This window comes from Moorena sp. SIO3E8 (genome assembly GCF_010692445.1).
In the GTDB taxonomy this organism is placed as follows: Bacteria; Cyanobacteriota; Cyanobacteriia; order Cyanobacteriales; family Coleofasciculaceae; genus Moorena; species Moorena bouillonii.
On sequence record NZ_JAAHHM010000053.1, the window covers coordinates 1 to 45,556 of the forward strand.

Annotated in this window: 35 protein-coding genes and 2 pseudogenes; 16 read left to right on the forward strand and 21 right to left on the reverse strand. The window is 43.8% G+C overall.

Annotated features, from left to right (window positions below):
• Positions 1 to 122: 122 nt before the first annotated feature.
• A complete protein-coding gene (locus F6K46_RS21225; RefSeq protein WP_293067346.1) occupies positions 123 to 893 on the reverse strand; it encodes a hypothetical protein in 771 nt (256 codons plus the stop codon).
• Positions 894 to 1,124: 231 nt separating this feature from the next.
• On the opposite strand from F6K46_RS21225, the gene F6K46_RS21230 reads away from it, so the two are divergent.
• Positions 1,125 to 1,784, forward strand: coding sequence for a PEP-CTERM sorting domain-containing protein (locus F6K46_RS21230; RefSeq protein WP_293067343.1), 660 nt, complete (start codon positions 1,125 to 1,127; stop codon positions 1,782 to 1,784).
• A gap of 292 nt (positions 1,785 to 2,076) precedes the next feature.
• On the opposite strand, the gene F6K46_RS21235 is transcribed toward F6K46_RS21230, so the two are convergent.
• The 6 genes from F6K46_RS21235 to F6K46_RS21260 form a co-directional block, all read right to left on the reverse strand.
• Positions 2,077 to 2,886, reverse strand: a complete 810-nt coding sequence (locus tag F6K46_RS21235) for a peptidoglycan-binding protein (protein WP_075903726.1) — start codon at positions 2,884 to 2,886, stop codon at positions 2,077 to 2,079.
• A 140-nt stretch (positions 2,887 to 3,026) separates the two neighbouring features.
• Positions 3,027 to 4,301 (reverse strand): pitrilysin family protein, encoded by a 1,275-nt coding sequence (locus F6K46_RS21240; RefSeq protein WP_293067339.1) that lies wholly within the window; start codon positions 4,299 to 4,301, stop codon positions 3,027 to 3,029.
• A gap of 246 nt (positions 4,302 to 4,547) precedes the next feature.
• Entirely contained in the window at positions 4,548 to 5,819 is a 1,272-nt protein-coding gene (locus F6K46_RS21245) for a pitrilysin family protein (RefSeq protein WP_293067337.1), read from the reverse strand.
• Positions 5,820 to 5,948: 129 nt separating this feature from the next.
• Positions 5,949 to 7,232, reverse strand: coding sequence for an RNA-guided endonuclease IscB (gene iscB, locus F6K46_RS21250; protein WP_293067335.1), 1,284 nt, complete (start codon positions 7,230 to 7,232; stop codon positions 5,949 to 5,951).
• A 192-nt stretch (positions 7,233 to 7,424) separates the two neighbouring features.
• A complete protein-coding gene (locus F6K46_RS21255; protein WP_293067332.1) occupies positions 7,425 to 9,029 on the reverse strand; it encodes a hypothetical protein in 1,605 nt (534 codons plus the stop codon).
• A gap of 206 nt (positions 9,030 to 9,235) precedes the next feature.
• A complete protein-coding gene (locus tag F6K46_RS21260) occupies positions 9,236 to 10,411 on the reverse strand; it encodes an RNA-guided endonuclease TnpB family protein (RefSeq protein WP_293117311.1) in 1,176 nt (391 codons plus the stop codon).
• Between the two features lie 805 nt (positions 10,412 to 11,216).
• Here F6K46_RS21260 and F6K46_RS21265 point away from each other — a divergent pair.
• The 11 genes from F6K46_RS21265 to F6K46_RS21320 all read left to right on the forward strand — a co-directional run bounded on the left by F6K46_RS21265 (position 11,217) and on the right by F6K46_RS21320 (position 28,215).
• Complete coding sequence (locus F6K46_RS21265; protein WP_293062467.1) at positions 11,217 to 12,512, forward strand: ATP-grasp domain-containing protein; 1,296 nt, start codon at positions 11,217 to 11,219, stop codon at positions 12,510 to 12,512.
• A gap of 38 nt (positions 12,513 to 12,550) precedes the next feature.
• Positions 12,551 to 12,679: a hypothetical protein gene (locus F6K46_RS21270; protein ID WP_293062469.1), complete on the forward strand. Its 129-nt coding sequence runs from the start codon at positions 12,551 to 12,553 to the stop codon at positions 12,677 to 12,679.
• Positions 12,680 to 12,762: 83 nt separating this feature from the next.
• The gene (locus F6K46_RS21275) at positions 12,763 to 13,665 is read left to right on the forward strand and encodes a CoA-binding protein (protein WP_293062471.1); all 903 of its coding nucleotides are present in this window, start codon (positions 12,763 to 12,765) and stop codon (positions 13,663 to 13,665) included.
• A 1,215-nt stretch (positions 13,666 to 14,880) separates the two neighbouring features.
• Positions 14,881 to 19,416, forward strand: coding sequence for a PAS domain S-box protein (locus tag F6K46_RS40200; protein ID WP_366510766.1), 4,536 nt, complete (start codon positions 14,881 to 14,883; stop codon positions 19,414 to 19,416).
• A gap of 199 nt (positions 19,417 to 19,615) precedes the next feature.
• The gene (locus F6K46_RS21290) at positions 19,616 to 21,166 is read left to right on the forward strand and encodes an adenylate/guanylate cyclase domain-containing protein (RefSeq protein WP_293062473.1); all 1,551 of its coding nucleotides are present in this window, start codon (positions 19,616 to 19,618) and stop codon (positions 21,164 to 21,166) included.
• Between the two features lie 169 nt (positions 21,167 to 21,335).
• A complete protein-coding gene (locus tag F6K46_RS21295) occupies positions 21,336 to 21,833 on the forward strand; it encodes an HNH endonuclease (RefSeq protein WP_293062475.1) in 498 nt (165 codons plus the stop codon).
• A 99-nt stretch (positions 21,834 to 21,932) separates the two neighbouring features.
• On the forward strand, positions 21,933 to 23,183 hold the full coding sequence (locus F6K46_RS21300) for a bifunctional oligoribonuclease/PAP phosphatase NrnA (protein ID WP_293062477.1): 1,251 nt from the start codon (positions 21,933 to 21,935) through the stop codon (positions 23,181 to 23,183).
• Positions 23,184 to 23,264: 81 nt separating this feature from the next.
• Positions 23,265 to 23,762 carry a phosphohistidine phosphatase SixA gene (gene sixA / locus F6K46_RS21305; protein WP_293062479.1) on the forward strand — a complete coding sequence of 166 codons (498 nt, stop codon included), beginning with the start codon at positions 23,265 to 23,267 and terminating at the stop codon, positions 23,760 to 23,762.
• Between the two features lie 177 nt (positions 23,763 to 23,939).
• Positions 23,940 to 25,076: a citrate synthase gene (locus F6K46_RS21310; RefSeq protein WP_293062507.1), complete on the forward strand. Its 1,137-nt coding sequence runs from the start codon at positions 23,940 to 23,942 to the stop codon at positions 25,074 to 25,076.
• A gap of 276 nt (positions 25,077 to 25,352) precedes the next feature.
• Positions 25,353 to 26,450 (forward strand): family 10 glycosylhydrolase, encoded by a 1,098-nt coding sequence (locus F6K46_RS21315; protein WP_293062481.1) that lies wholly within the window; start codon positions 25,353 to 25,355, stop codon positions 26,448 to 26,450.
• 385 nt (positions 26,451 to 26,835) lie between these two features.
• Positions 26,836 to 28,215, forward strand: a complete 1,380-nt coding sequence (locus F6K46_RS21320; protein ID WP_293062483.1) for an MATE family efflux transporter — start codon at positions 26,836 to 26,838, stop codon at positions 28,213 to 28,215.
• A gap of 1,121 nt (positions 28,216 to 29,336) precedes the next feature.
• Here F6K46_RS21320 and F6K46_RS21325 read toward each other — a convergent pair.
• Positions 29,337 to 30,449 (reverse strand): AraC family transcriptional regulator, encoded by a 1,113-nt coding sequence (locus tag F6K46_RS21325; protein WP_365939917.1) that lies wholly within the window; start codon positions 30,447 to 30,449, stop codon positions 29,337 to 29,339.
• Here F6K46_RS21325 and F6K46_RS21330 point away from each other — a divergent pair.
• Both F6K46_RS21330 and F6K46_RS21335 read left to right on the forward strand, forming a co-directional pair.
• Positions 30,448 to 31,389, forward strand: a complete 942-nt coding sequence (locus tag F6K46_RS21330; protein WP_293062484.1) for an alpha/beta hydrolase — start codon at positions 30,448 to 30,450, stop codon at positions 31,387 to 31,389. The genes F6K46_RS21325 and F6K46_RS21330 overlap by 2 nt on opposite strands.
• Before the next feature lie 242 nt (positions 31,390 to 31,631).
• Entirely contained in the window at positions 31,632 to 31,766 is a 135-nt protein-coding gene (locus F6K46_RS21335) for a hypothetical protein (RefSeq protein WP_293117314.1), read from the forward strand.
• 593 nt (positions 31,767 to 32,359) lie between these two features.
• On the opposite strand, the gene F6K46_RS21340 is transcribed toward F6K46_RS21335, so the two are convergent.
• Complete coding sequence (locus F6K46_RS21340) at positions 32,360 to 33,028, reverse strand: PEP-CTERM sorting domain-containing protein (protein WP_293062486.1); 669 nt, start codon at positions 33,026 to 33,028, stop codon at positions 32,360 to 32,362.
• Positions 33,029 to 33,116: 88 nt separating this feature from the next.
• Positions 33,117 to 33,572 (reverse strand): NUDIX hydrolase, encoded by a 456-nt coding sequence (locus F6K46_RS21345; RefSeq protein WP_293037376.1) that lies wholly within the window; start codon positions 33,570 to 33,572, stop codon positions 33,117 to 33,119.
• Between the two features lie 344 nt (positions 33,573 to 33,916).
• Between F6K46_RS21345 and F6K46_RS21350 the strand changes: the two genes are divergently transcribed.
• Both F6K46_RS21350 and F6K46_RS21355 read left to right on the forward strand, forming a co-directional pair.
• Positions 33,917 to 35,380, forward strand: coding sequence for a sodium/glutamate symporter (locus F6K46_RS21350; protein WP_293062488.1), 1,464 nt, complete (start codon positions 33,917 to 33,919; stop codon positions 35,378 to 35,380).
• A gap of 14 nt (positions 35,381 to 35,394) precedes the next feature.
• Positions 35,395 to 35,971, forward strand: a pseudogene (locus F6K46_RS21355) (transposase); the annotation flags it as partial.
• Positions 35,972 to 36,014: 43 nt separating this feature from the next.
• Here the strand turns inward: F6K46_RS21355 and F6K46_RS21360 are convergent.
• The 11 genes and pseudogenes from F6K46_RS21360 to F6K46_RS21410 all read right to left on the reverse strand — a co-directional run bounded on the left by F6K46_RS21360 (position 36,015) and on the right by F6K46_RS21410 (position 45,424).
• Positions 36,015 to 37,334 carry a TauD/TfdA family dioxygenase gene (locus tag F6K46_RS21360; protein WP_293062490.1) on the reverse strand — a complete coding sequence of 440 codons (1,320 nt, stop codon included), beginning with the start codon at positions 37,332 to 37,334 and terminating at the stop codon, positions 36,015 to 36,017.
• 35 nt (positions 37,335 to 37,369) lie between these two features.
• Positions 37,370 to 37,843: an ureidoglycolate lyase gene (locus tag F6K46_RS40205; RefSeq protein ID WP_365940653.1), complete on the reverse strand. Its 474-nt coding sequence runs from the start codon at positions 37,841 to 37,843 to the stop codon at positions 37,370 to 37,372.
• Positions 37,844 to 38,135: 292 nt separating this feature from the next.
• Positions 38,136 to 38,378, reverse strand: coding sequence for a hypothetical protein (locus F6K46_RS21370; protein ID WP_293031188.1), 243 nt, complete (start codon positions 38,376 to 38,378; stop codon positions 38,136 to 38,138).
• The gene (locus F6K46_RS21375) at positions 38,353 to 40,002 is read right to left on the reverse strand and encodes an IS66 family transposase (RefSeq protein ID WP_293062492.1); all 1,650 of its coding nucleotides are present in this window, start codon (positions 40,000 to 40,002) and stop codon (positions 38,353 to 38,355) included. Before F6K46_RS21375 ends, F6K46_RS21370 begins: the two co-directional genes overlap by 26 nt.
• Before the next feature lie 31 nt (positions 40,003 to 40,033).
• Positions 40,034 to 41,515 carry an asparagine synthase B gene (gene asnB, locus F6K46_RS21380; RefSeq protein ID WP_293062494.1) on the reverse strand — a complete coding sequence of 494 codons (1,482 nt, stop codon included), beginning with the start codon at positions 41,513 to 41,515 and terminating at the stop codon, positions 40,034 to 40,036.
• A gap of 277 nt (positions 41,516 to 41,792) precedes the next feature.
• A pseudogene (locus tag F6K46_RS21385) lies at positions 41,793 to 42,176 on the reverse strand (transposase); the annotation flags it as partial.
• A complete protein-coding gene (locus F6K46_RS21390) occupies positions 42,146 to 42,433 on the reverse strand; it encodes a transposase (RefSeq protein ID WP_293062498.1) in 288 nt (95 codons plus the stop codon). The gene F6K46_RS21390 and the pseudogene F6K46_RS21385, both read right to left, overlap by 31 nt.
• A 294-nt stretch (positions 42,434 to 42,727) precedes the next feature.
• Positions 42,728 to 43,009 (reverse strand): transposase family protein, encoded by a 282-nt coding sequence (locus F6K46_RS21395; protein WP_293062500.1) that lies wholly within the window; start codon positions 43,007 to 43,009, stop codon positions 42,728 to 42,730.
• Positions 42,942 to 43,400, reverse strand: coding sequence for a thioesterase domain-containing protein (locus F6K46_RS21400; RefSeq protein ID WP_293062502.1), 459 nt, complete (start codon positions 43,398 to 43,400; stop codon positions 42,942 to 42,944). Before F6K46_RS21400 ends, F6K46_RS21395 begins: the two co-directional genes overlap by 68 nt.
• Complete coding sequence (locus F6K46_RS21405; protein WP_293117317.1) at positions 43,336 to 43,635, reverse strand: phosphopantetheine-binding protein; 300 nt, start codon at positions 43,633 to 43,635, stop codon at positions 43,336 to 43,338. Before F6K46_RS21405 ends, F6K46_RS21400 begins: the two co-directional genes overlap by 65 nt.
• Positions 43,636 to 43,978: 343 nt before the next feature.
• A complete protein-coding gene (locus F6K46_RS21410) occupies positions 43,979 to 45,424 on the reverse strand; it encodes an amino acid adenylation domain-containing protein (RefSeq protein ID WP_293062505.1) in 1,446 nt (481 codons plus the stop codon).
• Positions 45,425 to 45,556 lie beyond the last annotated feature (132 nt).

Consider the following 45,556-nt stretch of genomic DNA (forward strand, 5'->3'; position numbering starts at 1 on the left):
GTAGAATACAGGTAACATTGTCAATAGGTAGGTCTTGTTGAACAAAAGAGACCTATCTTTTTTTTAGCACAAAATGGTGAAAGCTTTACATTTAAAGCTTTTCAGGCTATTTCGTCACCCCTTCAGGATAAATTTATATTAGTTAGAAGTACCCCCTGCAATTGATCCTGTTTGTCGTAAAACGGCATTGATGCACCGAGATAGGCAGTTATACCAGCAGTATTGGGGTAAATTTCACTCCAAGTTGAGCGACCAGCTTTGACAGCAGTTCTATACCATGGTCGAGTGCGCGGATCAAATTTAATACTGTCTAGGATTTCCTGACGCTTTTTGATGCAGTCACTCATGGGAGAAACCCCCAAGACCGCGCTGCATCGCTCCCCAAATTCGTTAGTAGAATAGGAGTGAAAAATATGATTGGTAGCTTTGGTGGACACTCTTAGTATCAGTGTACCATCATCTAATCTTTCTGCTCCTAGGTTGTCTTTATTCTCTAAGCCTAATCCAGTAAATGTCAGGGTATTAAAGATCTGAAGCTGCCGCCAAAAGTAACGCTCTAATTGAGGAATATCTTGCAAATTCAATTGACCTAGATTGATGGCAGTGGCATTAATCTGATTTACTACATGAGGAATGGTTAGGTAAGATTCCAAATTCTGCTCAACCCGAGCATTGACTTCTTCAAGCAGTTGAGTAGCAACATCATTAACCGCTCTCTTGCTGTTTCTATAGGACAGATATCCCACAAGTCCCACAGCTGCGAAGATTTGCAGGACAAATGGTATGACCAAGATCAGGCGAAGGGGAACTTTCCCAGAAACCTTGGAAACCCCTTGGGCTAAAGATTTGAATAACATTTGCTTGTGCCATCCTGCTTGACTGACAAATCGCATTTGAGTTACATTTACAGAATTCCCAGAAATCTAGAAAAAATAGCGTTAGCACCCTTGACTAAAGTAAAGGGGCTTAAAGTCCTTTATTTCCTGATGCCTGAATGCTTAGAAAGGACTTCATAAATCTTTATCTGGAGTATTGCCTTTTTTGTGATCAAATTCTCTCAACGAAGTATAATAGAGTTATTTTTCCATTAACTCTAATGTTAGTTTTGGTTTGGGACCATTAAAATGCTTACTTTAAAAGTGTTCTCAGTGGCTACAGTTGCCGTCCTATTAAGCAGTTGCTTAATACCTGAAAAAGCCTTGGCTAGTCGTCTTGATTTCACCACTGAAGCGATTGGGAGCTCAAGTCCTTCAAGAATACTAAATGCCAGTATTGGTCAAACCCTACAAAACGGCGATTTTACGATAGAAAGGACTGGGGGTAACACCACCCTTGGTAATGGAATTGATGAAGATACCAGTTGGAGCTTTGATTTTTCTGACTTGGGAACATCAATAAATGAGTTATCGCAAGCGAAACTAATTTTAGACCTGACACCAAACAACTCCCTGATTACTACCGATGTATTTGGGATCATAGGATTGGATACTATTATTATTGATCTGATCCGCAATCTCGCAGTACGAACTAAGCAATCGGTGTCTTTAAATTTACTGGAGTTTTACGACTCAGGAGAAATCGTGAACGTCTTTAATGCCAATAGTGGCAAGATTCCAGTATTTTATGGAGATGATGCCATTGTTTCTCGTGCTGAGCTGTCATTGTCTACAGGTGAAAGAGTTCCCGAACCTGCTTCTACCCTAGGGATTTTAGCTTTGGGAGCTTTAGGAATTAGTTCAGTATTAAAGCAGAAAGTCAAGCAGCAAAAACAAGTAAAGCAGTAATATCAATCAAGAATTATCACTAGTCAACCGGCAAAAATATATAGCAATTGTCTTTCCCATGAGGTACAAATAGATCCCCCTAAATCCCCCTTAAAAAGGGGGACTTTGAGCTTGAGAAGGGTACCTCATAAATGCAATAAACGCTATAACTAACACTATAACTAGTGTTTTGTTGACGGTTGATGATTGAATAGTTAACAGTGAACAGTTAACTTTCAATCGTCAACCATGCCCTTAAGGCCGTAGGCCACGCTGCGCGAACGGCCACGCTACGGGAACCACAAAAATTTCATCAACGTAGCAAAGCATTCCAAGTAGCAGGACCAACAATGCCATCAGGTTCTAGTTTGAACTTGCGCTGAGCGGCTTGAACTGCGGCTTTCGTAACCTCTCCAAATACCCCATCTACTGTGGCTTTTAAAAAACCAAGAGATTTCAGTCGCCTCTGCAATTGCTGGACTGCTGGACCACGCATACCTTGTCGGAGAATTGGTAAGGTTATAGCCCTAGGCTTAGTTCTCTCAACAGTGACCGCATTGCCTGTTGTGGTAGTGCGATTACCAAAGCCAGTGCTGGTTGCTGGGGAGGAAGGGTTGGGACGAGTTGTGGTGGTTTGGGTAATAGCTTCTGTGATGGAAGGCCTCGGAAACGATGAAGCTGAGATGCCATCAGAGGTGGTTGGTGGTGTTCTACTTGCTGAGGGTAAGGGATTGGAAGTAGAGGTTGAGGATGTTGGATTGGGTGGGATGCTTGGAAACAAAAAATTCCATTCAGCAGCTCCCATGATGCCATGGGGAGTTAAACCCGCTTGTTGCTGGAGCTTGGAGACAGCGATCGCAGTATTATCTCCATAAAACCCATTTACCTCTCCTGTGTAATACCCCAATAATTTAAGAACTGCTTGTAATTCAGATACTCTTTCCCCCTCACTACCAATGTCGAGAGTTGGTCGGTTGATTTTCACTTGGGTAATTGCTTGAGCCAGTTTTGGGACAACGCCATTGGCTTCAAGGGCAACTGATGGCAAATTCCCTAAGCTAAGGGCTACTGATCCAAAGATAGTTATACCGATAATGCTGTTAGTGGTGTCTATAGAATCCATATCTTTACAGCCAATTAAATCTTGTCACGACTTAATTTAACTTTATCGATTTAAGCGGATTTATAGACAACAATAAATTGAGGTCTCCCCCAGTTAAAAGGTAAAACACGGGAGAGACCTGAAGTTTTTGCTTTGCTCTGTTAACCCAGGAAGTTGATTGCAACAGCCGGTCCGACTAGAGAAATATAAGGTTCAATGAAATAGCGATTAGCTGCTGCTTGAGCCATCTCTGGAGTAACCCTTGTCACATCTTGTTGAAACAGGGTATCAAACTCAACTCCTAGCCCGATCGTCTCATACCAGCCATAGACTTGAGCTAGCTGACCATTGGTTTGTTTACCTAGTGCATACTGACCAAGAAGCTTATTTTTGGCAACTTGCAATTCATCCTGACTCAGTTGTTGAGAACAAAGGCGTTCCACTTCGGTAACCAGACCAACCAGGGCAGTTTCTGTATTTTCCGGTGCTGTTCCCATGTAGGCTATAAACGTAGAAGCCGACTGGCGTGTCGGAAACAATGCTGAGACATCATAGGCTAAACCCCGCTTTTCTCTGAGTTCTACAAACAAGCGGCTAGAAAGACCATTGCCCAGGTAGGTATTCAGGAGTTTCAGCGTAGCAAAGTCAGCCTCTTGTACGGCTGAGGTAAGATAACCCAGCATCACAATGGACTGCTGCGTCTCTTGGGCAGTGGTCACTTGGCAGGGTTTTGCAATCGGGGAGGGTAAGGAGGGTTTGCTCAGGGGTGTATCGGGAACTTGCCAATCCCCAAACACTTGCTCCACCTGCCCAATCGCATCTTCTGAGTTAATACGACCTGCAATACTAATTATGAGGTTATCAGGGCGGAAATAAGTCTGATGATAGTGTTCTAAGTCAGCTCGATCCAGTGTAGATACCGTAGCTTCTTCTCCCAACACCGAAAAGCCGTAGGGATGGTCTTGATAGATTGCCTGTCGCAATTGCTTATAGGCAATGTTAAAGGGTTGCTCCTGTTGGGCACGAATAGTTTGAATGGTTAGGTACCTTTCTAGGTCTACTTCGGCATCTGGGAAACTAGGCGATCGCAAAATCTGCCCTGCTAGCTGTAACATTTCAAACCAGTCAGCTGCAACGGTTTTCAGGGAGAGTAGAAAATAATCGTTAGCCGCATCAGCACCAAGTTGAGCCCCCATAGACTCCACCCGTTCGGCAATGTCTATGGAGGATAATTCTTGGGTTCCCTTGGTGATAACTGCTGAGACCAGGTGAGATAGCCCAGCTTGGTTTGGTGGATCGCACTGACTACCTGCCCGAATAAATAGACGGCTGGCAATGATATCAGCAGCAGCATTTTCAACTACAATCACCACGATGCCATTATCTAGCACTGTGCGATGGATATTCTGTTGTTGCTTTAGTGTGATATTAGGCATGATGGTCTTAGGTATTAGGCTTGATAGTCTTAGGTATTAGGAAAATTTGAAATTCCAAATTTTAAATGCACGAATTCCCACTTTTACTACATGCCTTTGTGAGGAGTTACTACCTTTAATGAGTTACGATATAAGCTATCCTTTTGAGGATTGTGATAGCTCAGGTAATAGGTATAAATATACCGAATCCGCTAAGTTTATTACATCTAAATATCTCAGCTTTGGAATATAAAAATGAGTTACGATCTAAGCTATACTGTTGATAATTGTGATAGCATAGCGATGGGGAGAAAGATACCGCTGGGCTAAGTGCATTACGTCATTAGCTGTTAGCTTTTGAATCTCAATCGGATAACTATAGGCTGCTTCTGCTGTAGCAATAGTGCTGTAGTAACCATACAAACCAGCAAGTTGACCAGCAGATTCTGTGGAAAAAATATAGTCGTTATAGAGCTGACGTTGACAGCGTTTGATTTCTGTGGTTGACACTGGTGTCTGTTGCAATTGCCACAGGTGTTCCCTAATTATTGCTTCTACCTGTTCTAGGTACTCGGGTTCTAGGTAGGCGGTAATAGTAAACAAACTCGAATCACGCTGTAGAGAGAAACTACTACCAATGTCTTGCACTAATTGTTTCTCTTCCCTTAATTCTCTTACCAAGCGAGAAGAGCGTCCATCAGCCAGAAGCACAGAGAGTAAATCCAAACCACAAGCATCCCCAAGCTGATCTATCCCTGGTCCGTGCCAAGCCATCAATAGACGTGAGTGCTCCAGACGAGGCAAGTTTAGTTCCTGACGCCTAATTCCGATAAATGGTGCTTCAGCCATCACCTCTGGTTTAGGACAATCACTGGGGGAAGCAAAATCTTGAAATGACTGGTTAACTATAGTTAATGCTGACTCTTGGTCAATATCACCTACAATCACCACAGTCATATTTTCTGGCTGGTAATGGCATTGGTGGAAACAGCGCATTTGTTGGGGATAGTGAGCCATCAAATCCGCTTCAGTACCCAGAATCGGTCTGCCATAGGGGTGACGTTGGTAAACGCTCTCAGAAAGAGCCTGAAATCCAACCCAATCAGGATTATCGTAGCTGCCACGAATTTCTTCTAACACCACACACCGTTCCCGGACAAATTCTTCTTCAGGAATAGCAGGATGCAAGAGTAATTCTGCCAAGGGAGGCAGGGTGTGTTTTAAGTACTCAGAAGCACTGGTTACGAAAAAATGAGCAAAGTCATGGCTAGTAGCGGCATTCGTTACACCACCGTGGCTTTCAATCACATAGTCAAACACACCAGGAGCAATGGTCTCGGTGCCTTTAAAAATCATGTGTTCCAAGAAGTGAGCCATGCCATACAATTCTTCTGGTTCTGCGATCGCACCAGCACCAACCCACACATCCGCCACTACTACTGGTGTAGCGCTTAGGTATTGATGAATGACATTCAAGCCATTGGTCAGTTTGAAAACACTAGCAGGAAACTTTACTTGAGGTAGGGGCTCAGATAACAATGCTTCTAATCTCTATGTGTAACTTTTTACATGATATTACTTAACGTTAATTTTGATTAACCCAGTGTTAAAGATCATGATTACTACTTCAAACTTCCCCTAACTAAGTGCCAGGAACGTCTAGGACGACTATTTCCAGGTAAATTCCGGCATGTGCTGGCAAAAGCTGTAAGTGTATCCATCTTTTCGGTGTATTGCTGATATATCTTGAGGAAAGCAGCTCTTATAACCTTTCATTCCTAACGGGGTAAATCCAAAGCTTCCTTTGCTTCTAGGGGTGACTTTGCCTATCCCTAGTTTTTGATGCTTGGCTATGTCCCCAGTGAGCCAGCCTTTGATTGGTTTGAGTGGGTTGTGTCTAATGGGATAACCGTATTTGTTAAGTGCTGCTTTCTGTCTCCCTCCCTGCCCCTTGCAAGTGACTAACAGCGGCTGAGAGGTTTTCAAGACCAAGGTCTCAATATTCCCAACACAAGCGGCATCAATCCAGTGCTGCTTAGGTAGTCCTAATCTAGTCCGGTTGTATTTGGTTTGCGCTCCCGTTCCGGTGACCACAAACTTGATTGATCGAAGTACCTTTACTAACTTGTTACGAGTCGTATTCACCGCTGCTGCATCCGGTAATGGTTGCTTAGTTTTAGTTTTGATTTTCTGAAGTAGATTTGGTTTCTTTTTTAGGAATTCCTCTATGGGTTTGTTTCCTTTCCGTTGATTGCATTTTTCGCAGGCTAAGCAGAGATTACTGACCCGATTACTTCCACCCAATGACTTTGGGTGAATGTGTTCGATCTGCAAGGGAACAGACTGTTTACCGCAATAGGTACATTCTCTTCCCCATTTCTCAAGTAAGTACTCCTTTACTTCGTAGCCAGCTAGTTCACCTTGTTGGTACTCAACACCATTGATTTCAGGGTTCTGCATTTTCTGGGTATCAAACTTAACTCTTTCGACCCAAACCTGATTGATTGGACAGAACTTAATTAATCGTTTCACCCAGGTTTCAATAGTCAAAACCCTGTGCTCTAAGCTAGGGGCAAGCCAGCCTTCTTTTCGTCTACGGTTAAGGAATCTTGGTTTTCTGTAGCGGGTGTTGCGATTACGCCTTCGGTGTCTTACAGCTTTTCTAGACTCTAGTTTTTTCTTGATCAATCCTCCCCTGTGTTCTAATTCCATTCCCCAAATAACTTGGTTGTTTTGGACTAGGGCAAATCCGGTGACCTTGCTGCCAGGGTCAATCTTGATTTGACAAGGTGAGATAGTTGGATTATCAATCGCAGTCTTCAAGATGATTGTGAACGGGTACATTCTGAAAACCGCTGCCTTGCCTTTGTCTAATAACCGACGAGCTTTCTTTGGGGAAATGGGGTTTAATGGTTGGTTTTTTGTGTCAATAACAAAAACATAATTTTGCATGATTAATGCATCTCAATTCGGTAATGTGTTCCTAGACAATGTTGGGATGGCTTGTTGAGCTAACCACACATTTTGCCTTTATCTTAATGATTAGCGACAGAGCCAGAAGCTGGAGTTCACCCCTGGGTGTCATGACCAAACCAACGTAGGAAGTAAATCCTGAGTCTGCATCCTAGTTGGCAATCCCGGAAATTACCGGGAATTGCCAAGGCTTACACTAGGAGGACTGTGTACCTGAATCAGAGCCCCGTCAGCGGTATAGATTTCCATAGGGATATCGGAATTATAGCTAATCCCTTTGAGGGCATCTTCTAAAGTCAATACGTGATTGACGATGCCAGCGTGAGCCTCTACATCACCTCTGACTTGAGCGGTGATGGCTGTTTGTCTGACCTGATACATATAAGTAGGTGTTAATTCTACTTTAATCAGACTTTCATCAATGGTGTAATTACAAACTCGAGTTTCCCCAGTACAGATTTGTTCAAGATCACTACCAATTTGTTTTAACTTTACCTGCAACTGCAACTTGCTTTGAACTGCCTTAAGGGCGTTTTGATAAGGCTCGATTAAAGACTGTGCATTTTTGTGGTAGTATGTGGAGTTTGGAACCTGCTTCACGTAAGTTAAAGCGTTGCGCCAATGAATCGCAGCCACCGACCATTGCTCCTTTCCCTGAGCCTTTTGAGCTAACTGAGCTAGACGTAGTCCCTGATTGTAGGCGTTGGTAGCAATTTTTTCCTGGGTTTTGCGATCGCGTGCCCTGGCCAGATTAGTTTTATAGAATTCCTCCAGTCGTTGCTTGTCCTCTTCAACCGTTGTTCCTTGAGGAATTTTTTTCAGACGGTCTAATGCGGTTTTCCAAGTACTATAAACTAGTTGCCATTCCTCTAAGGTCTGGGCTACACCCTGACGAGCTTGGGCAATCTGAGCCGCTTTCTTAGCCGCTTTCATAATTTGACTCGCCTGTCTTTGTTTGACTAATCGCCGATTAACTTCGTCTAAATTGACCTTATATAGCTTAATTTTTTGTTGCGCTATAGCATTCAGGCTACTCTCCTTAGGCATTTGTTCAAGGCGGGCAATTGCCTCTCGCCACAGTTTTTGAATTGCTATCCACTTTGATGCCTTATGGGGAGGATTTTTCCCTTTATGACCTGCCCTAGCCGCCATTTGCATGGCTGTCACTAACTGATCGAGGTCTTTACCTCTAACTTGATAGGCATGAAGCAACTCTTGTGCTGTGTCATGCTTCATTGACCAAAACGGAATTGCTTTGAGTGCTTCAATCGCTGTCTTTAATTCCTTCTGAGCTTCGAGAATGTCCTTTCCCGATTTAGGTTTTTTGAGGGTGTCTGCTGATTTTTTACTCAATAGCTGAGCTTCATTCAGTGAACTACAAGACCCAAATACGCAGGGACGGGTAAAAACATAAAAGCCGCCGGTTAAAAATACTAGACCCAATCCCATGCCCACCACCACCAACAAAAGAAACGTACTTTGAGAATTTCCTTCATGGGGTTGTAGTGTTTCAGGGAATGGCTCATCGGTTTGAGCCTCGGGATCAGAAAGTGGTTCGTCCCAAGGGTGGGCTGCAACGTCAGAATCCATTGATTGATCGTTGCTTTGGTTAGACTCAGGGGTTAACTGGTTAGAATCCATTGCCTGTAGCAGGAGCAAAGCCAGAGATACCAAAAAGCGATGCAGAGGTGCGACCCGTGGCGAATTTAATTCGCCAACGGAAAACGCACCATTACGGTCTTGGGGAGGCAGCGCGGTCTTGGGGGTTCCCCCCATGAGCGACTGCCGTGGTTTCCCCCACTCGCGCTTTGCATCAAGAAAAGGTACTTAATCTTAACCCAAAATATCCTCCTATGCTTCCAGTGGTTAGGCAGGAATTGGTGAGATATCAAGGCAACAGTGAGGAATTATAGGGGTTAGGGGGGAATTTTGACATCCTCCCACCGCGCTCATCGTAGATTATAGCGGGGGATTCCTAAGACTCACGACTTAGGTTTCTGCTTCAATGCACCAGCCTTCCGAGATTTACTCTCTTCCGGTCTTACGGTCGCTCCACAGACTGAAACGGCAAGCCCTGCCGCCAAAATATTAATTGATGCGTTAATATCGCGATCATGGTGAGCATTACAAGAGGGACAATCCCACTCTCGAATATTTAAAGGTAAAGATTCAACGCGATTTAAGCATACAGAGCAAAGTTTGCTACTGGGAAACCACCTGTCAATTAAGACAGCTTTGCGGTCGTACCACTCTGACTTGTATTTGACCTGACGAATTATTTCCGCCCAGTTAGCATCACTGATTACTTGAGCTAATTTGTGATTTTTTACCAGATTTTTTACAGCTAAGTCCTCAAAGGCAATCAATTGGTTTTCTTTGACCAGTTTAGTGGTTAGCTTATGGGTAAAATCTCTTCTAGAGTCTTTAATTTTTGCGTGGATTCTGGCAACTTTCAAACGAGCTTTACAACGGTTGTTGGATCCTTTTTGTTTCCGTGATAGATCTTTTTGGTATTTAGCTAGTTTTTTCTTGAGTTTTTTAAAATGTTTAGGGTTGGTTATTTGGTCTCCGTTACTGGTTGTAATTAGGCTGGTAATCCCCAAATCAAAACCAATTTGATGGCTAGTTGGAGGTAGACTCAAATCTCTGTGATCATTAAACCTGATTGAGATATGCCAACGATTAGACGGATCTAAGCTAACTGTAACGGTACTTGGATTACAGTTAGCCGGTAACTGACGACTCCAACGAATAGGCAAAGGTTCTTGGCATTTAGCCAAATAGATCTGGCTATTTCTCCATTTAAATGCGGATTTGGTAAATTCCGCACTACCACCATTGCGTTTTTTCTTGAAGTTTGGATACTTAGTACGACCTGCAAAGAAATTAGTGAAAGCTGTTTGAAGATGTCTTAATCCCTGTTGGAGTGGAACACAACTTACTTCATTCAGAAAAAATAAATCTTCTTCTTTTTTCCAACCTGTTAACATTGAAGAGGTTTCTTTGTAGCTTATTCTTTCTTGACGTTCGTACCACCCTTTGGTTCTAGCATCTAGAGCTTTGTTGTAAACAAGTCTTACACAGCCTAGAGTTCTCCTCAACAGAGTTTCCTGCTCAGGTGTAGGATAAAAGCGGTATCGGTAAGCTCTTTCAGTCATACTCACATTTTCAACCATTTTATGTGAGATGTCAACTGGACCCATGGACGCAATTCCTGAGGGTCAGAAGTTACCCCAGCGAGCAATCCCTCGCTGGGGCAGCCTTTATGGTTGGTCGGCTATGGATAAAAGGGTTAAAACTTTGAGGCGCGACCCATGGCGAATTTAATTCGCCGTCGCGAAAGCGCGCCTCCATGATTAAGGCCAGAGACGAAACCTTAGGAGAGTGGAGCCTTTATGGTTAGTCGGTTATGCGTAAAAGGGTTAAAACTGTTTGATTAAGGCTCCACTCTCCTTACGGTAACTTCAAACCTTATTTTAAGGTTTCGTCTCCGGGCTGTGTGGGTCACCTGCGGGAGCACAATAGGCGCCCCGTCTCCCGCTTATAACGGGAGTCTCCTTGCTCTTAAGGATGAAGAATCAAAGAAGCAAGGAGTGACATCCTCCTACACCGTCATCTTTGATTCGGTCTCGACTTCCAAGCTTACGATTAGACATTCCTAGATCGGGACTTATCTAGAACCATCAACGAATAGCTGCCCTGATCTGGCGGCGGCGGTGATCTGGAGTTATCAACTATTGACTTCTATCATATATTAATAACTTACTGATGGCGTTTAAAGCGATCGATACCTGCTTCCCTTCTACCTATCCTACCTAGGGACTACTGGGGGAATAATTTTGCTGTTTTTAATAACTAATTTAAAGCCGCTTCAGGTGCTAGACGCTTTCACCGAAGTGTTTCTACGGCATTGACCAAGTGGCAAAAGATTTGAAACGTCGTGCTTAGGATTGTTCGCGAATCATGCATCTGTTAGAATATCAGGCTAAAGAATTATTCCGTGAGATTGGCATTCCGGTTTTGCCTGCTCAACGCATTGACCATCCTACCGACATCAAGGGATTACAGATTCCCTATCCGGTGGTGCTCAAATCTCAAGTATCTACTTGTGGAGACAACCCAGCTCGTCGGATCCGGTGTGTAGAGAATACCATCGATGCGATCGCAGCAGCTAGGGCAATTTTCAAACTCCCGATTCTGGGTAAGCATCCTCAAGTACTGCTAGCAGAATCCCGTTACAATGCTGAACAAGAATTTTATCTAGCCGTGTTCCTAGACTACAACTTGGCCCGTCCTGTGCTACTGGGTTCTTCCCAAGGGCGTATGGACACCAAAACCTTGATCAGCGATATGCAAAAGGTTGTGGTCGAGCAAAACTTTTCACCCTTCTATGGGCGGCGTCTTGCCATCAAAATGGGACTTCATGGTAATCTGATTGAGTCAGTGAGTGGGATTATTAATAAAATGTACCAACTTTTTGTCCAAAAAGATTTGGACATAGTGGAAATTAATCCCCTCGGTGTTAGTCCCACTGGTGAACTCATGGCTCTTGATGGTAGGATTGCTATCAATGACAAGGCTCTGAGACGTCATCAGGATTTGATCAACTTGACATCGACCATGGCTGAGAACGGGTCTTACCAAGACATGCCCACTAACTCAAGCCATAATTTCAACGGTCGTGATCTCAAAGGCAACATCGGGATTATATGCAACAGCATGTGTCTAGCTGCAACAACAGTTGATCTGGTATACCAAGCAAAGGGTAAACCAAGACACTGTCATCTGGTTCCAACGATCAACTCTAACCAATACTGGCCAATAACTCCTGCTGCGATAGAGGAACTGCAAGAGGCTTTACGAAAACTAACCACATCCGAAGGGATTAAAGTGGTCTTAGTGAATATCTTGAGCAATAGGGCTACCAGCAATGCCGCAGCTGAGATGATTGCCAATTATCTACTGTCTCAAAGTTGGGAAACAGCTGTACTCAATTCAGAGAACCAGGAGCAAAATTCCACCAGTCATCCCCTTAGCTCCCATCACCAAGACCTGTTATCTAAGGGCAAATCTCCTGGATCAGCCTCTGGGATTGAGAGACCTCACCTTGTGATCCGTTTAGTTGGGACAAATTTTCACTCGATTCAACAGCGTTTGGCTCAGCTCCCGGTACACTTTACAGACAACTTAGATGAGGCAGTCAAGCAAGCTGTATCTATTGCCAGGAAAGGCTCACGACGTCCTAACCTAGTCATCTAGCTGAGTGCGTCAGTGCTCAGTTACGATTCTTTGTCTTGATGCAGTCGCTCATGGGGGAAACCACGGCAGTTGCTCATGGGGGGAACCCCCTTTGGCGGCGCTGCCTCCCCAAGACCGCACTGCCTCCCCAAGACCGCGCTGCATCGCTTGTTCCTTATCCTTTTTGATTAGCCAGAGTCTTCTGGCAACTAAAAATGATCAATGATCATTGATCATTGACAAACTACAAAAGAATAAGGATCAATCACTAATGAACTTGAGTACCGATAGCAAAGTGTTAGTACAAGGCATTACACAACCTCTAGGTTTGTACTACGCTGCCCGGATGAAAGCCTATGGCACCAATGTCGTAGCTGGAGTTAGTACTGGTCAGGGAGGGCAAACCTTACATGGCATTCCTGTATTTGATTTAGTAGAGCAGGCTTGCCATCATGTCGGTGCTGTGGACACAACCATTATTTTTGACGAATCTTACCAGATAAAGGATGTTGCCTTGGAAGCGATAGATGCTGGGATCAGGCAAATTATTCTCGTTACTGGTGGTATTCCTCCCTTGGATATGGTAGAATTACTAGCTATTGCCCAAGCTACTAAAACGATTATTCTTGGTCCGAGCAGTTTTGGGATTATTGTTCCAGGAAAAGTTTTGCTAGGGACTCACGAGAGTGAATTTTACAGACCTGGCTCAGTGGGATTAATTACCCGTGGTAGTTATCTGATCTACGAAGTTGCTTTAGGCTTAACTCAAGCTAACCTAGGACAGTCAATCGCTATTAACCTTGGCAGTGAAGCAATTGTTGGTTCTTCATTTAGCCATTGGCTGGAGGTTTTGGAAAAAGATAAAGCTACAAACGTTATTGTCCTAGTTGATCAGACTGGCGGCGGCTACGAAGACGTGGCCGCTGCCGCGTATATAGCCCAGGAAATCCATAAACCAGTGATTTCCTACATTGCGGGACGCTATACACCAGAGACACAACTAATTAGTAACCCTAGTGCTAGGCTATCGACTCACCTACCAGAGGCTATGAGTAATATGACTAAAATGTCTACGGCACAGGAAAAAGTCGCAGTATTTAAGCAAGGGAGAATCCCAGTAGCTGAACGCCCTTCCCAAATTCCCATCTTGGTTCAAAAGGCTCTCGACCATTGACAGCAATTGATTCGTCACTCCATCACCCGTTGGTCGGATTTATAGCGCTACGCACAAGTAAGAAGTAAGAAGTCAGAAGTCAGAAGTAAGCTAGACTCACGTTTCGGAGTTTAGGAATGTCCTAATTTTAATGCGTAGTGCGAGTGCATCATAGTTTGCATACTACAAACTGAGATCGGGAATGTGGGTTATAACCTGTAACCTACAATCTACAACCTGTAACTAAAAACCTACAACTTGTAATATACAACCTATAACCTACAACCTGTAACCTTGTTGAGCCTAGTTTTTTGCAAAGTATCGTTAAGCGGGCTGGAATTTAGTTGAGATTGTTTACTAGAAAACAATCCTTTCGGAATAAATCGATAAAATAGAGGATGTAGGGTTTATGATAAGACCCAACTAATCGTCGTTTTCAACTGACCTAGTTTAAATTTCAATTAATTTATGGAACTTAGTGGCTCATCTGCCAACTCTTCTGACCCTCACCCATATAGATGGGCAGAAGTCTTGGGTACGGTAATTGCGCTGTTGACGTTAACATTACCTTTGTTGATCATCGCTTACTACTCTTCTTCAAATAACTACGTTAATGTTTTGCCACAAACCACCTACTCACCTACGAGATTAGAAGATTGACATACAAGTTTTTTAGATAACCAAAGAAGGAAAAGTATGTGGGTGCGCTGATTTAAAAACCTTCAATAGCTGAGGTTTAATAGAAAATCCCAGCGTCATGTCCCCTAGGGACTGGCGTAAGGGGGATTCTGTGAAATTTCAGCTTTATAGAAAGTTTGAGTTGAATGGTATACCACTTGCCTTGGCTCCTTGATGATAGTTAACAGCGGACAAGGAAAAGGAGAAAGGGGAATCAGAGGAGATTGATGTCGTCTCTTTCACCCAGGCTACCTCTTATCAAGCAAAGGGAAGGCAGACAAGGAAAAACCATCAACAATGAACAACAATGAACAATTACCAGTCTCCTTCGCTATAGGCTAGCTTAAGTAGATAGCCTTCACCCATAACCTTTCACCTTTCACTTTAACTAAATCTCTAGGTCAAAAAAGCTTTTAATTTAAAGAGAATGAAAAAAATCTAACTAGAAAATAAAAGAATTTGTAAAGTTGCGGAATTTCCCGGTTTCTGGATTGAAAATTATGTCAATGTGCGTAAAGATTAATTTCGCCTAACTCCATCTTTGGGCGTATTCCCAAAATGATTTTCATTGCAAAAGGATTCTGGCAACACTCAACCAATCTAGGTTTACTGACTTTGGTTTACCTTGGGCTGGCAAACTTAGTCCATGGATGGATTGCAGGTAATACATTAGTACCACCAGTTTGGTCTCCCGCAGGCATTACCCAAGCAACCGTATTACTACTAAGGGAGCATCTTTGGTGGTTAACCGAACACCAAGGAGTTTTGCCATCGGTTTCTTGGGGAGAATTTTTCTGGACTGTGTCGCCTCAGAGGTTCTGGCCAGTTTCTGGGATAACTGCTTTAGGGTATATCTTGTCAGTATTCCTCTCGATAGGATTAGCACGGTTGTGGCAGCTTCGTCCTTCCCTAGAACGGCGACGAGATGTATTGGGGTTCCTAGGGGTGTCGATGCTTGCCACACTAATTGCTCCGACTGTCACTCTAACTAACTTACACCTGAGTGGTGAATTTGATGGTAGGAATTTCGGCGGGATGTGGTGGCAATGGTGGTTAGGGGACTTAATGGTGGTTTTAGTCGTAGTACCAGTGTTTTTAGTGTGGTGCTACCTAGTGAAGGAGTTGAAGGTTGGCAAGTTGTTCGCGTTCGCGAAGCTTGGCCAATTGGCCAAGGTTGAGAAAGTTGAAGAGTCAAGCCAAACTAACCTGCAACTGTCTAACCAACAACCGTCAACCCCTCAAGCAAGCATAAAGATAAAACAATTTATTTTGGCAGCTATCTGGCTGATTTCACTCTTGACAGTCAGTTGGGGAGTGTTTGGGTCGGACATTGCGCCAGAAATGGCAACCTATCCCCTTGCCTGGTTGACATTTCCCTGGCTGATTTGGGCTGCCCTCCAATTTGGTCAACGCCTCACCAGCCTAGGTTGCTTGATGGTATCGAGCATTGCCATTGTAGGAACCAGTTTGGGTACCGGACCGTTTGTTGCCAGCACCGGGGACTTGAGCGAAGCACTTCCCCTGCTACAGGTTTTTATGATACTGATGGCAACAATCGCTTTATTCTTGGCAGCAACTACATCAGAACGAAACGCGGCGGCAGAATTGTTGCGCTTAAGCGAAGCCAAATACCGCAGCATCTTCGAGAATGCTCTGGAGGGCATTTGTCAGACTACACCTGACGGACACTATATCAGTGCTAACCCGGCACTAGCGAGAATATATGGCTATCAATCATCAGCAGAACTCGTAGCAAGTGTTACCGATATTGCCCACCAACTTTATGTTGATCCTCAACGACGGGCAGATTTGCTTCTACAGCTACAGGAAGATGGTGTTGTTTCAGGGTTTGAAGCACAGATTTATCAAAAAGATGGTACTATAATCTGGATCTCCAAAAACGTGCGGGCTATCCATGATAGTAGTAACTTTCTACTCTACTACGAAGCTACAGTTGAGGATATCACAGAGCGTAAGCAAGCTCAAGAGGCACTTCGTCACCAGAATGAACGGCTGGAACATCAATTTCAAGAGCGAACAGCTACCCTGAGGCAGCTCAATCGACAATTAATCGCAGAGGTTCTTGAACACAAGCGCATTGAGGATGCCCTTAGGGAGAGTGAGGAACGGTTTGCTCTGGCTATTCAAGCCAACACCAACGGACTCTTTGAAATCAACCTGAAAACCTATGATCATTACTACTCGCCCCAATTTCTCAGCCTGATTGGCTACCCATTAGATCAAGATGGACCGACCATTAATGAATTACTGGCACTGATTCATCTTGAGGATATTGATGAGGTGAAAGCCATCCTAGATAACCTATGTGCTGGACGAAGTTCTCAGCGATGCAGCGCGGTCTTGGGGAGGCAGCGCGGTCTTGGGGGTTCCCCCCATGAGCGACTGCCGTTGGTTTCCCCCATGAGCGACTGCATCAAGAAGTGGAAACACAAGTTTCGTCTGCTGCGCACAGATGGCTCAATTTCCTGGATTCTCTCGACTGGCCTGGTGATCAAAGATCATAACGGTGAAGTGGTTCGTCTAGTTGGTACCTTTACTGACATTACTGATAGCCAGAGAGTTAAAGCCTTGTTAGCTGGACAAAATCGTATCCTGGAAATGATTACCCAGTGGGAGAAGTTGCCAGATGTACTAGACCGACTAGCTCGGTTGATTGAGGAGCAATTGCCCAAGATTAGGTGTGCTTTCTTGCTGGTGGACAAAAATGGGGTTAATCTGCATCATACTGCCGCCCCCAGCCTTCCAGAATCCTACATTCAGGCAATTGATGGTATGGTGATTGGTCCATATATGGCTTGCTGTGGCACTGCCGCCTATTGGCGAGAACCGGTCATGGTTAAGGATATTGCTACTCATCCCCTGTGTGGAAATATAAGGGATTTGGCACTCTCCCACAATCTCAGAGGGTGTTGGTCTATCCCCATTTTGTCCACTGAAGGGACGGTGCTAGGCACCTTCTCAACATACTACACTGAACCTCATACCCCAAACCGCGAAGAGCAACAACTGGCGGATAAGGCCACCCAACTCGCTAGAATTGCCATTGAGCGCTCTGTGGCACAGGAGGATGTACTCCGTACAAATGCCATGCTCAAAGCACAACAAGAAGCTGCCATTGATGGAATTTTAGTGGTTGATGAAAATTTTAGGGTGGTTTCCTACAACCACCGTTTCTGTGACTTGTGGCAGACTCCAGAACAGTTGTTTCAAGCCAATGATATTAAAGAATTGCTCAAGCAGCTGAGTTCTCAACTGAAGCATCCCGAAGAATTTCTGGCTCAGGTGGACTATCTCCAGGCTCATCCCAAAACAACGAACTACGATGAACTTTTAATGAAAGATGAGCGTATTTTTGACTTTTATTCAGCACCAGTGCTTACCAGTGGTGGGGATTACTATGGTAGAATCTTCTGCAACCGAGATATCACTGAACGCAAGCTATCAGAGGCAAAACTACGGCAGGCGGAACAGAAGTATCGCAAGTTAGTTGAGTCAGCTGGTGATGCTATTTTGATGGCAGATGCGGAAACCGGAATCATCCTGGAAGCCAATCAGATGGCGGAACAGATGCTCGGTCGTGGCAGAGATGAAATTATTGGGTTGCATCAGAGTCAGATTATTCCACGAGAACGATTCAAAGCCTACTCCCAAATTTTCCAGCAACATGTGGAGGCAGGGGGTGTATTTCAAGTAGAACTGGAATTACTGCATCAAGTTGGTACAACCGTGCCTGTAGAAGTTAGTGCGACTACTTTGGAGCTGCAAGGCAAGACAGTTGTGCAGGGAATTTTTCGAGACATTAGCGATCGCAAACAGGCAGAACAGGCGTTGAAGCAGGCTAAAGTTGACGCGGAAGTAGCCAATCGGGCTAAAAGTGAATTTTTAGCCAACATGAGCCATGAATTACGTACCCCCCTTAACGGCATTTTAGGTTATGCCCAAATCCTCCAAGAGGAACCCAATCTGAGCGCTACGCACAAAGAGCAGCTCAGTATTATTCAGCAAAGTGGTCAGCATCTGTTAACCCTACTCAATGACATCCTGGATCTATCAAAAATCGAAGCCAGAAAAATGGAACTTGATGTCAGAGATTTTCAGTTTCCCAAGTTTCTGGAAGGTATTGTGGAAATTGTGGTGATCAGTGCTAAACAAAAAAACATTTCATTCCGTTACGAATTCCTTTCGCCTCTGCCTGAATTTGTCAAGGGTGATGAAATAAGACTGCGACAAGTTCTGATGAACCTTTTGGGAAATGCTGTCAAATTTACAGATACTGGTGAGGTAACGTTTAAAGTTGGTTATTTGGGGTGTTCAGAGTTGAACGTTGATCGGTTGAACCTTGTTCGCGTTAGCGCAGGGTCGGCCGAAGGCCACGCTTTCGCCGTAGGCGACGCTGAAGCGTGGCCGAAAGGCCAAGGTTGTCAAGACAACCTACCCTACGGTAACGCCCAAGGCGAACAACCTAAAAACCGTCAAGCTTTAACCGAAAAGCAAGGTACTCAAAAAATGCGCTTTGTGATAGCAGACACTGGCATTGGTATACCACCAAAACAACTAGCAGAAATATTTTTGCCATTCCATCAAGTGGGCAATACTGACCGTCAGGTTAATGGTACAGGCTTAGGACTATCGATTAGTAAACGTTTAGCGGAATTAATGGGTAGTGAATTAAAGGTGAAAAGCACTGTCGGTCAAGGTAGTATTTTTTGGCTAGATTTAGATTTGCCAGAGGTTTCCGAGGAACAACAAGGAGGACAAGGAATTCTAGAATCCACTAAGGAAGAGAAAGCTGAAGACGTTATGCCTGTAGCTCCATCGCCAGATCAAATATCCGTTCTGTATGAACTAGCAATTATGGGTGATATTCGAGGCATCCAAGAGGAAGCTAATTTGATTGAACAGTTGGATGATAAATTCATTCCATTTTCTCAAAAGTTGCGTCAATTATCAAAAGGGTTTAAAGAAAGACAAATTCTGGAATTTGTTCGGAAGTACATGGATACAAAAGACCGCGAAGCTCATCGAATAAAATCAAAGGATTTAAAAACTCCAGATAAAGTTAGTAAAAAATAAAGTCTATATCTTTAAAAATAATCGCCATTTAAATGACTAGTTAAGCCAGGGATAAGTTATTATATTTTTAAGGGTGATTTTAATTAGGTTTATTTTGATTAAATTGCACTATTATTTTGTAAAAAAATATCCGAGTATTTTTGATCTTATTAATTAGCCATTGATTAGCGAAAACCCCCAATAACGAGTTCATGTGATTATGAATATTTCCTCAGTAACTCAAACTAATCATCATTCCTCTTCCCGGAAAATTACCCTAACTGAGAGCTATAACAAAATTGGCTATAAAGGTGTAATTGTGATTGTTGATGATAGTCCGACTAATTTAGGGGTGATGTTTGAGTTGTTGAGCAATTCTGGATTTAAAGTCTTAGTCGCTCAAGATGGCTATAGTGCGCTCGAAAAAGTCAACTATGCTCAACCGGATCTAATATTACTGGATATTATGATGCCCGGAATTGATGGGTTTGAAACTTGCCGTCGCTTGAAAGCTCAAGAGTCAACTAGAGACATCCCAGTTATTTTTATGACGGCTCGTACTGATACTCTCGACAAAGTTAAAGGTTTCAGGCTCGGTGCAGTAGATTATCTCACTAAACCAGTGCAGCAGGAAGAAGTAAGAGCGAGAGTAAACACTCACTTGAAAATCGGGCGTTTACAAAAGCAACTACAAGCACAAAATTTTCAGCTCCAAAAGGAAATCAAGCAGAAACAAGAAGCTGAGCATAAATATCGCAGTATCTTTGAAAATGCCACTGAAGGGATTTTTCAAGTTACACCAAAAGGAAAATTTATCACCGCTAATCCAGCCCTAGCAAGTATTTTGGGCTATCAGTCGCCAGAACAACTGATTAATCAAGTCACGGATATTGGGAAAGAACTCTACCTCGCACCGAGGCGTCGTGACGATATATTAGCCCTAATCCACAAAGAAGAAACATTATCAGAGGTTGAGTCCGAGGTCTATCGGAAAGATGGTATGGTAATTTGGATTTCGGAAAATATACGAGCAGTCAGAGACAATTTTGGAGATTTACTCTACTACGAAGGCACACTTAGCGACATTACAGAGCGCAAAAAAGCTGAAGATGAACTTCGTCGTGCCCGAACCGAAGCTGAGCTTTTGCTGCTTAATATTTTGCCCCAACCGGTCGCAGAACAGTTAAAAAAAGGAGAACGTACTCTGGCAGAAAGTTTTGAAGATGTCACTGTTTTGTTTGCTGATTTAGTTGACTTTACCAAACTTTCAAGCCAAACTTCTCCCACTGAACTGGTCGAAATTCTCAATGTAATATTTTCAGAGTTTGACCAACTAGCTGAGGAGCATGGTGTCGAAAAAATTAAGACGATTGGTGATGCTTATATGGCTGTTGCCGGTCTGCCAAAACCTTGCAAGTATCATGCAGAAGCGATCGCTAAAATGGCATTGGATATGCAAACATTAATTGCCCAGTACAATGCTCAAACGAATCACAATTTCCGTCTCAGGATTGGCATCAACAGTGGACCAGTGGTGGCTGGGGTAATTGGAATCAAAAAATTCAGCTATGATTTGTGGGGTGATACCGTAAATATGGCTAGCCGTATGGAATCTCAGGGTATACCAGGTGGCATTCAGGTTACAGTTACTACCTATGAGAAATTAAAAGATAAGTACCGGTTTGATAAACGGGAACCCTTTGAAGTCAAAGGCAAAGGGAAAATGACTACTTATCTGCTCACAGGTCCTAAAGCAATGGGTAATGGGTAATGGGTAACTGACCTAACTATAGTTGACTTGACCCTTGACGGATTTCTTGAGTTCAGCCTTTAGTTCAGCAGTTCAGCAATAGGGTAAATTAAACTAACCCATGGAAAAATAACCCAGATTGAGCAACCTGTGCTACTATCTGGGAAAATCCTCCTAGCTGAGATCACCAATGGGTAAGGTTCTGGTGTTAAACGCCTCCTATGAGCCGCTCAACATCACCAACTGGCGACGGGCCGTTGTGTTGTTGATCAAGGGTAAGGCAGAGCGTATCGAACATAACGGCAAATACGTTTACGCAGATTTTCCACTGCCTACAGTGATTAGACTGCGCCATTACGTCCGGATACCCTACAAAGAGATTCCCCTTACCCGTCGTAACATCCTGCACCGTGATGGTCACTCTTGTCAATACTGCGGTTACAGCGGTGATGACTTAACGTTAGATCATGTGATTCCTCGTTCTCGCCATGGAGGTGACTCCTGGGAAAATCTTGTTACAGCTTGCGTGCGCTGCAACGTCAAAAAAGGGAATCGCACCCCTAAAGAAGCCAACATGATGTTGCGAACCCAACCCCGGAGACCTTATAGTAGTCTCCACTTTGAAATTGCTAAAGACTTAAAAACTGGACGGCATCAGGAGTGGCGGAAGTATGTGATTGGTGGCTAGTCCGCTAACTCATGTCACGACTAATCAAGCCAAAAGGGGGCTTGTGACAGTTAACCAATGGCTAATCACCAATGGCTAATGACTAATGACTACTAACTAATGACTAACAATTTACTTAACAGTGGTGCATCTAGCTTAGATTCAGAACAGGTTGATGCTAAAGCGCAACCGTCATCTACTCAAGATGTAAATTCTTCCGTGGGAAATTCCCAAACAAAAAGGTGGCAGTCGGCTACATCAGGTTCAAAAGTACATTCAAAAGTACAACAGTTGCAGGAGACTCTAGAGCGTCATCAAAATGAGCGGCAACTGATCATCCTACAAGATTTCCCTGACCCAGATGCTCTCTCTAGCGCTTGGGCTTACCAGCTGATTGCCGAGCAGTATAATATCCAATGCGATATTGTCTATGCTGGTACCCTCTCTCACCAGGAAAACATTGCCCTGGTTAAGTTGACTGGTTTACCAACCAAACGCTGGAGTGTGGAGACCACAAAAAATCAAGATTTATCGGTGTATCAGGGCTATGTGCTGATTGATAATCAGGGTACAACCACCCAGCTATTACCGATTGTTACCGAGGCGAATATTCCTCTAATTGCAATCTTTGATCATCACACTAGTCAAGGGGAGTTGAAAGCAGAATTTATTGACCTTCGTCCTCAAGCAAGAGCCACCGCGACGCTATTAACCCATTACCTTCAGGCTGGGTTACTACAGCTTGATAGTAGCATTAGTGAACATATCAAATGTGCTACAGCCTTGATGCATGGTCTGCGCTCTGATACTAATATGCTGATGCAGGCTCAGGAAGAGGATTTCTTGGCAGCTGGATATCTCAGCCGCTTCTACGACACTCAACTGCTTAACGCTATACTCAAAACATCTCGATCTCGCCGAGTGATGGATGTGATTGAGCGATCGCTTAAATATCGCCTTCTCCAAGATAACTTCTCTATGGCTGGTGTGGGCTATCTTCGCTATGAAGACCGGGATGCTATTCCCCAAGCTGCTGACTTTTTAGTTACTGAAGAAAATGTTCACACTGCTGTGGTTTATGGGATTGTTTACGATGAAGACCAAGAATTAGAAGTGGTGATTGGTTCCTTGAGAACCAATAAGTTAACCCTCGACCCTGATGAATTTATCAAAGAAGCTTTCGGTCAAGACAGTCATGGGCGTTTCTTTGGTGGTGGACGCATGATGGCTGGTGGCTTTGAAATTCCGACGGGATTCTTGAGTAGTTTTAATGACAAATCGGAGTATGCCAAGCTCAAGTGGGAAGTGTTTGATACCCAAGTCAAGCAAAAACTACTGCGGTTAGTTAATCCCCAGGATACGGTTATCTAAAGTGACTAATACCAACTAATGAACTCAGGAGTATTTTCAGTGAGCGCGATCGCATTTTAAGCGAATCTCAACCATCAGCCCATGGAACTCTACTTAATTCGCCACGGTATTGCTGCTGAGCGAGGCACCTACAACAACGATCGAGAGCGGCCACTGACCAAAATTGGCCATGAAAAAACTAGTAAAGTAGCAAAGGAGCTCCATAAACGAGGGCTAAACTTTGACCTAATCTTGACTAGTCCATTGGTCAGAGCTAAGGAAACCGCTGCTATCCTCCAAGATGTTGGTTTAGGCTCATTGGTTGAAGAGTCGGATAGTCTCGCTCCTGAGGGTGACATTCACCAATGGCTCAGCTGGCTACAGCAGAGGTGGAGAAAGACTAATGCTCAAAGACGTTTGGCTCTAGTTGGTCATCAACCGGATTTAGCGAATTGGGCGGAAATGTTGGTGTGGGGAGTATCCAATCAAAAACTAGTGCTCAAAAAAGCTGGAGTAATTGGGTTAAAGCTTCCTAATACTGGGAAGCCCTTCGGTCGCAGTGAGCTATTCTTGCTGACCTCACCTAAGTGGTTAGTATAGCCATCTTTCAGGGTTGATGGTGTTCGGAATCTCCCCCCATTCATGGGTCAGAGAAGTCAAAGAGTGCTATAATATAGTCATTAAACTATAAACTAATAATCTTTGTAGCACGGAAGACTAAAGAACTAATCTCTGGTAAGTTAGCCTGAGATGACTGAAGATTCTCTAGGTAATAACATGATAGCTTGCGAGTACCAGCCAGGTTTAGAAGGCATTCCAGCAGCTCAATCCAGTATCAGCTACGTTGATGGGCAGAAGGGAATACTAGAGTATCGTGGCATTCGGATCGAAGAACTCGCATCAAAAAGTACTTTCCTAGAAGCCGCGTATCTACTGATTTGGGGTGAGCTCCCTACTAAGAACGAACTTTATGAATTCCAGGAGGACGTTCGCCTCCACCGACGGATCAAGTACAGCATCCGGGACATGATGAAATGTTTTCCAGAAACTGGTCATCCGATGGATGCTCTACAAGCCTCTGCTGCTGCTTTGGGTCTGTTTTACTCCAAGCGGGCTTTAGACAATCCACAATACATTCGGGGAGCCGTGGTTCGCCTGTTGGCTAAGATACCTACCATGGTAGCAGCATTTAAGCAGATGCGCAAAGGGGACGATCCAGTACGCCCTCGGGATGATCTTGACTATGCAGCTAACTTTCTGTATATGCTCAATGAGGAAGAGCCAACTCCCCTAGAGGCTCATGTCTTTGATGTTTGCCTGACACTCCATGCCGAACATACTATCAATGCGTCTACTTTTTCGGCTCTGGTGACTGCTTCTACTCTTACTGACCCCTATGCAGTAGTGGCATCAGCGGTGGGAACTCTAGCTGGTCCGTTACACGGAGGGGCGAATGAAGAAGTGATTACCATGTTGGAAACCATCGGCTCAGTGGAGAATGTCCACCCTTACTTGGAGGAGCGCTTGCAGCGCAAAGAAAAAATTATGGGTTGCGGTCACCGAGTCTATAAGGTAAAAGACCCGCGAGCAACTATACTTCAGAACTTAGCGGAACAACTGTTTAAGGAATCTGGCACAGACAAGTACTACGACATTGCTTTGGAGTTGGAGAAAGCAGTGGAGGAAAAACTGGGTCACAAGGGGATTTATCCCAATGTGGATTTCTATTCCGGCTTAGTTTACCGGAAGCTGGGTATTCCGAGTGACTTGTTTACACCAGTGTTTGCGATCGCACGGGTTGCAGGTTGGCTAGCTCACTGGAAGGAACAGCTAGCCGTCAATCGAATTTTTAGACCCACTCAAGTCTACACTGGCACTCACGATGCTCCCTATATTCCGATGGAAGCTCGTTAGTCATTAGTCATTAGTCATTAGTCATTAGTCATTGGTCATTGGTCATTGGTGATTTGGGCGTTGGTGATTCTTGAGGTTTGTCCACAAATACTCATCTACTCGGCTCCCTCAGCCAAATGCCTCAGTTTTTATACCTAGTTTTCCTCCTTTTAAAAGCTGACAGCTGAGTGCTGATAGCTGTTCGCGTAGCGTGCGTGGCACAGGCTTCTAGCCTGTGATAAGTGCGCATATGCCTAGGAAAATAATAATTACCAATTACCAATTACCAAGTAACTAATGAAATTTCCATTAACCAAAAAATTCAATAAATTTATAATTTGGATATTAATAGGAGTGGTGCTATTGGTAGGATTTAACACTATCATTCCTGCCCCTCACCATACCCCAAAAACCACCAATAAAATTCAAGGAATTTGGGTAACTCATGTTGGTAACAACTTTCTATCCTATACAGGACAAACCGACAATGTATTTCACGAGTTATCTGGTCTGAATTTTAATCGAATTTACGTTGATGTTTATAATGGTGGAACTACCTATCCTAGTAACTATTCCCTCAAAAATAACTGGATTACCTTACCCTTCACCGACCCCCTAAAAGCCGCTATCAAAGAAGGTGAACGTCAAGGCTTAAAAATCTATGCTTGGTATGAGCATGGCATGATGCTTCATCTTAATTCAAAATTTGCTAAGCAGCATCCCAATTGGCTCCTGAAGACGTCAACAGGAGAAAAAGCTATCGATCAACATCTGTGGCTAAATCCAAACCACCCAGATGTTCAACAGTACTTCATTAATTTATTTACTGAAGTGGCTAAGAACTATCCCAACCTCTATGGTATTCAACTAGACGATCATTGGGGCATTCCAACTCAATTTGGAAATCACGCCAGAGTGATGACGGAATTAACCCGTAAAATTTACCAAGCGGTTAAAAAAATTAACCCTAATTTAATTATATCTCTTTCTCCCAATTCCCCAAGTTTTTCCTACAGAAAATACTCTCAAAATTGGTTGTATTGGATCCGCCAAGGCTTGATTGATGAAGTGATTGTCCAAATTTATCGCAAGACCAGCCAAGAAGTAATCAATACTCTAAGATCGTCTGGTTTACGAGAAGCTAGTTATTACGTTCCGGTAGCCGTAGGTATCTACAGTGGAGAATTCTATCGCCCTAAGCCCATAAATGAACTCAACAAGCAGATAGAAATTGCCCAAAACTCTGGTTATGGTTATTCTCTTTTTTGTTGGGAATCTACCTATAGTCCATTTCGTCATGTAAAACCAGAGCACAAAGAAGCGTTTGTTAAAACTTACTTAGGCACAAAGAAGCTTTTATTTAAATTTATAAGGTTTCTGAAACTATTAGTTTAAGTAGTTAGGTATAGCAAAGGGAACAGGGAACAGGGAACAGGGAATAGGGAATAGGGAACAGGGAGCACAATTATCTCAATTCCTACAGGGATTGCTATATCAGCTCTCAGCAGTTAGCTAAAAACTAAACCCATTCGTTATGGATTAGGCGAAACTATTTACTTAATTTACTATTTTTGACCCATTTATCACTTTTATCCTCTTGCCTTGTCTATAGATACAGGACTTACGCACATAATCCATGGGTAGGGTGGGCAAAACCTTGCCCACCCTACAGGTAGCGTTAAATTGAGGGATTTGCGTAAGTCCTAAGATAAATCCTCAAAACCCATTAAATTTTAAATTTAGTAAAATTTTATTAAGTTTAATTAAGGCATGCCCTACCATGAAGCAAAACCTGATTGAAGGGAAGGTGAGCTCCCAGCTAAGCCGACTAACGATACCGATGATTTGGGGAGTGTTTGCAGTTATTGCTTTCAACCTGATTGACACCTATTTTGTCGGACAACTGGGAACCAAACCCCTAGCAGCTATGAGTTTCACCTTTCCCGTGGTGATGACTTTAGGTAGTCTAGCGATGGGGTTAGGGGTGGGAGCATCCTCTGTGATTGCCCGTGCCATTGGAGAAGGCGATCTCCAGAAAGTGCGACGACTGACAACAGATAGTCTAACCCTGTCTCTGCTAGTAGTAGCACTGTTCACGTTGCTGGGATTAGCCACTATCGATCCCCTATTTACCGCCTTAGGAGCTGATGCCGATTTGCTACCACTGATTCGTAGTTACATGCAGATTTGGTATTGGGGAATGATTTGTCTGGTTATCCCCATGGTGGGTAACAATGCTATCCGCGCTTCCGGCAATACTGCTATTCCCAGCGTGATAATGACGGTTGCTGCATTCGTCAATATTGCCCTCGATCCAGTCTTAATCCTCGGACTGGGAGGATTTCCTCGATTAGAACTGGCAGGAGCAGCGATCGCAACAGTAATTTCCCGCGCCACCACCCTAGTTGTAGCCTTGTGGTTTCTCAACAATCGCCTGCAGATGCTTTGCTTCAACCTGCCCAAGCTGAGAGTAATTTTAGAATCCTGGAAAAAAATTCTCTATGTGGGTTTGCCTGCTGCTGGAACCAGCATGGTATTTCCCATATCTATTGGTGTGATCACTGGGTTGCTAGCTGGTTACGGAACTATAGCAGTAGCAGGTTTTGGCATTGCCTCACGAGTAGAATCCTTTAGCCAGATTGTCCTAATTGCAATCTCTGCCAGCATTGGACCGTTTGTAGGGCAAAACTGGGGGGCGAAAAAATACCTCCGTGTCCATCAAGCCTTGCGTCTAAGTTTCCTATTTTGCTTATTTTGGGGAGTGCTAGTAACAGTGATTCTTGCTGCCACAGCTCCTTGGTTAGCCTCCCTGTTTAACAGCAACCCAGAAGTAATCACAATTACCGCCACTTACCTAGTTATTGTCCCGATTAGCTATGCCGGAGCAGGCGTGATTCTAGTTGCCAGTTCCACCTTTAATGCCTTAGGTAAACCGTTACCATCAGTGGTGATGATGGTGACTCGGATGGTGGTGCTTTACATACCACTGGCCTATCTAGGCAGTCACCTATTTGGCGTGAATGGTATCTTTGCCGCTGCCTGTATTTCTAACCTAGCTGTTGGTTTAGGGGCATATATCTGGAATCAAAAAACTTGTAATATCAAAACTGTTTCAGCATTGGAGAAAAAATCAGTTTCTGCTGGCATTGGTCAGCTTTGAGGTAAGCGATCAGCTATCAGCTATCAGCTTTCAGCTTTCAGTTATCAGCGATCAGCGATCAGCGATCAGCGATCAGCGATCAGCTTTCAGCTTTCAGCTTTCAGCTTTCAGCCAAAGGCTGACTACTGACCACTGACGGCTGACAGCTGTTCCCGTAGCGTGGGTGGAACAGGCTTCTAGCCTGTGATAAGTGCCCATAGGCTTACCTTCTGATTTCACTGCTTCCAGCTCCAAAGCTCCCTAAAAACATGTACCTCACCTAATTTAAAAGCGCTATATAAAACAATAGTGTTCCGCAGGCTGCAAAACCTTATGCCTGTCAATACAAATGATTAATTTCTAATCCTTTTCCCCGATATCAACTATGATAATTACTCAACCATAGTAGCTATAAAAACGTTAACTACTAGTAACTTAAGTCGCTATAACTATTATTTGTAAATAAATGTAATTTTTTTTAATTAGCCCTTGCATTTTTTCGAGAATTTATCTATACTAAAGAAGGTAAAGACTGATACTAATAACCGCGCTGAGCATGGCCGTTAATCATCACCAGCGCGGCTTTCCTCCCAACCAAGTAGGAGTTACTTCTATAATGCAAAAAAAAATCACGATCATCAATCCCGGCTTTTCAGCAAGTCACCGGCTCTCCCTTGGCAATACTGAATTCTGACCTCGAAGACTGTAAGCATTCAGCTTATGGGCTATGGGCACGCTACTTGAGCGGCCATGCGGCCATTGGGTGCATCTCCTCAAAGCTGATAGGAAAGCGCACCGGACTGTTTACTCCATTGATTAAACACAACTTGGAGTTCTTCGTAATCTAAATTAATCATGACTCTTCTGATTGCTGAATAAGAAGGAACACGAGCATGCATGAATTTGAAGTCTACTAATTAATTCGGGCTCGGTGGCGTTCCACAAATCTACCCAATTGTCGATAACCTCAATAACCACTGATCATCCCCATAATGATAATTAGAAGCACTAGCCATAGAGGATGACGAAGACCATGAGGATCAAGGGTGATCAAGTATTTGCAAGAGAAACGTCGATTAAGCTTTTCTTCAGGATTTGGGTATATTATCGGAATTATGCCATTTTTTCGGGCTATTGCTTCACTATAAACCTTTTTTTTCTATAATGGAATAGCCCTGCCACTGGCGAGGGGATTGGCCAAAATACCGCCGGAAATCTCGACTAAACTGAGATGGGCTAGAGTAACCCACTTGATATGCGGCCTCAGCAACTGTAGAGCCACTCACAATAAGCCTGGATGCATCATTGAGGCGATGAAGCTTAATAAACTGAATAGGGGAATAAGTCGTGATTTCCTTGAACTTGCGGTGAAACGCTGCGCGGCTCATGCCTGCTTCCTTGGCCAACTCGTCAATCGAGATAGCTTCATGAAGATTGGCTCTCAGGAAGGTCAAGGCCCGCGATATTTTCTGCATTCCTCCACCAAATACTTGGTAAACCGAGCACCCAGCCTCGCCTCGAAGAACGGCAAACATCAGTTCTTTAAGCCTACCGTTGCCGAGTATATTGAGGGCAACAGGATCATCTAGCAATTCCAGGATGCGCTGAAGTGCCTTCGTAAATTCGTTATCCCATTTGGCCACAGTTAGCCCAGGTACTATTTCGGTACTGGAGGTGCTGGAACTGTCTATAGCTGCCATGTCAATAACAGTTTCAAACATTGTGGGAGTCTCAATGCCCAACCAAAGACCAAGTAGGGGTTTTTCCGGTGATGCCTCGATCACCTCTGCCTCTACAGGAAGAGGCAGCGTACAGCACAAGTATTGGTTCTTATCATAGATTTGCGTTGTGCCGTTCAAATATGCTCGTTTCCTACCCTGGACAATGGCGCAAATGCCAGGTTCGTATACCCCTGGCAATCGTTCCACAAGGTGACTCGTTCGAAACAGTTGTAATCCCTCAATAGGGGTATCGTTTACGCCCTCGGAACTTGCGTGACGATTAATAAGATGGACAATCTTACACATATTCATGAATCTAGGATGACTTATTTTGACTATATTGATCCTTCTCTGAGATAAATAGGCAAAAAAATGAGAGGAATAGGCTTGTTTTAGAAGATTCCAAGGGATTAATCTGCAAGTAGACGCAGAGCGCTTGGGGCACATTCTAAGGTCATAAATGCTCTGTGGAGAAGTCCTGAAAATCGTGCTGAAGACTCTGCTAATCAAACTATGTAGATAGGAATAAAACATGTTTAATCTGATCCTTAATCCCGGAAAAAACGAGATTTCCTTTAAAAGCCAGGGATATACTCTAGCGGCTAATCTATATGTTCCTAGAGACTTTGATCCTTCTAACAGCTATCCAGCTGTTATCTATTCGCCTCCCTTCAATCAGGTCAAGGAACAGAGTGGTGCGATCTATTGCCACAAGCTGGCCGAGAAGGGCTATGTTGCTTTAGCCTTCGACCACGTTGGCTATGGTGACAGTGAAGGTGAAATTCGCAACTATGAGAACGCCAACATTAAGATGGAAAGCATCCGCGATGGGATTAGTTTTCTGGGCACCTTACCCTTTGTTAATAGAGATCGCCTTTTTGGCCTTGGCATGTGCGCCAGTGGTGGCTATATGGCCCTAGTGGCAACTACGGATAAAAGGCTCAAAGCGATCGCAACCGTCTCTGGCATGATGAGTAATCAAACAAGTTATTTCAAAACGATGGATCGTGAAACTGTTTGCGCTGCCATCGCAACAGCAAATGCGGGACGGCAAAAGTTTTATGAAACGGGTAAAGTCGAATACATGGATGCCCTTGGTATGGAAAGTTTGGATCTCGACTCCCTCGACAAAAAATCAGCTCAGTATGAAGGCTATCAGTACTACATGACCAAACGGGCTGGAGCTGAAACCTATCCTAACTACTCTCACAAGTCGCCAACTTTTATGCTGGAAACACCAATGCTAGCTGATGCTCAGTCCTATGCACCCTATCTTTACACACCGTACATCGGTATCTACGGTGAGAAGGCATTACAGGATACTGGCTCATTGACAGTAAAATTTTATGAGGCTGCAAGCGAACCCAAAGAGCTGGTCGAGATTTCAGGTGCAAGTCATGTATCGCTCTATGACATCAATGCAGATGTAGATCGTGCTATCACAGCAATAGATACATTCTTCCAAAAACATTAAAAGCTAATTTTGCCTTGAAATTAATACTGATACCAAATCCTGTTGAGATAGGTACCTTCTTATCAATTAAGACTTATGTATATCAGTCTTTTCTCAATAAGAAAGGGTTCTCTGTAAGCCGGATTTGGTATGACATGGCTGAGGGGGTGACATGAGCCATGAAAAGCTTGCTGTATAAGGCTTTGAGGCCAATTAACTAAGGAAAGATACAGTCCCAAATTAACTCTCGATTCATTGTCTTGATGCAGCCGTTCATGGGGGAAACCACCATGAGCGGCTGCATCAAGAAGCGCTGTAGTCTTTTTCTTTTACTTTCAAACTTTATTCCAAGAGGTAAAGCATTGGCTAACTTTTCAATGGCTAACTCTTTTGATTGATTGTAGCATAATAACTACAATATTTACTAAAATAGAATTACGATCCTTTAGTTTAAATTTTAGATGCTTTTGATATAATAAGGGTAACTAACATTTTCAACAAAAATCCGTATGGGGGCTAGTGACGAATGGTTTACGCTATCAATTTGTTTATCTGCACCAGGAAACTTCACCAACTTATCAGCTGATGCCATTACTAAACTTGATGTAATCTGAGAGTTATCTTCAATTGTTAAAAGTTTTGGAAGCTATCTGTAAACTCTAAGATATTAGATCCTAAGGTGATATTATCAGCAGGTATTATTTTTTTTATTATACTTTTTCAGTCCCAAAGAAAAGTAGATACACCCTGCGCTTAGTTAATCTCTCGAATTCTTCGATTACAGAAACTGAAGCATCAAATTCCTGAGTATCCTTTATCAAGAACAATCATTGTTTGTGACGACGATAGAATCACAATCCAATTTTATTATTTCCCCATTGGTATAAGGATATGCGCTACGCGCATATCCTTACCGATTGATAACAAACGAATTTTCTACTCTACTATTAGTAATATCCAAGACAAAAGCCGCTTGATTGATATCAACTCCTTAGGTTTTGACAATGCGGCGTGTCCCAGCTAGACCTACAGCGAATAAGCCTAATCCCAGTAGAGTGGAGGGTTCCGGTACACTAACTGGTTTGGGGTCAGAGGGGCGGATAACTTTTATAGGGGATATTGCTGTTAGTTTACTACTGCCTTCACGATTAGACCCTACACTTTGCAGACGCACTCCAAACTTTTGCTCCTCAAACATATCGAGCGTTAAGGCTTCTGTAGCGTGAGATAGGGTAAAGCTAGTGGATTGAATATCATCAGTTCCGATACCATTGGTGCCAATCTTTAAACCAAAATCGAATGAGCCAGGGTTGCTAGGACCACCACCGTTCAGATTGACACCATTGCCAAGATTGCTAGTATTGGTTACCAAACTCCCGGTTACATCATTGCCACTAACACTCAAATCATTTGAGTTCAAATTGAAAGTGTCGTTAATATCGAAGAATACCCCAGTGATGTCGGCCAAGGTATCAGTCACTTCAAAGTTAAACTTAACATCATTGCCAACTTCCTCTAAAGTAATGTTGACTGTAGCTGGATCACCGGTAAACGGAGAAATATCGAAGTCAAGAACAGCCGCTTCGGCAGAGATGGCGTTCAATGTAGAAGCAGCGATTGTTACAGTAGCAGCTGCCATTAAAGAGGGCTTGATGTTCATGAGTGGTAATCCTTAACTGTTCTTAATTATCAGGATTACAGGCTGATGTTTGCATTCAGGTTAGTTCAATGTATCCGTAGTTGATGAGTTACTGTATCACTTCCGCAGATAGCCTAGGTCTAATTCCATAATGACGATAATTCCAATAATCCTGCAAAATTTTGTTGTGGTCAAAGCAGAGATTAGATGGCACTTCCCAAGGGTGAAAAATGCCAAGATTTTTAGCATCATCAGCCGCTTTTGGAACACCCGTTGCTGTAGCTAAAAAGACAATACTAATGGTATGCTTACGGGCATCACGATTAGGGTCGGAATACACCTGGAATTGCTCAATTAGTTCAACGTGTAAGCTGACTTCTTCCTTAGCTTCTCGCACCGCTGCTGTTTCTACCGACTCGCCGTAATCTACAAAGCCACCGGGAATTGCCCAGCCTAGGGGGGGATTCTGCCGTTCTATCAAAATAATCGGTCGATGGGGTCGGTCGATTAGTTCAATAATGATATCAACAGTGGGAGCAGGATTACGGTATTGAGTAGAAGTCATGGGTTAGATAAAATATGCTTGAGTATTTATCATATAGCAAAGGGAGTAGGGAGTAGGGAGTAGGGAGTAGGGAAGTTTCGATCATAAATTCTGACAATTAATATTGTCATAAATGCTCTAGATCCGATTAGTCTGACCGAAAAATCCATGCACTAGACGGAATTTTATCTCTCGCCTGAGTTACAATAATCCTTTATTCAGCTTCACCACTACAGACTCAACTCGCCGACGATGCTTTACTGTTAAAGCTTTACCATCAAAGCTTTACCGTCAAATTTCAAATTTTTAGTTACCAGAGGCAGTTGACTTCGCTGGTGTAACTATCCCACTGAGGGGAAGGTGCTATGTTTACGCTCATCAATGCTTTATTTGCTTTGATCATGATCGGGATTCTACTCCTGATCGGCAGGTTTCTTAAACAAAAAGTTCGGCTATTTCAATCCCTTTATCTACCAGAATCTGTTATTGCTGGGGGAGTAGCATTGTTACTCGGACCAGCAGTATTGGGTGCGATCGCATCTACCCTATCAGGTACAGATTCATTACTGGCTGGGGGTCTGTTTCCGAAAACCATGGGAACAGTTTGGTCTCAGTCTCCTGGTGTCTTTATCAATGTTGTCTTCGCCGCCTTATTTTTAGGTGAAGCGATCCCCAGTCCCATAAAAATTTGGCGCAAAGCGGCACCTCAGGTCGCATTCGGTCAAACCCTGGCCTGGGGACAATATGTGATTGGACTGCTGCTAGTTCTGTTAGTCTTGAGTCCGATATTCGGTGTCGATCCCATCGCAGGTGCATTAATCGAAATTGCCTTTGAAGGCGGTCACGGCACCGCTGCTGGCATGACCGATACCTTTAGAAAATTGGGTTTTAACGACGGTGGTGACTTGGCTCTAGGCTTGGCTACACTCGGTATTGTCACAGGGGTGATCGCAGGTACCTGGCTAGCAAGCTGGGGCAGGCGCAAGGGCTACATCCAGGCCAGCCCTGATCCCAGCAGTGAGCTACAACAGTTTCGGGATAAAATTCAAAATACAATTCAACAGACAATTCAAGGAGAACCTACTGAAGTTAGGTTAGCCAGAGCGAGATTAATGGATGGTTTACTGATCGATCCCCTGTCATTGAACCTTGCTTTTGTAGGAGTTGCGATCGCCATCGGCTGGGTAATCTTGGCAGTGCTCAAGTTCATTGAGTCAGTGACTTGGGGAGCCAGTGGCTTTCAAGTAATTGAGTATGTGCCTCTGTTTCCCATGGCACTAATTGGTGGTTTGATTGTCCAAGTAGTAACGGTGCGTCTAGGACTGGGGTCACTAATTATTCGACCCTTGCAGGAGCGCATCTCTGGGGTAGCGTTAGATGTGGTAATTGTGACCGCATTAGCGTCGATTTCCCTAAGAGTGCTGGGAAACAACCTCCTGCCATTTTTAATTCTTGCGATCGCTGGCATCGTCTGGAACATCTGGGCATTTGTTTTCCTCGCACCCCGTATACTCCCCAGATACTGGTTTGAGCGTGGCATCGGGGACATGGGACAATCCATGGGAGTGACAGCAACCGGTATTTTGTTGATCCAGATGGTAGACCCAGATAACCATACCGGTGCTTTTGAGAGTTTCGCCTACAAACAGTTGTTTTTTGAACCAATAGTAGGTGGTGGCTTGTTTACTGCTGCTGCACCAGCACTGATTGTGCAATTTGGCCCATCGGTAGTGTTACTGCTAACAACAGGATTACTAGCCTTCTGGTTAATGTTTGGTCTGTGGAACTTTAAGCGGATGAGAAAGACTGTCAGGCAAGCTAATCTTTAAAGGGTTACTCGGTGATCAGGCAAGGGGCTTTCGAGGAAGTACAACTCAATTTAACGACCTCAAAAACCCTTTGGGTAGCCCGACAAGACGTGTACGTCTCTCGTCTGTCGGGAATCAGAAGTTTGGCGATCGTCATGAATCAACCAAGCTTTGATGAAGCCACAGACATTGCGGTGCGACCCAAGGGCGATTTACTCGCCCATTGGAAAGCGCACCGTGACTATTTTTTGACCAACCAGGAAACGGAGGTGGTGACTCCCCAGTGGATAGTCGAGACTTATGCTCAAAGAAATTGGGTAGAAGTTTTTTATCGAGAAGCCAAGGGGTGGCTGGGGCTAAAAGAATATCAAGTTCGGCACTTTCCGCAGCTTGATGAGGCATTTTATTTTAGTTATGTGTGCCTATACTTTTATTTTGTGGCATCAACTGACTGGGGGATTACTTTGGCGATGGGCATCGAAACCTTTAGAGACATTTGCTGACGCAATAGATGCTTTTCGTAGCGCCATGTCTTGCCGTTTTGTCCCTTGGCTCCAAGAAAACTGGAACGTATTTGCTAGATATAAAGCCAGCTTGGGCTATATTTGGGCGCTTATTTGGCGCTTAGTACCAATAGCTAAATTTAGCCTTAATTTCAATCGCTCATGCGCTCTGCCAGAATTTCTAAAGCGCGGTCCGAACATCCCATTAACCACATATCCGGCATTCCACTTTTTTTCCCGAGCAACAGTCGCCGTCGGCTGCGGAATGTTTCCGGCTTCATATACGCTCCCAGTAAAACTCGTCGCAGTTGGGGATTCCGAATACCCGTCCGTCCGTGGAGCAGTCGCCAGTTATTATTTACCAATACCTGTCCGGGAGCTATAAGAAATTCGGCGTTATACTCTGGAGATTCAGCTAATGCTGTAAATGCTTGGTAGGCGGCATACAAGTCTTGAATTTTATCCGGGGAAACCTCAAGGGGTACGCGGTCGTTTTTATTGTGACGAATCTGGTAAACTTCGCCATTTTTATCCAAATTAATGACGTGCTGGCGATAATAGATTTCCCATTGGTATTTTTTGGTGCCTTTTTCCTTGTCAGATACTTTTTCCTCTACACCCAGTCGTCTGCGACCTGTTGGTATATACTCTTGGGTGAGTAGCTCGAAATATTTTGGCTGCTGAGTCCTCAGAACTTCAGCAATTTTGAAACCATCTACCAGAGTGGAATATCCTTGTCTGTCATTGTCAGGATTTTCGTATTCAATACATCCGAGAAATTGAAGTCTGGGAGGAACGTTGTAGGAGACGTGATCGGTATGATTGTCCAGCCGATGCAAGTACTTATAGGAGTGGTGGATATTTCCTGCTAGTTGGTTGGCTGTGTCTAAAGTATAGATGTCGGTAGGGTGATATCGTTGCTGAATCGGTCCGACGCGCTCTACTAATGCCTGAAATGCTTCTCTCGTTTTGGGAAAGCTGTCAATAATTACCATTCCCACATCCAGCATTTTATCCAACCAATGCAGTAGCGTTTCATCGTCCCTCATCACTTCCTGGTAATCGAAGTATGGGATGGACAGCGATGAGTCCCACAGTTGGGGTTTTCGTCGCTGTTTGAGAGCGGGCTCTTTTTGACAGTGAACTCGCAGCCAAGATGGATCGTAGACGCTATGATGTCCGGGTTCTTCACCGCCCCAAATGATATCTAAATTTCCTTCGCGGTCTATTTTGACCGTTTCAGTTATCGGATTTAGTGGCATTTTCAGGGGGTCGTGTCCTTCTCCTTCTCCACTGTTGAGGCTTAATGTGTCTGGTTGAAAACATTTGGGACAGTGGCAAGTGTCGCGCAGCCAGAGGTTGTGATAAAAGCTTTCGTGACCATCTTTCCAAGTAATTTGCACCCCGTTATTGACGGTGGTAACCGATTGGATGCGAAAAGCCGATTTGAGTTGCTGAACTAATGTGACCATATTACTCCTTTTATCGATAAATAGAATAGAGCAGTTTAACCGTCTTGCGGTTGACCTAGGGGAATTTTTAACCAAGTATTATGCTCTTTGGTTAAGAAACAATCGATTGTTGCATAAATACTGCCTTGTTTTCTCTGATAAACAACTTCTTTCCCCGAAAGTGATATTGGATTTGTATGCCAGACTCCAGGATGTATTGAAATGCCACAACTACCATCTGAATAAAGAGCTACAAAATCTTCAGGTTTGACATCTTCTTTAGGAGGAGCCAAAAGAAATATACTTGGTTCGCCATTTTTAGGCATAAACGCTTCTCCTGCATCTAGATGGGCACTCAGCCAGTTTACCAGAATATATTTAGAGTTACTTTCTGGTTCGGATATAATCTTACCCGCTGCACCACCGCGAGCATTCTGATGACCGGCAGAAAATAGGGTTGACCCCTCCCAATAGACTCTGAACTCCTCTTCAATAACAGTACCGTAACCCCCCTTGGAAATTGTAACTATTCAGGGGGGGGTAGGGTGTAAACTGGGGAACATGGAAGAGAAGCTCGCGCTCGCTGGAGTCAAGATTCCCAGGGAAGACTGGGAAAGAACTCCCGCCAGTGTCAAAGAACTCATATTAAACCTGGAACAAAGACTCACAACCATAGAAGATTAGACTTTGGACAAAACGCGAGCTTTGACAATAGGTTTTGTCTGTCGAGAGAAGCCAGTTCAGCCACAGAGGAAAAGAGCGGTTCCCCCAGCACGGATTTCGGGGCTTTTTGGCCTTTGAAGGGTCGATCTGGAGTTTAGACTAAACGATGCGATCGCAAGGGAAAGGAGAAAGGTTTTTTGTCGGTCTCAACCGTCCTTGACGCAAAGGTTTAACCCACCCTTGCTCTTGATTTTCCTCAGAAATGACATAGCGCAGCCCGTCTTGGGTATAGCCCTGGGCACGAGCACTGACGAGGTGATAGAAACCGAACCCAAGCATCTCCAGGGAAATGCGTTCAAAGGGAAACTCGTTGGCCTCAGCCACGCTCGAACTCGATGCCATTGGGTAGAGGAAGAAGAGACGTCGCCTCACAGCGCAGAACCTGAATCAGAAAATCGAGAATCGAACGTCCTTGAGTGCGTAGAGTTGTCACCACAGTTAACATCCGCGCCACAAACTCACTCCCTCCCGCCGACTGAGACCCAAAACTCAAGCGTCGCCAAATCACTGCGGTGCGCAGTGCTCGTTCGGCAGTATTATTGGTCGGCTCAATGCCGGGACAGTCCACAAAAGTCCATAAAGCCGATTCAAGTTTCAGAATCATGGCACAGGTGCGTGCGGTTTTAGCTAATGGGGTCTTTTCTTGTCGATGCTCGCACAAATCTGCAGCCTCACTCAGAAGGCGATGTACGCTAGTACGCAAACGAGTCATGGCAATCTCAAACAACTCCCATGACAGAGTCCCATCGCGCACTCGATGCCACCAACGAAACAAGCGCTGGGTCTGTCTGAGTAAAGCTTGACCGATTTCACCGGCTACCCCAGAGCGCTCGGACATCCGAGTAAAATCCCGTTTCAAGTGAGCCCAACACAGTTGTCGCTGGTTGAGGTTAAGCCAGTTGTAGGCGCTATAGCGGTCGCTGACCACCAGATCCCCATAAGTGGGTCCGAGTAATTCTTGGGCGCTACCGCCAGCCCGATTGAGGGTCACCCGATAAACCGTCACTAAGCCGCACGCAGCTACCCACAACCAGCTCGACTTTCTCTCGGGATTGTTGCCATCGCCGTTGTGTTGCTTCCAACTGGTCTCATCCACATAAGCGATGGCACTCTGTTGGAGGTAAGTCATCGCTTCGGTCACACTCTCAGCAAGCTGTTGGCTGACTTTTTGCCGGATACGGTTGAGACTGCCGATACTTATGCGTACTCCCCACAATTCCCTCATCAGGTTTTTGACCTGTTCGTGGCTTAAGCGATACCCGCCACTAAGTAAAGCCACTATTCCTTGCAGGCGCTCTCCGTAACCACTCGGATTTACTCCTTCTGGCAGAGACCCTCGCGTTTTTCTCCCACAGTTGGGGCAGTCTAAAGCATGAAGTCGGTGTTCGACGATTTCGAGTTGGACTGGGGGAATTTCGACGATTTGATGTCGGTAGGGATTGGGGTCTACTCCCTTCAGGGGACTTTGGCAGTACTGGCAATGCTCCGGTTTATGCTCGACGACTTCACTACACTCACTTGGGTCGTACAGATCTCGTCCAAAGCCAAGATGTCCTTTTTGAGCGCCTCGCTTTCTGTGCCTTTTTTTGGCTTTCTTCTGACCCGGTGGGTCTTTGGATGGGGGTTGGGAACTGTTTTTAGAGTTGAGTCCCAGACGCTCTTCTATGGTCGTGAGTCTTTGTTCTAGGTGTAGTATGAGTTCTTTGACATTGGCGGGGGTCTTTTCCCAGTCTTCCCTGGGAATCTCGACTCCAGCAATCGTGAGCTTCTCTTCCATGTTCCCCAGTTTACACCCTCCCCCCCCTGAATAGTTACTGGAAATTAGAGGTCGTTTTCCTGAAGTAGGCCATTTGCATAACTCTATTTTCGCATTTTCAAAATCCGTGAATACAACCCCTAATCCCAGAGCATTTTGGGAATTCAACCTTTTTAAGGGAACATCATAGTAATTGACTGTGGTCGCCATTTTTTCTTCAATTTAACTAAGAATTGAACTGTTAATGGAAAGTTCGATCCCACTTGCCAACTAAATTGACGGCAAATGGCTGAGGAAAATACTGCTCAAAAATCCTGTAATAGAGTAATTCCTCCTTACTTTTTATGGGGTCTCCCCGAAAGCGTGCCCGATCGAAATCTTGGTCAGAAATAGTAGCCTCAGCGTGAGCTGCTAAAACTTTAGAGGAAGCAGAACCATGAGCAAATTCCATCTTGTCTCGCCAAACTATTTCTGGGGGTAAATAGTCTTCAAAAGCTTTACGGAGCAACCATTTTTCAATGCCAAATCTCTGGTAAAGCTTGAGGGTAGGATCTATAGTCAGTGCCATTTCCACAAAGTCTATATCTAGAAAAGGAACTCTTGCTTCTAAACCATGAGCCATTGTCATTCTGTCTAATTTTTGCAAGTTGAGATTATGTAATCCTTTAATCCGATATACCAATTCTTGATTTAACGTTTTGCCATCATTGTAATCAGCTAGATAACTATAGCCAGCAAACAACTCATCTGATGCGTCTCCTCCGAGAAGTACTTTGACATATTGGCTAGCAAGATGAGATAGCAAGTAGGTAGGTACACAACTTCTTAACCAAGCGGGATCATAGGATTCAAAGTGGTAAATTACCTCGGGTAGAACAGAAAGCATTTCTGCTTCTGAGTAAATATATTCGTGATGAATTGTTCCTAAATATTCTGCTACTAATCTTGCTGCTTTCAGATCTGGAGAGTTAGCAAATCCGGTGGAAAAAGAATGTAGTTCTGACAGTTCTCGCTTCATTAAGGCCGCAATAATGCTAGAATCAAGTCCTCCACTGAGAAATACTCCTACAGGAACGTCAGACATTAAACGCCTGCGGACACTTTGAGAAAGTCCTTGGCGAATTTTTTCTAAAATCACCTCTACATCTTCTAAAAACACATCGACTTCGGGAAAATCGTAGTAGGGTTGTAAACCCTCATTAGAATGGTAATAATGTCCTGGAGGAAACTCTTTAATTTGTTCACCATGCTCTATTAAAGCTTTGATTTCCGAAGCAAAAAATAAACCTTCTTCACTTTGAGCATAGTATAAAGGTTTAATGCCTAAGCGATCGCGAGCGACAAATAATTCCTGATCGCTAGCCAAGATAAAGCTAAACATACCCCTGATTTTTTGAGGCATCTGAGTGCCAAACTTTTGGTAGAGCGGTAGCAGAATTTCCGTATCGCTGTTGGTTGAGAAGTTGTAGTTTCCCTGCAAGCGATCGCGCCATTGTTGATGGTTATAAATTTCTCCGTTAGCAATAGCGTATAATTTGCTCTGCGGATCGTATAATGGTTGCTGTCCTCCTTCTACATCAATAATGGCAAGACGATTATGTCCTAAAGCATAGTTTTCCTGGCAAATGCTACTGGTACCATCCGGTCCGCGATGAGCTAAGATTGACAATGCGTCTTCAAAGCCAGGTAAATTTGAGCCAAAAAATCCAACTATTCCACACATATCTTTATCGTCCAGGTAACTTCAATGCTGTCATCGCAATTGGCGTTAAACTAAGCCAGGTTGTCACCAACCCGACTCGTCTTCAGAACGCAGCATGAGACTTTAACCTCACTGCGCTCCTCTCTTTTCAGGCTCTTTATGAGTACCTACTTTGAGTAAGGTAGGAATATCGTCCACCCATTCCTAGTCCAGGTTATTGAACCATTTTTGGGTTTTCTCTCCTTCCTTTTGGGCTCTTTCGTTTTTAGTATGCTAAGCTATCATCAAAGTGCCAATTCATTATAGCTCTAATTTCAAAGTTAGTCAAATTTCTTAGCCCAAATCCACATCTTTTTATTAGTTTTAATTTGTTATTTATTCCCTCCACCACTCCACTATTTGTCCTGCTTTCAAAATATCCCACTATTTCTACTAGCCATCTTTTTATTGTCTTAACGCTTTTTGGGTAGTATTTTCCCGCTTTTTTGAGCCAGTCTATTAACCTCAATGTTCCTGATCCTAAATCTTTACTTTCGTCAAATATATGAGTGAATTCTTCTTTAAGATTATGCATGATTTCTATTAGCGGTGATGCAAATTTTACTTGTTCTAGTTTTTCTTTTTGTTGTTCTGATAAATCTTTTTCTCTTTTTAATTCTGAAAGTTGGCTCGCGCCAAACATTTTCCTAACGTATATTTACTTCCTTTTATACTCCTAAATAATTTCGCTCTTTCTTTTAATTGCAATGTTTTTGCTGTCTTTTTTTGGTCTATTATTGCCTGATTTAATTCTTCATGAACCATTTTCGTTACATGAAATCTATCTATTGTTACCTCGGCATTTGGACAGAGCTTTTTCACCAATAATTTATAATTTCCTGTCATATCTATACTCACTTCTTCTATTTGATTTAAAACTTTTTCTCCCCATGTCACCATGATTTTTCTTATTTCTAATTGAGTTCTCGCTCCTACTAATCCAATTAAGTTATGGGTTTATAAGTCTACTAATACTACTATAAACTTTCCTTGTCCTTTCACTAAGCTGATTTCATCTATCCCTAATATTTTTAACTTTTCTAAATTTATTGGCTTGATTAACTCCGCTATGAATGTTACCATTTTCCACACTTGTTCATCTGTTAAGCCATTACTTTATGCTACATTTTTTACATCACTATGAAGAACTTGCTGCGTGATTTTTTCCGCATATCTTTTCTTGATTTTTTTTATTTATCCTACAAAATCTAACTTCTCACTAAACGGTTTTTGACAATTTTCGCACTTAAACTGTCTTCTATTCACTTTCAAAATTACCTGTTGACCGCTCCAGGGTAAATCTTTCACTAAATGATATTTATTTTGATGTAGTCTGTGGCTTCTTTGTCCGCAGCGTGGACAAACTGCTTTTTTTTCTATCCTCTTGACTTTTAATATTATCGTGTTATCAATTTCTTGGCTGTCTTCTACTACAATTCCTGGTAAGCCTAGTAATTTGGTCAGTATTCTTTTCATTGATGAGTATTTTTAGCTTTTCAACTAATATTTTAGCAGACCAAATACGCAAGAGCCGATTTTTCCCAGATAACATTTCGAGGATCTGGGCAATATTGGTCAACCATCGGGTATCATCCCAATCTAGCTGTTGTGGGGTGCTACCAGGAAGTCGGGCGGGAAGGTCAAATAGGGCGAGTAGGGCGACTGTTTCTCCCTTCTGTTGTAGCTGTTGTGCCATTTCAAAAGCAACCAGAACCCCAAAGGAATGACCCCCGAGGAAGTACGGACCAGAGGGTTGAAGGGATTGGATGGCTTGGAGGTAGTAAGCGGCTACCTCTTCAACACTACCAAAGGGTTCCGACACCCCATCTAAGCTGGGGGGTTGTAAGGCGTAAAAAGGGTTGGTCATTTCCCAGATGACGGGCGAGTTGGTGGAAGTACACCACATTGCCACCGGAACCAGGCATACAGAAGAACGGTGGGTGGTTTCCAAGGGGTTGAATGGCAACTAAGCCAGACCAAGAGTGAATATCAGTTTGTTGGCGCAGTAGAATGGCTAATTGTTCTACGGTAGCGCCTTGGAAAAGGGCGGCTAAAGATAGATTTTTGCCAAATTGTTTCTCAATGTCAGCCATCAGACGCACAGCTAACAGAGAATGACCACCCAAGTCAAAGAAGTTGTCTCGGACTCCGATGGGAGAAACAGAAAATAACGCGATAGAAAGTTAGCCAGGTGGATTCATCCCCTGCTTGAATAGCGACACGCGGAACGGGGCTTATAAAGTGCGGACGCAGGTTCCGCACACAGCCCCTCGATTTATCCCGTCGTTAAGTGCTATTATTGATGGTAAATCAGCGGTACGTTGAACTGTCCTAGTTAAAGGTGGAACTCCTGCTATACCGAAACAACGGGCTTGCCGACAGTATGACGAGTCAATGGCGAACAGGCAGGACAGGGAGTATTCCTCATTGGCATAGGCTGAAAAGTTAAATCCAAGTAAGTCCACAGGTAGATTTTTCTATCCGAGGGATGTAGGAGTCTGTTGACAGGCTTAAAGAAAACGCGGTTTCAACCCGTTTTCGGTGGGCTAACCACAGAATCCACGCGGTTTCAACCCGTGGAGATGTCAAACCCAGAATCTCTGACCAAATTTGAGCTAGTTGCAGTTCTACCGAATCCCGGGGGGCAACAAAACTGGTTTCACGAATCAAACTTGAAGCATCGGGAATGGGTAGAGCCTTGCGATCGACTTTGCCACTGGGTGTTAAGGGTAAAGCTTCTAACGTCACAAAATTCCTAGGCACCATGTAGTCTGGTAACTTTTCCCAGAGAAAGCGGCGCAGTTGACCCGAAGTCGGGATTTGCCCCTGATTTGGACAAACATAAGCGACTAAGCGCTTATCCCCTGGTTGGTCTTCTCGGACAATCACCGCAGTCTGCCGCAGGTCGGGGTGTTGGGCAAGTATTACTTCAATTTCCCCAACTTCGATCCGGAAACCCCGCACCTTGACCTGATTATCAATGCGACCGAGATATTCGATATTGCCATCGGGTAAATAACGGGCTAAGTCTCCAGTTTTGTAAAGGCGGGACCCCTCTTCTTGACTAAAGGGGTTGGGAATAAATCGTTCTGCGGTCAAGTCAGGACGGTTCAGATAACCTCTAGCTAAGCAAACTCCCCCGATGTACAACTCGCCAGAAATTCCCACAGGTACAGGTTGTGCGAATTGATCTAATAGGTAAATCTGAGTGTTAGCAATGGGACGACCAATAGGTGGTAGTGCTGACCAATTGTCAGTAGAACCCGTTAAGGTAAATGCTGTGACTACATGAGTTTCTGATGGTCCATATTGATTATGAAGGGAACAATCTTTTAGCTGGGAGAAAAAGCTTGCGATCGCTGGAGTAATTTGCAACTGCTCCCCTGCTGTTATTACTTCCCGCAGACTGGTGGGAATCAATCCCAAAGTTTGAGCGGTCTCTGCTAACTGCTGTAAGCCAACAAAAGGAAGAAACAGTCTTTCAACTTGTTTTGCTCTTAATAAATGTAGCAAAGCAACAGGGTCTCGTCGCAGTTCTTCTGAGATTAAGACCAAGGTTCCACCCGCACACCAGGTTGAAAATATTTCCTGAAAGGAGACATCAAAGCTAATTGGTGCAAATTGCAGCGTTTTTGCCCTAGTTGAAACTGTTGTGTTTGACCGTTGCCACAAAATTAGATTGCTCAAGGCAAGATGCTTCATTGCTACACCTTTAGGCTTACCTGTAGAACCGGAAGTGTAGATTACATAAGCCAAGTTTTCTTCAGAAGCAGTACAGTTGGGATTTAAGTCATTTTGTTTACTAACTAGATTCCATTCAGCATCTAAACAAATGATTTGCGCTTTATTTTCCGGTAATCCAGCTACCAAGTTTTTTTGAGTTAATAGCACTGAAGCTGACTGCCGGACACAAGTGCCTCAAAGCCTGATTATGCCTGGGTGATGGGATGCAGGTTTTGAGCGGACGGTTCGAGACAACTGGTAGAAAAGAGCGATTGACCTTTGCTCACGCTACGGGAAGGC

Coding starts and splice junctions, on each gene's coding strand:
- F6K46_RS21225 (WP_293067346.1), bottom strand. CDS start 893: ATGCGATTTGTCAGTCAAGCAGGATGGCACAAGCAAATGTTATTCAAA.
- F6K46_RS21230 (WP_293067343.1), top strand. CDS start 1,125: ATGCTTACTTTAAAAGTGTTCTCAGTGGCTACAGTTGCCGTCCTATTA.
- F6K46_RS21235 (WP_075903726.1), bottom strand. CDS start 2,886: ATGGATTCTATAGACACCACTAACAGCATTATCGGTATAACTATCTTT.
- F6K46_RS21240 (WP_293067339.1), bottom strand. CDS start 4,301: ATGCCTAATATCACACTAAAGCAACAACAGAATATCCATCGCACAGTG.
- iscB (WP_293067335.1), bottom strand. CDS start 7,232: ATGCAAAATTATGTTTTTGTTATTGACACAAAAAACCAACCATTAAAC.
- F6K46_RS21255 (WP_293067332.1), bottom strand. CDS start 9,029: ATGGGGGGAACCCCCAAGACCGCGCTGCCTCCCCAAGACCGTAATGGT.
- F6K46_RS21260 (WP_293117311.1), bottom strand. CDS start 10,411: ATGACTGAAAGAGCTTACCGATACCGCTTTTATCCTACACCTGAGCAG.
- F6K46_RS21265 (WP_293062467.1), top strand. CDS start 11,217: ATGCATCTGTTAGAATATCAGGCTAAAGAATTATTCCGTGAGATTGGC.
- F6K46_RS21270 (WP_293062469.1), top strand. CDS start 12,551: ATGCAGTCGCTCATGGGGGAAACCACGGCAGTTGCTCATGGGGGGAAC.
- F6K46_RS21275 (WP_293062471.1), top strand. CDS start 12,763: ATGAACTTGAGTACCGATAGCAAAGTGTTAGTACAAGGCATTACACAA.
- F6K46_RS40200 (WP_366510766.1), top strand. CDS start 14,881: ATGATTTTCATTGCAAAAGGATTCTGGCAACACTCAACCAATCTAGGT.
- F6K46_RS21290 (WP_293062473.1), top strand. CDS start 19,616: ATGAATATTTCCTCAGTAACTCAAACTAATCATCATTCCTCTTCCCGG.
- F6K46_RS21295 (WP_293062475.1), top strand. CDS start 21,336: ATGGGTAAGGTTCTGGTGTTAAACGCCTCCTATGAGCCGCTCAACATC.
- F6K46_RS21300 (WP_293062477.1), top strand. CDS start 21,933: ATGACTAACAATTTACTTAACAGTGGTGCATCTAGCTTAGATTCAGAA.
- sixA (WP_293062479.1), top strand. CDS start 23,265: ATGGAACTCTACTTAATTCGCCACGGTATTGCTGCTGAGCGAGGCACC.
- F6K46_RS21310 (WP_293062507.1), top strand. CDS start 23,940: ATGATAGCTTGCGAGTACCAGCCAGGTTTAGAAGGCATTCCAGCAGCT.
- F6K46_RS21315 (WP_293062481.1), top strand. CDS start 25,353: ATGAAATTTCCATTAACCAAAAAATTCAATAAATTTATAATTTGGATA.
- F6K46_RS21320 (WP_293062483.1), top strand. CDS start 26,836: ATGAAGCAAAACCTGATTGAAGGGAAGGTGAGCTCCCAGCTAAGCCGA.
- F6K46_RS21330 (WP_293062484.1), top strand. CDS start 30,448: ATGTTTAATCTGATCCTTAATCCCGGAAAAAACGAGATTTCCTTTAAA.
- F6K46_RS21325 (WP_365939917.1), bottom strand. CDS start 30,449: ATGTTTTATTCCTATCTACATAGTTTGATTAGCAGAGTCTTCAGCACG.
- F6K46_RS21335 (WP_293117314.1), top strand. CDS start 31,632: ATGCAGCCGTTCATGGGGGAAACCACCATGAGCGGCTGCATCAAGAAG.
- F6K46_RS21340 (WP_293062486.1), bottom strand. CDS start 33,028: ATGAACATCAAGCCCTCTTTAATGGCAGCTGCTACTGTAACAATCGCT.
- F6K46_RS21345 (WP_293037376.1), bottom strand. CDS start 33,572: ATGACTTCTACTCAATACCGTAATCCTGCTCCCACTGTTGATATCATT.
- F6K46_RS21350 (WP_293062488.1), top strand. CDS start 33,917: ATGTTTACGCTCATCAATGCTTTATTTGCTTTGATCATGATCGGGATT.
- F6K46_RS21360 (WP_293062490.1), bottom strand. CDS start 37,334: ATGGTCACATTAGTTCAGCAACTCAAATCGGCTTTTCGCATCCAATCG.
- F6K46_RS21370 (WP_293031188.1), bottom strand. CDS start 38,378: ATGGCATCGAGTTCGAGCGTGGCTGAGGCCAACGAGTTTCCCTTTGAA.
- F6K46_RS21375 (WP_293062492.1), bottom strand. CDS start 40,002: ATGGCGACCACAGTCAATTACTATGATGTTCCCTTAAAAAGGTTGAAT.
- asnB (WP_293062494.1), bottom strand. CDS start 41,515: ATGTGTGGAATAGTTGGATTTTTTGGCTCAAATTTACCTGGCTTTGAA.
- F6K46_RS21390 (WP_293062498.1), bottom strand. CDS start 42,433: ATGGTGACATGGGGAGAAAAAGTTTTAAATCAAATAGAAGAAGTGAGT.
- F6K46_RS21395 (WP_293062500.1), bottom strand. CDS start 43,009: ATGAAAAGAATACTGACCAAATTACTAGGCTTACCAGGAATTGTAGTA.
- F6K46_RS21400 (WP_293062502.1), bottom strand. CDS start 43,400: ATGACCAACCCTTTTTACGCCTTACAACCCCCCAGCTTAGATGGGGTG.